We start from the raw sequence: 46,055 nt of genomic DNA on the forward strand, positions 1-46,055 counted from the left end.
AAAGCAAAACTTTTTGCCGGAGGCACACGCTGATAGTCAGGATCAATATCCTGATCGGTCTTCCTCCAGAGAATTCCCAGGTTGCTGACATAGCTGTAGAGCTCCGCGCTTTGAAAAGGCAGCCAAGGCTGACTCAGCTTGTCCAGACGATAGGATACCCGGATGTCCTGCAGACGGATATGGTCTCCCCTTTCCACGAGGGCTTCGGAGAGATTGTAGACTACCTGCCGGTTTGCGTTGGACCGAAGTCCCGCAGGGATGGAAGGCACGATGGTGCGCAGCTCATCACCCGGTTGCTGCCACCTGAGATCATAGTCTGAATGGGTAATCCTTCCATTCAGCAGATCGGTGTAGTCCGCCGAATTGCGTCTGAAATAGTACCCCAATCTATAGGCTACATTAAAGGATAAGCCCAGGCCCCTGAAAGCAAACGTATTTCGGATAGCCCCAAAAGAAGTAGGTCTCAGGGAACCGTGGTAAACCAGATCTTCCGGGGTTGTCCCTCGTCTGATGCCGAGGTAGTCCGTGCTGGGTTCTCCATCCAGCACTCCCCTGGGATCTCCGGTGTCCGGATCCAATCCCGCCCAGGCATAACTGTACAGCCCAAACAGAGGCCTTCCTGGATAAGGGATAGCAAACAGGTCGGAAACCAGCTGGTCGACATTGGGCTTGATTTTATAGTCCGTGACTTCCTCCCTAATCAGACTGTGAAAATAATCGATATCCCACCTGAGCTTCCCTCTGAGGGGAGCTGCATGGAGTGAGAGATCCAGCCCCTTGGTCCGGGTACTCGCAAAATTCCCACGAAAGATACTGGCCCCCATGGAAGGTGCCACGGGGTAATCGCCAATCAGGTCGATCCCGTCTTTGACATACACTTCCAGTGAACCGTCCAAGATGTCATTTTTCAACCCGAAATCAAGGGACCCGTTCCACATTCTGATCCGTTCCCAACGGAGATCTGGATTGGGAGGATTCTGGATCACAGCCGCCCGCTCCCCTGGGTTTTGGGAGGTCGACCCTGTGATATAGTAGGAGGCGGTGGTGTAAGCCGAAGTCGTCCTGTCCACGTTGCCGTTGTACCCGAAAGTCCCCCTGAATTTGAGGAAAGGCAGGAACTCCGAATGATAAAATCCTTCCTGAGAGACCACCCATCCCAATCCGGCCGACCAGAGGGGCACAGCCCTCATGTTGGTATTCACGCCGAAGATATTGGAGGCATCCCTTCGGACGCTGGCAGTCAGAATGTACTTCCTGCGGTATGTATAGGAAAAGTTTGCAAAAAGGGAAACAAACCGGTCCACGGTACCACTGTGGCTGTCCCCTCTCGGTATGGTGGAAGTGGATGTGGGATTGATCGGAAATCTGGTGATATAGTCAACCGGAAGGCTCAGCCCGTACTCGTCGTCATAGCCGTAAAAGAGCCCTTGGGTAGAGACCATGGAAACATCCTTCATTTCCGCTCCCAGGACCCCAAATACCTCCCCGTGTTCACCCCAGACAGGATTGATATCCAGCTGTCCACGCAGGAAGTTTCCGTCCATTCTACTGGTTTGTTCGGACAGGGTGCCACCGAGCGGAACCGGATAGAACGCATTTCCCGATTCGTCAAACTGGGTAAATCGGTTGACCAGCCAACGCACATCGTAGCTCTCAAGCGGCTTTTTCAGTCTGTTTTCCCCCAAGTTGTTCCAATACTGGTAAAGAACCTTGGCATTCAGCCAAGGCAATATCCGGTAGCCGAGGGAAGTGTTTAGTCTCATGTCCGTCTGATCTGCCCGGTTGGATACCCGGCCTACTTCATCCAGGGGAATAAATCTCCCATCCAGAAAGCCCAACTCGGGAAAAGTGGAAACATAGCGGAGGTTAAAGTCCCGTATCACCGGCAGGGGCATTCCTGTTTCATCCAACAGCCGATCATAAGGCCCCATATCCGGCGACTGTGTGCCGGTCTCCCGCCGGGACTGGACCAGGTAGAGCGAGACCCCGAGTTCCAGGCGCTTGTTGAGCAGGGACCAGTCGTTCTGCATCCCCACCGTGATCCTGCGGTCCGAATTTCCAGGAAGCTCTTGCATGTTGTAATCCCCGCCTAGCGCCAGATTGTACCGGTGGGTCTCCGAACCGCCTCCGATGTTCAGGCTGTATTGCTGGTTTTTTGTGGGCCCGTAATAGTGATTCAGCAATTCCGACCGGCTATCGTAGGTCTTCATCGCCGCCAGCTGTGTGTCCCTTTCTTCCAGACTTATCTGGCCGTTTCGGTAGGCCAGCATGGTCTCCACTCCCAGACTCAGGGGAGGCTTCCCGGCTTGGTTGATTCGGCTGTTATAGTTCCCGTTGTTGAAGAGCAGCTGCTCCATGTCGATGAATTCAGCGATATCCATCTGGGGTTTGGCAAAGAGGTCCGGCTTCCCGGTGATCGTCACGTTGGCATTGAGGCTTATATTCATCCGGCTCCCATAGGCTCCCGACTTGGTTTTGATGACGATTACCCCGTTACCGGAACGAGCTCCCCAGATCGAGGCTGCGGCAGCATCCCTGAGCACCGTGATGGACTCCACGTCATTGGGATTGATGTTTTCAAGCGGCCCGTCGTAGGGGAAATTATCGATGACGATCAGGGGTTTGGTCTCCGCATAGATAGTGCTCCTGCCCCGGATGCTGATGGGATCATCGCCTGAGCCCAGCCCTCTGTTAAAGATCAGGCTGGGGGTCACATCCTCCAGTCTGTCCAGCAGATTGGTGCTAACTTTTCTGTTGATCAGCTCCCGGTCCACCGCCACAAAAGAACCCGTGGACCTCTCCCGGGGGATGTCCTGAAAACCCGTGGACAATACCGTCACCTGCCCCAGCTCGGTGTCGGAGGTCTTGAGGAAGACGATGGCATCTTTTAATCTGCTTATCTCCTGAGCTGTGATTTCCAGGGTCTCAAATCCGATGAAAGAAATCAGAATGGTGGCCTCTGGGCGTATGTCGACAAGCAGAAAACTGCCGTCCTTTTCCGAGATGGCTGTTTTACCGCCTTCCCTCTCCCGGATCACGGCACCGGCCAAGGCTTGCCGGTCTTCTTGGGAATACACGAATCCCCTGAGCTGCGTTCCTGAGGATTGCCTGGCAATGGCCGGAAAAACCAGCAGGGCGAAAAGAATGAATGTCAGAAGTTGTTTCATAGGTTTGGAGAGGAAAAGGTGGACGAAGAGTCAGCCATCGTGGCTTTCAGGTATTGGATCAGACCATCCGGTGTTTTGGGGATGTTCCCGATATTCTGCACGTTCCCCTGCGCATCCACGACCATGTAAGTGGGGAAGTAGCGGATGTTGTAGTAATCCAGAAAAGGATGGTCTTGGTAAGAAGCGTTCAGGTTGAGGCTTTGGGAAGTGGCATAATCCCCGGAGGCGATATTCTGGCTCCAGCGCCCGAGGTTACTGTCGTGGGAGACGTAGACAAAACTGATCTCGTCGTCCCCGCTGAAATACTCTTCAACCGGATGGATCAGGGATTTGTAGCCTTCGGAAGAGGCTTGGCAACCCGGCAGCCAAAAGCTTACTAACAGGACCTTTCCCTCCAGCTCAGTCAGGGACAGTTCATTCCCTTCCCGATCCGTCAGAGGTATGGAAGCAATCCGTTCCCCGATCCGCTGGGCGGAATAGAGCCTTCCAAGTTCTTCCAGCAGCAAAGGGTTCCTGACCTGCCCCATGGCCAGCTCAAACTGCCGGTTGCTGTCCTTAAACCTGCGGTAGTTTTTGAAGATATATTTGGCATAGACCTGATCATGAATGTCCTCCGGCAACCCACCCAGCAGATTGCGGAAAGGCTCTTTGGTAAGCGCCGAAACCACGGCTAATTTCTGATAGAGGTACTCGGGATAATAGGCAGAATGCCCGGCACCCCGGGGGATTTCATGCGCTGTGTCGGCAATATTCGCTTCAAAAAACTTCAGATGCGCCTCGTCTTCCTGATAGTAAGTGCTGAACTTGACGATCTGGTCGTGGTAGATTCTCCCGACCAGGTCAGCCCTGAGCACCGCAAGAAAATCGGGATCAAGCTTATTCTCATAGTGTTCAAGTACCTCGAAACCCGGGTGGGAAAACACATCCATGGAAAAGATGTTTTCCAGGTGATGCAGTCCTTTTTCCCCCGGACTGATAAATTCCATTCTTCTTCGGATGGAAGACTCCCTACCGCGGATCTCCAGGATGCTGAGGGAATCCGTGTCGCTATACCCCCAATAGTCAGACTGCTGGGTAAACATGGTTGGGTTCTGGTCGTAGCGGTAGTTTTCATAAGCATTGGCCAGCTCATACTGGCAGCGGAATTTATCCGCCGCCGGCCCGGAAAAAAGCGCCCGGGCATTTTCGAAGTCCAAGCGCACACGTACGCTATCCCCCGGTTCTACCAAGAACCTGTCTAAATATTCAAATCTGTCGAAACGCAGCGTGAGCCTACCATAGCCGGAGAGGGTACCCGACTCCCATTGTCCACGGGCTGTTTCCCGGGACCCATCGAACATGCTGCCGGGCTGCAGGAGCAACTGGTCCACCTCGGGCAGGGGCAGATCCCGTTCATTGAGATAGGGATTCCACAGCCGAAATTCCAAGGAATCCAAGGCAGGTACACGCCTGGTCTCGACATAGACCACGACCTTACCGTAAGTAGCGGTATCTTCAAGAAGTTGATGAGCCAAGACCGTGACCGGGGCGGGATGGAGACGGAGTGTCCCCTCCCCTGCGCCCGGATCAAGGTGCTGATCAACAAAACTAAATGAAGATGGAAGTGTGGAGAGGTCACTGCGAGGAGCCTTTTGGGGCGACGCGGCAGTCTCGTCCTTGAGTCCATTGTCGACGGTCCACAGTCCACTGCTGTGTAGTGGAAGCTTGGAGATTTCTTGTCCATTATACTCGAGGAAAGTATCGGAGAGGGTTTCCCCTCCCCGATTGGGATCGCTGACCTTATGAAGCAGGTCGACCCCGGGTGACTCAGCAACTTTGCTCTGGGCTGAGATTTGGCTTCCAATGAGACATAGGTATCCCAGGAAGCATGTTTGTAAGATTTTTTGCATGCTTGCTAATGGTTGGAAGCTGGGGGTGATTTGGTCAACGGTCCACGGATTCGACAAGCTCACCGACCGCGGACGACGTCCACAGCCGAGTACGTGCACGTCAGTGCGAGGAGCCTTTTTGGGGCGACGCGGCAGTCTCATCGTTGGGAGTATTGCTCCTATTTATGAGATTGCTTCGGCGGTGTAATGGGCAGTTTATCCGTTGATTTGCGGTTTACCTTCTCGCAATGACGTAGTCCTCCCACCCGACCTCCCGATCGATATCGGGACAGCCAGCTTCAGGTTAAGAAATAGAATGAACTGTCAGCGCTACCAGCTACTGTGAGCTTGCTGACGTGAGTGTGTGGTAACCGATCTGCTCAGGGCTGTGCACCTCCCCTTTCACGGTCCAAAAAAACTTGCCCTTAAATCGGGTTCTTGGGCTTCAGGGGAAAGAGGCGGTCGGCGGAGCCGGGGCCAATCTGAAAACAGACCCTTAGATTGTTTTCCATACCATTTTTGACGAGGACATCAAGCCAGGTGCCGAACTTTCCGGAGAGAGAAGCGATAGGAAAGCCGGCACAAACTGTCTGAAAATTCTTCATTCAAAAATGATTCTTAGACAATTTTAAATGGATGTTTTCGGAAAAAAGAATAAATTCGGTAGTATAAACTCTATGTAAAGTAGTGTTACACTACTATTAACAGAAAACCAGATTAAATCGGCCCAAAAGCCATATTTTTGAACAAATCGCATTACAATGAGAGAAGCAGAAGATTCAGAATTCACCGTTTTGGAGAACAAAACCATTGGAAGACATTTCTATAAATTCAGAAAACTCAGGGAAAGGAAAGCATTTGAAGTTGCTGATTTCCTGGGAATCAAGGAAGCCACATATACTAAATATGAGCGTGGCGAAAGCAAAATCACCATTGATATTATTCAAAAGGTTTCTGAGTTCTTGAAGGTTGATCCGATTCAAATGATCTCTACCAACCCAGAGAATATTATTGAAAATGTTAATAATTCGCCATTCACCTTTTCGGGAAATGTAAAGACCAGCTATGTTGATGTTAAGCAGACTGAAATCATGATGAAGATGATGGAGACGATGATGCAGATGAACGAGGCGATCAAGAAGATTTTGGAGGGGAAGTGAAATTTAGATCCCGATGGAGAATCACCTAATCAGTCTTGTAATCGGTGTCATATCGGGGGTGTTAGCCTCCTATTTGTTTCTGATGTACTATTTGGGAAGGAAAAAACCGAAAATTGAAATTTCCGAACACATAAGCAAAGTCAACTTCAAAGGTGAAGAGAACTATTTTTTTAAATTCGTAAACAAGACAGACTCTGAAATATTTGATGTGCGAGTCGAAGCTACCTTTTTTAAGCCGATCGGAGATTTAAACGGAACTAATTTGCATGGAACAGACATCCCGTTGAAGGATTCTTTTTTTATGTATATTCCAAAATCCACCCCAGCAGATCAGCACAATCTACATTGTATGAGATTGAGAACTACTGAAAATCTGGACGAGAAATGGACTGATGACTCCTCAAAAATCAGATTGACTGTAATTGGTAGACACGCACTCTCAGGCTTCAATCAAGTATTTTTCAAAGAATTCAATTCTAAAAGGTGCATTACCACCAAGCAATTCATTTCTGGTGACAGTCTTGAAGTAAGATGAAAGAATCCTTGCAAATCAAACTTTAACCCATATTTTAGCGTTTACAAATCAAGACTACAAAGCAGAGAAGTTATGAAAAATGATCACATTGCCGGGTAATCCCCAGCAAGAAAACACCATTCATTCAAGACGTATAAAGGTAAAAGGCATCCGGTGGGATGCTTTTTTTTGTTTGTGGACAGGGATACATTCTGGGTGAAAGTCAGCCCCGATAAAGACCTAAAAGTCAGATTGATTGGAATCGACACGCCGGAAGTGAAATGGGAAGGGCTGACTGAAGAGCAACCTGGAGGAAAAGAGGCATCCGAATATGTAAAGAATCTACTGAAGGGGAAAAAAGTACTACTGGAATACGATGTCCAGAAATACGATCCCTATGGAAGAACTCTTGCATATGTCTACCTCGAGGATAGTACTTTCTTGAATGCCCATCTATTGGAGATCGGTTTGGCGAGACTGGCGACGTATCCCCGAATGTGAGGTATGTGGAGGATTATTATACTGAGAAGGGGAAGAAGACGATCTAAAAAATCCTGTGGCAAAAATAAAAAATGAACCCATTTTTGTTAGATTCGATTAATTGAGAAAAGATAAGCCATGAGCGACAAGGATTTTGCGAAATTGATGGAGATAGCCAAAGAGAGTATCGAGGCTTCAAAGAAGATGTCCAAAAAAGAGGCAATTGCTTCTTTGAATCGAGCGGGTATCTTAACTAAGAAAGGGGAATTCACTAAAAATTATCCTGCTTTAAAGGCTCATTCCAAGAGGAAATAAGCAAACTAATAACCTAAAATTATTTTTTAATGTATGATGTAAGACCCAATTTTATTATTGGATTTCATGGGTGCGAAGAAACTACAAGAGATGAACTTATATCAAAACCCAACGAATTGGTTTTTTCTACGAAGCCTTATGACTGGCTTGGTCACGGTATGTATTTTTGGGAAAATAATTATACCAGAGCAATACTTTGGGCTGAGGATAAAAAGCAAAAAGGAACTATAAAAAAACCAGCTGTCCTTGGAGCCGTAATCCACTTGGGTTATTCCTGTGATTTCCTTGATTCCAAATACATTCGACTTGTTCAACATTACTACACGTCATTTAAGAACCGCTCTGAAATTTCCGGAGATGAACTTCCCAAAAATAAGGATGTTCCTAGTGACCCCAACGGAGATTTGTTACTCAGAAACTTAGATTGTGCCGTAATCGAGCATATGCATCAACAAATCTTCGAAAATTGGAAAAAGGAAATTGAAGAAAATGGGAATAGCAGCATTCGAAACTTCGACACAACCCGAGGTGTATTTACTGAAGGCGGACCTGCATTTGAAGGAGCTGGACTTTTCGAAAAAAGCCATATTCAGGTCTGTGTCGGAAACCCAAATTGTATTAAAGGATTTTTTATTCCCAGAGAGGAAGTGGCGTTTCCTCAGGAGGACGCGATCTTTTAAAAACACTTGAGCCTTCCAGAGTAGTAAGCTTCTCTTAATAAGATTCAAAAATTTGTGGACAGGAATACCTTTTGGGCGAAAGTCAGCCCTGAGAAGGAAGTAAGATTAGACTGATCGGATAAAAAGACGAAATTGCCAACATCAGCGATTTGGCAATCGGACGGAATATAAGAACATCTTTACACCTACTAAAAACCGGCTTAGGCTGTCTTCCGTGAAACTTCTAAAGCTCTCCTCCCCTTAGCCACCGCCGTTTTTGACTCTATTTGATTATGTTAACTGAAAATGAATTTTATGAGCGTTATTCATCTTTCGAAAAAGAAAAACTGTTCGAGATCATTTTAAACAAAGACGGTTACCAAGAAAATGCAGTTTTTGCTGCAAAGCGAGTCGTTTTCAACAAAAATTTTTCAAATGAACTAGCTGAATTGATTGCATCCCATCAGGCCAGTACGATCGATAGACAATCAATGGAATTGGAAATATTCACTCAGAAGGCTGAATACTATGCTAAAGCAGTAAAGTTTAAGAAAGAGAATAACGTTATAAATATTAGGACCTCAGAGATAATCCGTTTTGAAGCGGCGCTCCAAAATGAATCAATAGATTATTTTAGTGAAGACAAGAATGTTGATGCTTTTATGGCACACTTCCCCACCCACTCATATTTTTTTTCTTAAAGAAGACTTGGAGGCAGTGAATGTGATAGTGAAACAACTCCAGATGACCGACCCGCATCTTGATCAAAGGCCTTTTTTGAAATTTGAACTGAAGGTAGTTGCAATTGCTTTGGCGGTTCTTGTTTGCTTAGCTCTAATAATTGGAATAGTAAGTCAATGAGATCCTCTCCTTTTGCCAAGGTTATGAGGTGAATTTGCATTTTTTATTTTTTTAGACTGAGTGTGGCGGTGACACTCGCTGAGGCGAAGAGTTCAAAATTCCCGGGTAGTGGATCGGGTTGTTGCACACCTCCCTGCAGTCTGGCCCCTTCGCTAGATTAACCCTTCATTGGTCAATCCTTTACGCTCAGTCTTACCGGAAAGATTTTTAACGCTCGGTTGCTTCGCACCAGCCCTGCAGCCTGGCCCCTTCGCTAAATCTTTCCACCGGAAAGATTTTTAACGCTCGGTCCTCCCCAGCCCCCTTTGTAAACAAACTTTTCCAAAACGAAGAACCCGGTTCAAGGGGGAGTTGCGGCGTGGTGACTGGGAAATTTGTAACTCATGTCTAACCAGAAAGCCGCTAGCGGTAACACTGACGGCGGCGGCGGATTCCAGTCCAGCTTCTGGAGAAGCAGGACAACGGGAACCATCGAAAATTGAATTAACTTTACAGACATGAAAGCGAAGAAAAAACTAGAAGGAGCCGGTAAGCTGGGGGTAAAAGTCGTAAAGAGCTATTCTTTGGCGACATCCCCGAAAAAGGTTCTCTTTCCTGAAAAGCTTGAGTTTGCAAACAAGGTGGTTTCCAATCTTAAGTGGAAAGCGAGTTGAAATAGATAGATTTTTTTGATTCTCCGCAATTTTACCAATAGGGCAAAATAGACGGATCAATTAGGGGATAATCGTCCACATGCCACCGTCGAGGGTCCACAGCAAAGCACCTTCAAAACATAAAGCCATCCGATATTTGGCTACTTGTAACAAATCGAATAATCAGAATAGATTAAAAAAAAAAAAATGGAACCACGATTGGTTCCATTTTCTGTTTTACGCTGGGGGAAACAGCACCCGATTGATCTTTGGGTGCGGGTTCGCCGAAGAACCTCATGGCCTTTATAAGGTCAGTAAGTTCGTGGACGGGGATACTTTCTGGGTGAGAGTCAGCCCTGAAAAGGATCTAAAGGTTAGATTGATCGGAGTAGACACCCCGGAGGTTAAATGGGAAGGGCTGACCGAAGAGCAACCCTGCGGAAAAGAGGCCTCTGAATAACATTCCAATAGCGACGAAAACCCCTTAAATAAGGAATGCCAATTCCGGTTTACCCGAAAAAATCGGGGCAGGCACTGCAACTGGAGTTTACCTGATCGAGATTTGATTGCTATGCCATTCGGTGACACTAGGATAGGTGGTATGAGACCTGTGCACCGAGGCGTAGGCACACCTCGTCAACTTAACGGTTGACGAGGCCGTCTACTCACCTGAGCGTTCGTGCTATGTAATCTATTTTCTGTATAAATATAAGTATCCGCCAGTCGCACTAACAAACTGTCCAGGATTGGCTCCTTTAAATTTTAGACCGAGTGTAATTTCCTTATGCGGAAATCCATCAATTATATTGGATGATTGATAGAGTGTACGGGTTGAATTGCTGGTAGCCGTTATTTTGCTACCAGCAATTTCAATATTGTCAGTGATATTAAATAATTCGATAGAATTGGTGTTGTCAGCGTGCGGCACATCCGTCCAAATAGTATAAATCACCGAATCAATTCCTGCAAAATCATCGATATTAAATTTTTGAATATTATTCACCCCCTCAGAGATTACTTGTGATCCATCAATGCTGACGTTACCTGGCAACGTGAACCTTATTTGTTTGTCAAACATTCCGTCTACGCCATTGCAAATATACTTTGAAATTTCAATTTCTGAATCGTCCAGAATTCCATTTCTATTTATATCACTACCGGAATTAACCTCTATACCACCATTAGAACATATATTTCCGGCAGAAATTTCTTCGGTTAAGATTAGACTGTTTACGCCATCATTTCCTGCTGTGCCGTTTTCCCCACTACAAACGTACTTAGCTGAAGTAAATTCATTATTATCCAATATTCCATTTTTATTTGAGTCTATTCCAGATATAATCTTAATTCCACCGTTGGGGCAATTCTGTCCGGCTAGTTCGTCACTAATATCTAGTAGGCTTGTTTGCCCCTCTGGTCCTTCGAAGAGTGAACATCCAGTTAAAACAATTGATAATGTGTAAATACTGACTTTTCTCATATTTTATTATTTATTTGTTAGTTTAAATATTTTATTTGGCACAACTGGATTCAGCTTGGAGAAGACCGGCATTCGAACACGTTCACTTCCTGCCTACTCTTAAATTCTTATAGATACTGATTTTCCATTATTAGTATTACTGCCTGCTGTATCCAAGGTGTTGTGCAGTTTTTCCAAAACTCCATTACACCGTCAAGTCCCTTTTTAATCCTTTGAACGCCCCTACTTTCTCAATTGCAAGTAGTCCACATTTACATATGGCTCTGCACTTGAACCGGCGTCGTGCCTTAAGGTCAGTTTTTCGTCTTTAAGTCCGAAAATTGATTCTATTGAGATTATGTGTCCAGTTTGCAGTTGACTACTGCCCAGGCTTCGCCCTTTCAGTCCCAGTGACCAGTGATTGACGGGAACTTGCGGGATAAATGGGTGACCCTGGCGATTTGCTTCTCAGCCGAGGCAGATCGCGATTACGACTGAGTAATAAAATTACTCGGTCATCTTGGATTTGCAAGATGCCGGGGCATAGTTTTAAAAGGGAAGCACCTCAAGTACTGGTTTACAGGCCAAAAGGCAAAGGGAAAAGGGTAAAAACGGGTCAAGGTCACTGCTCCTTTTTGAATTAGATAGGTTTGACTGCGTGCTTGCTTTCAAACTTCGGGAGTCTCGTCTCTGTGTCCTTTGGCTTGAGGAACAAGAATAAAAGTTCAACAGGAGGCAAAAATGGGAGTTTTTGAGCCTTTCTGAAGAGCCTCAAACCGCGCTTTACAAAGCCATAACCTGTTTTTATCGAAGGAACGACGGTGAAGGCAGGGTCTACCGATCCTGTAATTTTCTCTTTTCCCGCCCGTTGCCCGGAGGCAGCTATTAAAAAATGAGTATTTTTTGGACTAAAATCTTTAGATGGAACCTGAACAAGCCCAGTCCCCCGAGGTGAGTTCCAAGCCCGGCCCGCTACGAAAGTGGAGCGCTGACCGGCTGTTGGGAATCTCAGCAATATCCGTATCCTTCATGACCTTCTTGGTCCTGATCTATCAGACACAGATCATCCGGGAGCAGCAATTGCTTTCTGCCTTGCCCTATCTCCAAACAGGCAACATCGGGTTTTCCGCTCCCGACTACACCTTCTATCTAAAGAATGAGGGAGTAGGACCCGCTTTTATCGAAGATATTGTCATCAAATACAAGGGTGAGGTCTGGGAAGGAAAAGACCTGGCAGAGTTTTTAATGGAGGCGGATTCTGTAGTCGGTCGATTGCCCAATATCTACTACTCCAATGTAAAACCGGGCATGCTGATTCCGGCGGGAGGAAGTTTGTCGGTGATTGACGTGCGACAAGATCATCAAACCTCTCTCAAGTTCGCTGATATCCTTTCCAATTATGAAAAACAGGGCTATGGATTTGAGTTGATCTATTCCTCGGTCTATGGCGAAAGGTGGAAGATTACCGACCAGTCCATTGCGCCTGAGAAATTGTAGCGTTGTCAGGTTGTCTGCGGAGCTGTTGCGGGATGCTGGATGACCGATGCCTGATGGGGGATGTCGGAGAGTTGCGGCGGAATGAATTGAGTAACGGAACGCGTGCCGTAGGTTCGACAGATGGGTAGCCGTGATTCGCCTTGGCACAGGGATACTGTAAGAATCAGGAAGCTGGTGTCGAGGGACGGAGCGGAAAGCTGGAAGAGTTTTCTAGTCTCCCTGTCAGCGAGTTGAAAAAATACAGAATAAGTCTGTAGTTTGATTCATCAACTTGATTGAAACCCGCAATAGACCCTCTCCTACCCATGAAAATACTTTTTCTCAGGCTGTTTTTGGTGTATTAGTTATGAACACCTTCCTTTTCTGTTTTGGTAAGACCAGGACTGACCGGGAGATTGACAATTCGCTTGCGTTTTCAAAAGCATACGGCTATGTAAAATACTTTCATCCCAGTTCTGAAAGCGAACAGGTGGACTGGCTGGGATTCTTGGAAAATGGAACGCCACGGTCTTTTATATCAACCGGAGAAAAAACTGGCTGCTGTTTAATCCCCAGACCCACTATTCGGTGATCCTGGAAAACATCACCGCCAAAGAACTGCCTAATATCCAGGAAAAATTTCGGGAGGAATTCCTTCTACAGTTGGTCGTAGACGGGATCGATATCACCCAAAACAAGTCGACTGGCTCGTGGAAGACGTCAGGCTCCACTCTACCGATGCCGACCGGAGCGCTTTGGGGTATATCAATGAGATATTGTATACGATAGATTGTTATCAAGATCCGGAGTACTACAAGAGCCTCGCCGAAATAAACGTCTATCTCAACGACAGTATCTTCAGTCTCGACGGCTCATCCAGATACACCCGGCTTACCAAACCCAAAGAGGAAATGGAAAAAATACTAAAGGCATATATGGGTACAGAACAAGACATGGACGTTGGTTCGAAATCCTTGAATTAAGGATCGAATTACCTAGCTACTGTCGCGCTTGCTTTTTTTCCAGAAAACCCTATTTTTCAGTAGTCATTCGGATGAAAACCACCTGGTTAAGAGATAATCACTGTGATCGGATTCTGGACTCCGCATAAACAAACCTGCCCATGTGCTACTAATTTTTCCGACCGCCAATGGCTTCAAGAGCTGTCTTCTGACGAACTGTATGCGCCTTGGGTCCAGCAGTTGGATGCTTTCGAGGGGCAGCATTATGTCAACGGTTTTGCCCATCCCCAAGTGTATATCCTGACTAATGACCCGGATAAACCCATTGCAAAGATGGGATGGGGACTCCTGCCACACTGGGCCAATAAGAACTTCATCCAAAAGAGTACCTTGAACGCCATGGTGGAAACCCCGGAAAAAACGGAACATCTCAAAAGAGAAAAGAAAATTGGGGAAGATTACTCCATGTAACACGGATCAAATTGACCTAAGACAGGTATTTCTTTTTGTAAACCAACGGTGTCATCCCGGTAATTTTATTGAAATGCCGATAGAAATTTGACACATTGTTAAAGCCGCATTCATAACAAATTACCTCAATCGGCAACTTGTCTTCGATCAAGGCCCGACAGACATTGGATATCCGAATCTCGATCAAAAATTCGAAAAAGGTTTTATTGGTCATGGTTTTGAAATACCTGCAAAAACTGGACACACTTAGGCTGGCAATTGCGGCAATGTTCTCCAAGCTGATCTCATTCGGGTAATTTGTGAGCACGTAGCTATAGATCTTATCCAATCGCTGCATCTCTGAAACGTTGCCGAGATGACTGTTGGCGTAACCGGGAGAGATGGTTTCGTATTCAGAACTGGATTCGAGGATCTGGAGTATCTTTAAGAGATGAATTACCCGCTCCAATTGACCTGCTTTTTCTGTTTTATATAAGATCTTCGCGAGTTTTCTTTTTGTATCGCCGTGAATAATCATTCCTTTTTTTGCCTTCTCCAGTAAACCCGAAATACACTGGGTTTCGGGCAGAGCCAAAAAATCTCTCCCAAGGCAGGTAGGGAGAAATTGCAGTACAAAAGCTTCTACCTCGACCTCAGGATTTCCCTGGAAATATCCTTCTGCGCAACGCCAGGTATGAGGCAAGTTCTCTCCCAATAGAATCAGATCGCCATCAGAAAATGTGCTCACCGTATCTCCGATGTATTGGGTCCCGTGTCCCTTGATAATGTAGTGTAGCTCCAGCTCAGGATGGAAATGCCAGATTGTCCCAAAATTGGGTCGCCTATCATGTCGGAGGCTGAACGAATTCGCAGAGGTGATAGGGACTTTATGAAAATGAGGTTTCATTGTCTATTCGGTTGTTCGGATTAAGGTGGTTTACAGTCGAGACAACGATGAGTACGCCGCCGTTGTAGGATCTGAATTTTTATTTCGTTTGCAATCGATTACATACGGGATATGTAGGGGTAATGACGGTAAGATAGTATAGTTATTTGGCAAAATATGACAATGCCCCATTTTGGTTTTAGGTCATATTTGTTTTGATCATTTAACTCACTCAAGAATTAATAGGAGTATAGATGGATGAAGTGCCGGAAAGTGAGAGTGGATATTGCCGGTTACATGCCCCGTTTGGACAGCAAAAAACAAACGAGTCGCATAAGAATTTTAAGATTAGTTTTTAGTAGAGTCAGTCGATACCTAAACCCAAAACCGAAAAACATGAACGTAAGACTACCTTATTTTAAGAGGTATTCCTTGTTGACGTGGCTGCTGCTCTTGGGAGCAGTGGCCATGTCAACTGCCTCGCTCGCTCAGCAGCGAAAAATCACAGGAACGGTGACCACCGGAGACAACCCCTTGGGATTACCCGGAGTAAATGTTTTGCTAAAAGGAACCACCACAGGTTCCGTCACCGATATCGATGGCAAATATTCCCTTGATGCGCCCGAAGCCGGAGGTGTCTTGGTGTTTTCCATGATAGGATTCCAATCCATAGAAGAGGAGATCGGCAATAGGTCAGAGATCAATCTGGTCATGGTCGAAGATATTGCCGTTTTGGACGAAGTTGTCGTGGTGGGATATGGCACGCAGGTAAAGCGGAATATTACAGGCTCCATTACCTCGGCAGATTTATCCAGGAGTAGCGACGATGTCACAGTCACGGAGGCTATGGTCGGAGTACCGGGAGTCCAGTTTACTGAAACCGGACGGCCCGGGCAGGTCGGTAATATCCTGATCAGGGGACAAAATTCGCTTAGTGGCTCCAATAGCCCGTTGATTGTGTTAGATGGGATAATATTCAGCGGCAATCTCAATGACATCAGCCCGCGTGATATTCAGTCGATGGAGATCTTGAAGGACGCAAGTTCGACGGCTATCTATGGGTCCCGGGCGGCAAACGGCGTTATTTTGATTACTTCCAAAGCGGGAATGTCCGAGACTCCGACGATCAGCATCAATACCTATACCGGAATCTCTGAATGGGGTTCGGAACTCAAACTGCTCAGCCCGGAGCGATATATCCAGAGACGGCTGGATTGGAGAACGCAATCCGGATTAGAGTCTGATCCCGGTTCTATCGCAAGTTACATTTCTGCCACGGAGGCAGAGAACCTGGCAAATGGAAAATCGCTGGATTCATGGGATGAAATATCCCAACAGGGCAGGACAAGTTCATTAGACCTCAACATTTCCGGTAAGTCGAATTCGACCAATTATTTTCTAAGCGCATCCCTAGGTGATGACCAGGGGTTGATCTATGACGACAACCAAAAGAGAAACACTTTCCGGGCGAATATTTCGACCACCATCAAGCCCTGGCTGCAGATCGGGACGAATACAATGTTTTCTCATAGAGATCTATCTGGCGTAAGCGCCAGTCTGAATGATGCCTATCGAATGAGCCCTCTCGGAACCATGTACTACGAAGATGGTTCTCCCACTCAATTCCCCGTTCCCGATGAACAGGCGGCTGGGAATCCGATGAGAACGTCGTTGCTCTCCGACAATGAGGAAATACGAGAGAACCTGTTTAGTAATTTCTTTGCCAAGGTGGATGCGCCATTTTTGAAAGGGCTTTCCTATCGGGTGAATTTCTCCCCCAGTTTCCAGTGGAATCACGACTATAATTTTGTTCGCCAGGATAAAAATGTATCGTTCAACAGTACTTCGGCGAGAAAAGCCAACGAAAGACAATACAACTGGGTCCTGGAAAATATCCTCACCTATGCCAAAAGTATTGGGGAGGATCACAACTTTGATGTCACCCTGCTGTTTGGAAGAAATCATGTAGAAGCTGAGTCTACCCTGGCTTCTGGTGAGCAATTCAATGTAGATGTGTTAGGGTATGACAATCTGGGACTTGGTGAGATTCAAAGGATAAGTTCATCCGCATATTCGGTAGACATGATTTCCTATATGGCAAGGGTGAATTACCAATTCAAGAATAGGTATTTGTTTACGCTTACAGCAAGAAAGGACGGGAGTTCCGTGTTTTCTGTAAACAACAAATACGCTACGTTCCCTTCCGGTTCTGTCGCTTGGATCCTGACCGACGAAGGCTTTATGAAGAATTTGGAGTTTTTGGATATGTTGAAGTTACGGGTCTCGTATGGTTTGGTAGGGAATCAAGCTATCGAACCGTACCAGTCTTTGACTTTGTCTTCCACCGCCAGATATGTCTACGGTGATGGAGGTGCCAGCAGTTTGGGGGTTATCACGTCTACCTTGGGGAATGACGACCTGACTTGGGAAACCACTAAAACTGCAAACATCGCGATGGATTTTGAATTTTTCCAGAGGAGAATTTCGGGCACTTTGGAATATTATAACAGCAACACGGAGGATCTATTGGTGAGGAGAAGTATCCCTGTAATGAACGGATACACAAGTATCTTAACCAACATCGGAAATGTAAATAACCGCGGTGTTGAGCTTTCCCTGTCAACTGACAATATCAGGAAGGCTAAATTTAACTGGAGCACGGACTTCACCTTTTCCTATAACAAAAATGAAATAACCCATTTATTCAACACCGATTTGGATGAAGACGGAATGGAAGATGATAATATAGCCAACAGTTGGTTTATCGGTAAGCCGATTAATTCTTACTATGATTATGTCTTTGATGGCATCTATCAGGTTGGTGACGATGACATCCCTGCCGGATCTCAAGCAGGCTTTGTAAGAGTAAAGGACCTCAACGGTGACGGCGTACTTAACCCGGACGATCGGACAGTGGTTGGGTCAGGAAATATTCCCAAATATCAGTTTGGTCTTAGAAATAACTTTAGCTACAACAATTTCTCTCTTTCCATCTTCATCAATGCGATGCAGGGCTGGATCGCCCCATTTAATTTGATCAATCCGCTGGTACCCGGACGAAGCCTTAACCAAATAGATGCCGGCTGGTGGACTGCCGAAAACCAGTCAAACACCAGGCCTTCTCTATTGTACAATAACCCGCTAAATACAAGCTGGTATCAAAGCAGAGATTTCATAAGACTTAGGGATGTGACGTTTTCTTACGACTTCGAGCAATCGATGCTGGATAAGCTGAAGCTGAATGGGGTAAAAGTGTATGTGACCGGAAAGAACTTGGCCACAATGACCGATTGGTTAGGCACAGACCCTGAAAATGGAGGTGCCTACACCAGCTCACAGGGAAATAACAACCTCTATCCTATGCCAAAGACATTTTTAGTGGGGTTGAATGTATCATTCTAATTCTTAATCCTTAAAGACCAGAAAAATGAAAAATCTAAGTATATACAGTAGTTGGAAAAAGGCTTTTGGAATGTGTTTCCTTGTCCTTGTATTTTCCTGCAATGACGATTTCTTATATGAGCAGCCGTTGTCATCCTTAAGTGCTGATAACACCCTGGTTTCAGTTGCCGGATTTGAAACTTATATGACCGGACTGTCATGGGCTGCCAGGGAGGAATATTCCCAGGATGACAATACCTTTTTCATCACCAATTTTCCAGGGACTGATGTAGGAGAGGACGCTGGGGCAGAATATTTCACGTATCGAAACTGGATTTCTTACCTGACTCCGGTCACTCCTGAAGTAAATGCAAACTGGAATTGGGCCTATGGAAAGATGCTTCCTCAGGCAAATACGGTAATTGTTTATGCCAATAAAGAGTCGAACAGTAAAATTTGGCAAAATGAAGCACAGAAGAATGCAGTGATTGCCGAGGGCAGGTTTTATAGAGCTTATACGCACAATTTCTTGGCAAATCTCTATGGTGGTGTGCCTTTGGTAGATACCATCCGTAACGTCCCACAATTTGATTTTGAGCGGAAGGACCGGAGTGAAGTGTATGAATTTGCCAAACGCGATTTGGAATTTGCTTCACAATGGTTGAAGCCGGCGGGACAGACTTTGCCGGGAAGAATTTCCAAAGGCGCAGCGGATCATTTGCTAACTGAGGTTTATATCAGCTTGGGGCAATATGCGGAAGCTATTGAAAGCGCTTCTCGAGTAATCAACTCCGGTGATTATCAACTGATGAACTCGCGATTTGGCAGCAGCAAAGACAAGCCCGGAGATGTATTTTCGGACCTGTTCAAGGATGGGAATTACAACCGGAATTCCGGGAACATGGAATCAATTTATGTCTGGCAGTTCGAGAGTTTCACTGCCGGAGGCGGCGGGACACGGGATGGGAACCAGGGTGTCAGAAATTTTGGGCCGTTCTTTGTCCGGATACTGGATCCTGATGGCGTTCCCAATATACCGACCGATGAGATGGGCAGGGGTGTCGGGAGGGTGAGAGGTACAGAGTTTTCGCTTTATGAAATTTGGGATGACGCCAATGATCTTCGAAACTCAGAGTACAACATGCGTCGGAATTTTTACTTCAACAATCCAAAATCCAAATATTTCGGGCAGCTGGTGCCCGCACGAACTACGGGTGAAGATACCCTTCGAAGCATGTATTCGTATCCCCGGAAGATAGAAGGACTGCCTTGGAACCTGAACAATACTTCTGGAAGGACCTCAAAAGATGTCTACGTTTACCGACTGGCGGAGACGTACCTGCTTCGGGCCGAAGCGTATTATAGAAGCGGAGATTTGGCGAAAGCTGCGGAGGATTTAAATGCGCTAAGGGAACGCGCTAACGCAAGTCCTATAACAGCCGGGGAGGTTTCCCTTGATTTTATTCTGGAGGAGAGAGCTAGAGAACTGCTTTTTGAAGAACCACGAAGACGTACCCTGATCCGCATGGGAAAACTGGTAGAACGTGTGAGGAAATACGGCCTCTTGGAGAGTTCACGCAGTACCGTCCAAAATCACAATGACCTGTGGCCAATCCCCCAGGTGGCGATCGATGCAAACTTTGGCAAAGACTTGGTACAAAATCCCGGCTATTAAAAACTAAAAAATGATTCTGAAAATGCGTTTTACGTTAACCGGGCTGTTAATTGCACTGATCCCACTCTTTGGATCAGCACAGCAAGCGCCCAATGATATTACAGGGAGATTTTATCTACCACCAATGGCCAAGCCCGGAGAAGGCGCTTTGCTCAAAGCAGAATTGATTTATTCGCTTGAAAACCCGCCGACTCCTGAAGTGCACGCATCGACCTTGATCGAAACACCGAAAGGGATCGTTGCGGCATTTTTCTCAGGAACCCATGAAAACAATCCCGATGTAGGGATCCGGGTGACTCGCTTGGAAAATGGCAAATGGACTTGGCCTGAAGAAGTAGCCAATGGAGTTCAAAATGATACACTTCGATTTCCCTGCTGGAATCCCGTCTTGTTTCAACCTGAAGGCAAGCCACTTATGCTGTTTTACAAAGTTGGTCCCAGTCCGACGACTTGGTGGGGAATGCTGATGACGTCAACCGACAACGGAAGAACCTGGTCAGAGCCTGAAAAACTTGGCGAGGATCCGAAGATCGGGCATATCATCGGCCCGGTCAAAAACAAACCAGTCCAGTTAAAGTCAGGAAGAATCATCAATCCAACCAGTTTGGAATACATTATCAATAAGCGGGAGCAAGACTGGATGGTCTATTTTGAAATCAGCGATGACGGAGGCGAAAATTGGAAAATGGTTGGGCCAGTACATGACGGAGTGAAATTCGATGCAATCCAACCCAGTATCTTGACCTACCCTGACGGGAAGATCCAGGCGATTTCACGGACCAAGCAAAACGTACTGACGCAGATCTGGTCTGCAGATGAAGGCGAGACTTGGGGCGAAATGACCGCTCTGGATCTGCCAAATCCCAATTCTGGCACCGACGCGGTAACCCTTGCGGATGGCAGACAATTGCTGATCTACAATCATTCAACAAAAGAGGGCGAGCAGCCAAAGGGAAGAAACATCCTGAATCTTGCCATTTCAACCAATGGAAAAGACTGGACACCGGTGATGACGCTGGAGAATGTTCCGATTGAAGACGGGTATGCCTATCCTGCAATTATCCAAAGCAAGGATGGATTGGTTCATCTCACTTACACCTACAACAGAAGGTCTGTAAAATATGCCGTCGTTGATCCTGCTAAAATCAAATTATAGGTCTTTTTAAAAAAACTGAAAATGAATTATTTAAAAGCATTTTTTCTGGGTTTCGTTATCTCTGTCGGATCGGAGATGCCACAGGCAGTAGGCCAGGAGATGTATATCAAGCACCACGTGGTCTTCCAGGAAGACGGGAAATATGCGGGATGGCCTGCGAATCATGGCATTTGGGGTTGGGGTGATGAGCTCTTGGTTGGGTTTGTCGAAGCGTCATTCAAGCAGACGCAGCCGGGGCTTCATACCTATGATCCCAAGACAGCCGAAAATCAATATGCGAGAAGCATGGATGGTGGCGAAACTTGGACCATTAAGGACGCCTATTCCCAGGGTCAAACTGCTTGGGGCCATGACAACAACATCACGCCCGATCGCGCAACTGTACCCGCTGTGCTGAAAGAACCCATGCCCGATTTTACGTCCAAGGACTTTCTTCTGACCTTCTTGAGACATAATAACCACGATGGCCCAAGTCACTTTTACTATTCAAAGGATAAAGGAGCACATTGGGAAGGTCCCTACGTGTTTCCAAATATGGGTACGGCGGGCATCGCAAACAGAACTGACTACCATGTGGAGGGCAAGCAGACGCTCAGCGCTTTTGTGACTACTGCAAAATCCAATTCCAAGGAAGGGAGGGTTGGATTTGTGAGGACGACCGATGGAGGGCTCACCTGGAATCTGATCTCCTGGATTACCGCCGAGCACGGGGGCTTTGATATCATGCCGTCTTCTGTCAAACTGGATGAAAATACATGGTTGACCACCATCAGAACGCGCTTAGAAAACGGTCAAAATCTGATTTCAAGCTACCTCTCAAAAGACAACGGAAATACCTGGAACCGGCTGAAAGACCCTGCTCCGGATACCGGAAGAGGCGGGTCCCCGCCAGCTCTGGTCAAACTCAAAGATGGTAGATTGGCGCTGGGATATATTCACCGGAGTGACTTTGGGTCAAGAGTCCATGTCCGATTCAGTTCGGATAAGGGTGTCTCCTGGAGTGATGAAATCACGTTGCGCAACGGCGACGGTGCCAACAGAGATGTGGGCTATCCCCGAATGATCCAGCGGGCAGACGGAAAACTGGTGATGGTTTACTATTGGAACAATGCCAAGGGAGAAAACACAAAGCCCTATCGATATATCGTGGCAACCATCTTCGATCCTGAGCAATGGAAATAAGTAGTACCAATTCAACCAATTGAGCTAACATCTTCAGCAAATCTCATATCTATGCCCACATTTTCAGGAGACAACCCACCGTTGCGTGGAATCATCCCACCAATGATCACCCCACTTCATGCCGACGGATCGCTGGATTTGGACAGTGTGAAGAAACTCATCGAACACCTGATTTCGGGAGGCGTTCATGGGATCTTTATCCTTGGAACTACCGGAGAGTTTTCAGGCCTTAGCTATTCCATTCGCAAAGAACTCATTTCCAACACCTGTAGGCTGGTGGCTGGCAGGGTGCCGGTTTTGGTTGGAATTACTGATGTTTCTTTGCACGAAAGTATCGAACTGGCCAATTATTCGGCTGAGGCCGGTGCGTATGCAGTGGTTGCTGCTCCGCCGTTCTACATGAACATTGATCAGCAGGAAATGTACACCTATTTCAGGCAGTTGGCTGATGGGATTGCTATTCCGATGTTCCTGTACAACATGCCCTCTCATACCAAGCTTAGCATTGAGGTGAATACTGCGATCAAACTGTCCTCGCACGAGCGGATAATTGGCTTGAAGGACAGTTCTGCGCATGCGGTGTATTTTCAGCTACTCATCCATGCATTTAGAGAGCAGAAGGACTTTGTGCTGATGGTAGGGCCGGAGGAGATGATGCCCGAAACCGTCTTGACGGGTGGTTTTGGGGGAGTTTGCGGAGGTGCAAATCTTTATCCCAAACTGTATGTGGCGCTGTATGATGCAGCCGTAAATAAAGATTTTGAAAAAATCAGTGCTTATCAGAGATGCGTGATGGAGGTCAGCAAGAACATCTACAATGTAGGCGGATACAAATCGAGCTACATGAAAGGGCTAAAGACGGCACTATCCTTTAAGGGACTTTGTCAGGCAAATTTTGCCCCGCCGTTATATCCGTTCTCAGCGACAGAAGTGCAGGAACTGAAAGTTAGATTTGATAAAATTTCCGACATGTTGGCCTCATTGGAGGAGGAAGTTTTAGCCCTGAACGGGAAGAAATGATCAAAGAATATCTTTCGGGGGATTACTCGAAAGTGGAGATTTGGAACAAGTGTACTGGTCAGTCTACAGAACATGGAAAAATACTTCAATCGATCGATCCGTCATTCAGAACAAGGAATTCAATATTGCAGTAATGAGTATGTCAGGTTATTGGAGGACCATAATACCGCGATCAGCATGACCGAAAACGGAGATCCGTTGGAAAATGCATTGGCGGTTCCGGTTTACTAATAATTGGTACAATAAGTCAATGAGATTCCCTTATTTCCTCAAGGTAGAGGGGTGAAGTTGCATTTTTTATAGTTATAGAATGAGATTAGCGATGAACTTATGGAGGCGAATTCAAAATTCTTGGAAAGCAGATTGGGATTGCAAATCCCGACCAGCTGGGCGCACCGATTGGGATATCTCGTCAAATCCCCCGACCCCCCTTTCAAAAACAACCCTTTCCTTTCGAGTATTACAATTTAAGGGGGAGTCAACGCGGAAGGAAGCCGGACTCCCGATACACTACACTTCCCGATTCTATAACTATCGGGATTAAAACCTTGGGACAGGCTCTCCCCTACCTCATCCCTCACAGCCCACCCTACAGGCTTACCCAAGCCTTCCCGCCCTGCATGCTGGGTCCTCGCTAAAATGATCCGAAGGGGTCATTTTTTGACGCTCTGCCCTCCTCAGAAAGATTTTGTAACGGCTTGTGCCCTGCCTCCGTAAGGAGAAGGCGATTCAATCAAGCCTTTCGCCTTCTTGCCAGCGTCTGATTTTCATTCGAATTGTCTTCGCATAGAAAACCCCGCTATGGCTTTTTTCATTCCAGCGGTTGGGATTGCCCGACTGTATCAAACCGATCCGAGCCGTGTCCTAAATTCGGACAGGCTTAAGTAAGTAGCTCCATAGTATATTGATGATTAACAGGTTGTATTTTGGCGTCAACTTTGACAACAGGATTGGATGCGATCCCGCTTCAGTATTTGGCCAATTTTCAGTTATGAACCAACATGTTAAAAAACAACATTAAGATCGCTTTACGGACGCTGTGGAAAAACAAACTGTTTTCGTTGGTCAATATCCTAAGCTTGTCACTGAGTATGGCGGTTGGGGTTATTCTTTTTACAGGCATAAAGGCCGATATCGACACAGACCATTTTCACCCGGACCTAAATCAACTGGTGCGGATAATTACGCAGGAATCAAAAGAGGGAGAAAAAACCAAATGGGCAACAGCTCCACTGCCATTGGCACCGCTAATGGAAAACATCACCTTTGTTGAAAATACGGTGAGAGTTCGCCTGGCAGGAAAACACAACCTGCAAACCGACAGAGGAGATGTTCCTGTTGATGTAAAATTTTCTGAGCCTTCTTTTTTTGATGTTTTTGGTTTCAAACTGCTGTCAGGCAATCCACAAAGCCTTAGCAGCAATCCTACCACGCTTTTTTTAACTGAAAGTACAGCCGAAAAGATATTTGGAAATGCCAACGCCTTAGGCCAAACTGTCCGGTTTGAGAACCTGGGTTCTTATACTGTGGGGGGAATTATCCAGGACCCGCCTTTACGAACGCATCTGCCCATCGAGGCAATGATTTCTATCAGTTCTGCTGAAACGCTTGAAAAGGAAGGGGCGATCAATGATATATCGCAGCATTGGGATCAATTCAAAAGTTCTGCAATCTATTCCAGATTAAAATCAGAAGATGATTTAGAGCAGCTCAATACAAAGCTTCAAGGCTACAATCGGAAGTTGGATAAGAGCAGTCTCCAGTTTGTGGCACAACCCATCGAAGATATCACCCCTGGAGACCAGGACATTAAAAATGATCCCAATGTGGGCGCCAATTGGGAGAGCATAAAAATCCAGCTGTTTTTAATTCTGGCCCTGACCCTTTTATCTGCTTTCAACTACATCAGTTTGGCATTGGCGCGTGCTGTCTCCCGGGCGCCGGAGGTGGGTATCCGCAAGACGTTGGGTGCGACAAGAGCTCAGGTTATTGGTCAGTTTTTAATGGAAGCGACTCTTGTTTCCCTATTTGCTTTGGTGCTTACAGTACCCTGTGTCAGCTTTCTAATGGATCAGATGCCCGAGATGGAGGTGACGTTTTCTTGGGATCTAATTTTATTCTTAGGCCTGCTAGCCTACGCAGTTATCACCGGCCTAGTCGCGGGGGCATTTCCCTCCTGGCTATTGTCAGCGTTCCAGCCTGTACAGATCTTACGTAAGATGAAGAATGTCAAGCTGTTTCGGACTGTTTCTTTTTATAAGATCTTGGTAGTTGTACAATTTTCAGTTGCGATCATGTTTATGATACTGGTGGTGATAGTGGCCGATTATGAAATAAAAAGCCGTGCAATCATCGGCTCAACCGTCCCATCCAATGTGCTTACGCTCGATTTAAAAGGTGAAAAATACGAAGCCCTGCAAAACGAAATAAACCAGTTAAGTCAGGTAGAAACAACTTTGGCGACTAACTGGTATCATGAACCAATGCAAACTGGGAAGTCTTCCGTCACATTTGGCGGTAAAACTCTGGAAATAAATTACGTAAGTATTGACCCACGTACTCTGGAAACAGAAGGTGTCAGCTTGATCTCCGGGCAAAATTTTCCTAAAGATATGCCTGAAAGTACAGAGCAGTATGTGTTGGTAAATGAAGCTGCGGCAAACTTATTGGAGGCTAAATCAGAGACCATAGTGGGGCAAAATCTGTTGCTGGACTCTACCTATGTACAAGTCATTGCCATCATGCCCAATGAGACCATTGGCGAACTACGGCCTATGATTTATCGGTATCTGCCAAATGAAATAGCCACCTTGACCATTAAGATAAACCCGCATGCAGAATTGGAAGTGTCCAAGGCCATTCAATCCTTATGGAAAGACAATTTTCCTGAAAAAACAGCAAATCTTTATAATCTAAAAGATTACCGATATTCAGGACCAAGCAGTGGAGATAGATTAGGGTTGTTTGGAGGTGCTGCCCTGATTGTCCTGATCATCGCTGCTTTGGGCATCTTGGGCATAGCCAGCTACTCTGTAGAAACACGCACTAAAGAACTGGGTATAAGAAGAGTGCTAGGAGCCAACAACTTAAAATTGGTGTGGGCGGTTACCAGAAAATTTGGCATTCTTATGCTGATTGCCGGGCTTGTTGGCACTCCACTGGGCCTGTTTTGCGGTGATTTAATTAAACGGGATTTAGGAAGCAGTCTGGTTAATCTGAGCTTTATAAATGTAAGTATCGGCTTCAGTTTGGTTGTCCTACTTGGGCTACTGGTTGTCCTATCCCAAACCATTCGAGTGGTGCGAATTGAACCCGTCAAAGTCTTGAAAGCGGAGTAAATTTACCCATAGGGGTTTAAAGTGAAGAGTTTAAAGTGGGAGGAATTCCGGCGATGTTCGCGAGTTGATATGTTTTCGGATTTACGGTTTACGAAGTACGATTTACGAGGTCTTTGGGGTAGTTGAGGAATTTGGTCTTGGCTATGTTCTCGATTTTCCAAAGTTGTCGCGTTGTCCGTTGAAGCTGTTGTCACGTTGTCGGATTTACGATTTACGAATTACGATTTACGAGGTCTTTGGGGCAGTTGAGGAAGTTGGTTCTGGCTACGTTCTCGGGTTGTCGAGTTGTGTGCTGCGCGGTGGCGAGTTGTCGGGTTGTCACGTTGTCTGCTGAAGCTGTTATCAGTCTGGAGTTTAAAGAGAAGAGTTTAAAATTGGAGGAATCCAGCGGTGTTTCGGGTTGGTGAATTGTGAGATTGTAAGTGGTAAGGTTGTTTGATGATGTGAATTTCCCGAGGATGTAAATGCCGAAAAGAGGAACTTCACAAGGGTATTTTTTGAAGTTTAATAAATTGCGTACTTTACGTAACGCATTGTGCGCAACGCATTATACGTAAAACAGAACCATCATGAAATTGCCATTTAGTCCATTCTTAACGCTCGGTTCTCCCCCTACCCCCATTGAAAACATTCAGTTCCTTTCGGAATATTAGACTTCAAGGGGGAGTTGCCGCGGAATGAATTGGAAACTGGTGTGCTAAGCCGAGCATCAATGCAGGACAATGGAACGAAAAAATAAAGATTCGTACTGCCCTGCAAGCTAGCCCAAACCTAAAACAGCCCGCCTCGGCGGACTGTTTCTTCACGCTCACCCCTTGAAGAAGTGGGACAACAAGAGACGAGAGAGGCGGTTGCGGGTAAGTGAACCTCGATTCCCTATTTGACCGAGCTCGCAGATTTTTTCCTTCGTCACTTTTTGAAAGCCAAAAAGTAACCCAAAAGCTTCGGGCCCCAGTCTTTACTTCCAATCGGTGGTGTTTTCTGCCAGAAAGGTATTGGTGGACGATTGGATTTTTGGTCCTGCTCCAAACCTAAAAACAGGTGGATCTCTCTCGCTTACTCGAGAGCTAACCTGTTTTTTTTACGGTTTTCCGCATCACCAAAAACCGTAAATTCTGAAGGGCCCTACTCTACCCGAATACGTCGTGTATCTCACTAGACGTCGCTTACGACTGAAAAATCTTACCTATCATTTGGTTTTTACGCTCCTATTATCATCCCTGATTTGCATACATCATGCAGGGTTTTGCATACAGTTCTCACTGCTCTTTCCCTGAAATTTGTGTCTTCAATAGAACATAAATTTATGGATATCAAGAAAATAGCATTGGGAAATCAGGGACTTATTGTTCCAAAGATCGGTTTGGGCTGTATGGGTATGACAGGCTTTGAAGAAGCACATATGTATGGCAAAGCGGACGAGCAGGAAGCGATTGCAACGATCCACCGGTCATTCGAACTGGGTGGAAACTTCCTGGATACCGCGGATCTTTATGGTCCTTTTAAAAATGAACAGCTTATAGCAAAAGCTATCAAAGGCAACAGGGACCACTTCATTATTGCCACCAAATTTGGATGGGAGATAGACGACAACAACAAGGTGACCTGGGCAATCAACGGGAAAAAAGAGTATGTAAAAAAAGCTGTTGAGCGCTCCCTGAAGAATCTGAAAACCGATTACATTGACCTATACTACCTGCATCGTCTGGATAAAAATACGCCCGTCGAAGAAACCGTTGAGGCAATGAGCCTACTGGTGAAAGAAGGAAAGGTGGGGTACTTGGGACTTTCTGAGGTATCCTCCGAAACAGTCAAAAGAGCTCATGCCGTTCATCCGATCACCGCAGTTCAGAGCGAGTATTCTCTGTTTGAGCGTACGGTGGAGGAGCGCGGAGTATTACAGACCTTAAATGAGTTGGGGATAGGGTTTGTCGCTTACTCTCCTTTGGGCAGGGGCTTTTTGTCCGGAAACATCCGCAGTCTGGACGATTTGCCGGAGGATGATTTCCGCCGGGCAATCCCCCGTTTTCAGGAAGCGCATTTCCATAAAAATATCGAGTTGGTGAAATTAATTGAAACCATGGCGGCGGATAAAGGAATTACCTCCTCCCAACTGGCGTTAGCATGGATCATGAGCAAAGATATTTTGCCGATTCCAGGAACAAAACGAAGGAAATACCTTGAGCAAAATATTGCTTCTGTCGAAGTCGAATTGAGCGAAGCAGAACTGCAAAAGCTTGAAGGTATCGTGCCTTTGGGCACTGATACAGGCTTGCCTTACGATGATTTCAGCATGGGGCTTATAGACTAAGCTTTCCTGGCGACTGCAATTCAAGATGCAGTCGCTGTTTTCTTTACTCCTATTCCCTTTTAATTGACCGCCATGAATACCATCAAATCCATCTCAGAATTTCACCGCTTGTTGTCTTTGCCTGAACCCAAGCATCCGATGGTGAGCATGATCAACCTTTCCGAAAGCATATTTTTAGATGAGGATGTGTGGAAAGGTTTTGTCAACAGCTTTTACTGTGTGGCACTAAAACGGGAAGCAAAAGGCAAAATAAGATACGGACAGCAACACTATGATTATGACAAAGGGGTATTGAGTTTCACAGCGCCTAATCAGGTACAATATTTAGACGTTCAAACAATGGAATGCGGTTCAGGATATCTGCTGATTTTCCATCCGGACTTTCTGATGAAGCATCCCCTGGCCCAGAGCATCAGCAGATACGGATTTTTCTCATACGCTACCAATGAGGCACTTCATCTATCTGCTGAAGAGGAAGATGATCTCATTATGATACTCAAGAAGATTGATAAAGAATGTGCACCTATTGACAGGCATACCCAGGAAATCATTCTTTCTCAGATTGAATTGTTGCTGAATTATTCAAAACGCTTTTACGAACGCCAGTTCATCACCCGTAAAAACAACAATCATCAGCTACTAATAACCTTTGAACAGGAAGTAAACCGCTATTTTGAAAATGAGCAAACCGGGTTATTGACGGTTCAGTATATCGCACAGCGAATGAATCTTTCGCCTAATTACCTGAGCGACCTGTTGCGCGTGCATACTGGCCAAAATACCCAACAACACATCCATGAGAAATTAATTGAAAAGGCGAAGGAGAAACTTTCCACAACCAGTCTTTCAGTCAGCGAGATCGCTTATACCTTGGGGTTCGAGCATTCCCAGTCATTTAGCACGCTCTTTAAAAAGAAAACTACGATGTCACCCCTTGAATTCCGTCAGTCATTCAATTGATTTTTTTGGGAGAGTGGAGGTTCGCTGCTGCGCGTTGGGAGATTAACGTTTCGACTCCGCTCAACACAAGAGTTTGAAATGTGGGATGACGCATGAGGGATGACTGATGTGTTTGTTGTCGGGTTGTCGGCTTCGCGTTGTCCGCTGAAGCTGTTGCGGCGCGGACTCTGAAGCGATAGTCCCGATGAACGGAGTGATTTCGGGAGAGTCCAACTGTGAATAGCCGTGGGTGAAGCCTGAGGTACGAGGGCTGTAACCCACGGTAAAAAAGAAAAAAGGCCTTTGACCTCGGCGCAGGGATATTGTGGGTAAGAGGATCTCGCTGCCGAGGGACGGAGCCGGAAGTTGTAAGAGATTTTTTGGTTGTCGGATTGCAAGTACTATGATAGGACCTCTACATTGCAAATGGCGAGGAGCTAGGCAATGTAAAGTACGACAAGGGCTTGGGTGAGGCCTCAGGAACTGCTATCGTTGATTTCTTTATGTTCTTTTTTCTTGATAAAAAAGAACGAAAAAATCAAGACGCAACCTGCCCTGCAAGCTGGCCCCTCTCTAGATTAATTCACTGGATTAATCTTTAACGCTCGGTCCTCACCGCACTGGGCCGGACGCCGGAGTCACTTTGCCCACCCTGCATGCTGGCCCGAACCTAAAACAGCCCACTGGGCTGTTTCCTAACGGTTTGTCCCCGGACCGCGCCCTCCATTCGGGTATTGGGCAAGGTGTTGGTCTTTTAAAGAGTTGCCGATCTACCAGTTCAAATGGCATGAAGTGGGTAGCGATGTAGGATTCGGAAAAAGCTCCGTAGGAGCGGAATTTTTGTAGCCTGAGGTTTCATGTGATGTTTGATTATCTAATGGTCACATAGCCTGTCCCGATTTTTCTTCGGGAGAATCTCGCATGGAGGAAATCTGTGCATGGATATCGGCCAGTAGGTCATGCTTGATTTTAACCCCAGGTAATTATGAATCAGAATTTCAACCTCGGCGCAGGGATACAATGAGTAAATCGGTGTCGATGCCGAGGTACGAAGACGATGGTTGATTGATAATAAATTTAAGTGAAGAAGTGGTCTGTGCGGACACACATCACGGCGAGGCGGGCATAGACCATGGTGACAGAACTCCTGGTCAAATCCCCCTACCCCCTTTGATAAACATTCAGTTCCTTTCCGAATATTAGACTTCAAGGGGGAGTTGCCGCGGAATGAATTGGGAATTGGTGTGCTAAGCCGAGCATCAATGCAAGATAACGGAACGAAAAAATAAAGATTTGTCCTGCCCTGCATGCTGGCCCAGTCTTTACTTCCAATCGGTGGTGTTTTCTGCCAGACAGGTATTGGTGGACGATTGGAAGAGTTTTCTAGTCTCCCGGTCAGGAATTAATAATAATACAGAATAAATCTGTAGTTTGATTCGCCAACTTGATTGAAACCCGCAATAGACCCTCTTCTACGCATGAAAATACTTTTTCTCAGGCTGTTTTTTGGTGTATTAGTGATGAACACCTTTCTTTTCTGTTCCGGCCAGACCAAGACTGACCGGGAGATTGATAATCTGGTTGCGTTTGCAAAAGCTTACGGCTATGTAAAATACTTTCATCCCAGTTCTGAAAGCGAACAGGTGGACTGGGGATGGTTTTCGGTGTATGGTGCCCAAAAAGTTCTGCAATGCCAGGATCAGGGAGAACTGATCCAGACCCTGCAAAGGCTGTTTAACCCTATAGCTCCCACGGTTACCTTTTCCTCCACGGCTCCCGATCCCATGGATTTTCAGGAACTAATCCAGCCGAAGGACACGACCAGATACCTTCCCGTGTACTGGCAACACCGTGGAGTGACCAAAGACATGGCTCCACTTGGTCCGGTTTATCGAAGTGTCCGGGTTAACTCCCTCCAGATTAATACCACTGAATCTACCGGCGAACAGTCCGGTAAGGCTGCAGCCGAAGGTCTTACTGAGGCAATATTTGAGGGTTCCCCCGACCCCAACGAAATCTGGATCAGGCAGATCGGAGACAATCTGTGGATGGGAATGCCGCTCGTCCTGCAGCTTAAAGCGGGGCAGACCTATCCCGAAAGCACGGTTGCTATAGAAAAGTTTATGACTGAAGGTGAGCCGGACACCCCGGAGGATGCTTCCTCTTTGGCTTTTCGCTGCGGAAATCTGATCAATGCCTGGAATGTATTTCAGCACTTTTATCCCTATTTCACCGAGATGGGTATCAACTGGCAGCAGGAACTCAAAAACAGCCTGTCTTCCACCTATTCCAGTGACAAAGCCACGCACATCAAGGACCTGAAGCGGCTTACTGCAGCGCTCAAGGACAATCATGTCACTGTATCAAGTCCGGAAACGGAATACGCTGCCCCGCCTTTTGATGCGGAATGGATTGAAGGGAAACTGGTGGTAACCGCGGTATATGCCGGATCTCCGGATTTAAAAGTCGGTGATGTGATCAAGCAGATCGATGGGAAATCTTGCGAAGAACTGTTTGGGGAGCTTCGTCCGTTGGTATCCGCTGCTACGGAAGGGTGGTATAGCTATCTGGCGCCTATCCTGATGCTCACCGGAAAAGAAAATTCGACATTCAGTTTTACGGTAGGCGTCAATACTTATGAAACCACTCGTCTTTCGAACTATTATCGGCAGAAAGGCGACTCAAAACCCAGCGACCCCGGCTACCGATTCCTGGATGACGATGTCGCATATCTCAATCTGGATGTGGTTTCGATGGACACGATCACTAAGCTGATGCCCAGGCTGAAAGCCAGCCGGGCGATCATCGCTGATGTGAGAGGGTACCCCAACTCCAACCATGGACTGATCAATCATCTACTGTCCAAGAAGGATGAAAGGAAGTGGATGCACGTGGACCACTACCTCTACCCTGATCAGGAAAACAAAGCCGGAACGAGTGACTACGGTTGGGAGATGGAACCTAAAAAACCTTACCTGGGCGATAAAAAAATTGTTTTCATCACGGATGGCCGCGCCGTAAGTTATGCAGAAAGCTATCTGGGCTTTATCGATGGTTATGGTCTGGGGACCCTCATCGGTCAGCCGAGTTCGGGTACCAACGGAAATGTCAACAGATTTGATCTTCCCGGCGAGTATCGGATTTCCTTTACAGGGATGCGGGTGCTAAAGCAGGACGGAAGCCAGCTTCATGGGATCGGTTTTTTGCCGCAGGTATATGTGGACCGCACCATTGCCGGAGTGAAGGCAGGGAGAGATGAGTACCTGGAGAAAGCTATTGAGTTGGTCAGGTGACGCTGTTGTCGGGTTGTCCGCTGAAGCGGTTGTCAAGTTGTCGGATTTACGATTTACGAGGCCTTTGAGATAGTTGAGGAATTTGGTCCTGGCTACGTTGTCGGGTTGTTTTTGGATTTACGATTTACGAAGTACGATTTACGAGGTCTTTGGGGTAGTTGAGGGATTTGGTTCTGGCTATGTTCTCGGGTTGTCGGGTTGTCCGCTGCGCGTTATCCTGTTGTCGGGTGGGGAGTTTAAAGTTTAAAATGTGGGATGACGGATGCTGGATGACGGATGTGTTTGTTGTCACGTTGTCAGCTGAAGCCGCTGTCCCGTTTTCGGATTTACGAATTACGATTTACGAGGTCTTTGGGGTAGTTGAGGAATTTGTACCTGGCTATGTCCTCGGTTTGTCGAGTTGTCCGGTGCGCGTTATCCTGTTGTCGGGTTGTCCGCGGAGCTGTCGTCAGGTTGACGCATTGTCCGTGGAGCTGCCAGGAAGGTTAAGGGTTAATTGTTTAAGAGTTAAGCGTGGGGATGAAAACCTTCGAGGTCCTATCCAATCAGGCTTTGCCAATCAGCAGAAATCAAAAAGCCGTGAGTGGAGAAACTCACGGCGGCGAAGTGCCGGATGACCGATGTCTTGGACAGCGTTATTGCCAGGCTGTTGAGGCGAATTAGTGCGCCCAAAAAACTTTACTTAACAAATATGAAACATATTATTTTCTATTACTTTTACGTTTGTTAAGTAAATCATTGCATCCATGACACCCCACACGCTTGGTGAATTCGAAGAACTGGTACTATTGATGGTTGCTTCCCAGCACAACACCGCCTATGGAGTTTCCATCCTGGAAGGCTTAGAGGAGGAACTCCAGCGAAACGTCAACATCAGTGCGGTACATGTAGTCCTAAAGCGCATGGAAGAAAAAGGGTTTGTCAGTTCCCACTATGGGGGCATAACCGAAAACCGGGGCGGCAGACGAAAGAAATACTATGTGATTAGCGCTTTCGGAAAGCGTGTACTCGATGAACAGCACGAATTGCGGAACAGCATCTACAAGCGTATTCCTAAAATTTCCTTCAGTTAATGCATCCCCCAAAGAAAGCACTTTCATTCCTGCGCTGGTTTTGCAGGCAGGAATATGTAGAAGAGATCGAAGGGGATCTGACGGAGATATTCTATAAAGAGCATTCGCAATCATCGGCCAAGGCCAGGTATAAATTTACTTGGCGCGTATTGAAATATTTGAGACCGGAATATATCAAGTCCTTCAACTTTTCCCCCCAATCAAGCGGCATGTACAGAAATTACCTCACCCTCGCATGGCGGAATATCCGTCAAAACAAAAGTTTCTCATCGCTAAATATCATAGGGTTATCCATCGGCATGACCTGCTGCCTGATCATCTTCCAGTATGTGACGCTCGAGTCCAGCTTTGACCGTTTCCATGATAAGAAGCAAGACCTGTTTCGTGTGCTACAGGCTTTTGCAAGCGGGGGGGAACAGATGGAGACAGGGCACGCTTACACGGCCCAAGCGCTGGCGCCTACCCTGGAGAATGAAGTTCCTGAGATCGTAAACATCGCCCGCGTCCATCAGGAAAACGCACTGGTCTCAGCGATCCAATCTCCGGAGCAGGTCTTTGAAGAAGACCGTGCCCTCTACGTGGATGCTGCGTTTATGGAGATGTTTTCATTTCCGCTTATCAGTGGAGATGCAAAACTTTCTCCGGGGACAGTACTGCTCTCAGAAGCTACCGCTAACAAATATTTTGGGAATCAGCAGGCGGAAGGCCAAACGCTTCAGGTAACAGGTGAAACGGATAAAACCTATACCGTCGCGGGAATTTTCAAGGAAGTCCCAACCAATTCACATCTTCAATTTGACATGTTGTTGCCAATGGAAGATCTATTGCGCGGAACGGGTTATGAAACAGAGCCTGAAGGTGGCTGGAGCTGGAATAATTTTACCACCTACCTGGAATTGCACCCTACTGCCGACCGGGAGGAAGTAAAGCGCAAGATGACGGAAGTGTTTGCGAAACACCGGGCAGATATGCTGAAGCAGCAGGGAAGAACAGTCGCTGTAACGCTCCAGCCTCTGGACGACATTCACCTCAACTCTGACATCACCGGAGCAGGAAGCATTGTGGCGGGCAGCTACAAGACACTCTACTTTTTCCTGGTGATCGGGATAATCACCCTGGTGATTGCGCTGGTCAATTACATCAACCTGGCTACTGCACGTGCCTTGAACCGTTCGCAGGAAGTGGGTGTGCGCAAGGCAATCGGTGCGCGGCGTAATCAGTTGATCACGCAGTTTCTGTATGAGTCTGCACTCACTAATGTCACCGCCATGGCCATTGCGCTGCTACTCACATTGATCCTGCTGCCGTTTGTAAATGATATAGCAGAAACGCAATTATCCGTTGCCCAATGGCTTGACCCTATGTTTCTGCTTGCGCTGGCCGTCACCCTGATCGCGGGCACATTGTTGGCTGGCCTCTATCCTGCTTTCGTACTCTCCTCGTTCAGGCCCGCTGTTGTATTAAAAGGAAAGGCCCTGTCAGCCTCAGGACATTTCTGGTTACGCAAAGGCCTTGTGGTTTTCCAGTTTGCAGGCTCAGTGGTGTTGATCGCAGGAACCCTCGTGGTTTTCAGCCAGCTTTCCTACATGCGCACCCTGAACCTTGGGCTCGACCTCGAACAGGTTGTTGCCATCCGGGCACCGCGGGTCTTACCCGATGATGCTGACCGGGCTACGATGATGGCTACGTTTAAGCAGGAAGTAAGTCAGCTTGCCGGAGTAGAGCGGACTGCCCTTTCCTCCACACTTCCCGGGCAGGGCTTCAACTGGAACGGAGCGGCTCTTCGCAAGCTAACGGATGATCCATCCGCTGCTATTAGCGGGGTCGCCACCTATATCGATTCGACATTTGCATCCTTATACGGACTTGAGTTGGTAGCAGGCCGGTCATTCCATCAGGTGGCCGCCACGGAAGATACGGTCGGGGCCAACTGGAAGATTATACTTAATGAAACCGCTGCGAAAAGTCTGGGATACAAGACATCATCAGAATCCGTGGATCAACTTGTGATGGTAGGCGATTTCCAGGCAGTGGTCATTGGCGTGTATAAAGACTTCAAATGGTCGTCTGCACATGAGGCCCAGCAGAGCATCATCTTTGGAAGGACCACTTCGGGCAACCAGGTGTCGGTGCGGCTAGCCACCACTGACTTTGGCGACGTTATCGGCAGGTTGGAGGAAAAATATCACACGTTATTTCCCGGCAATCTATTTCAATACAGTTTCGTGGATGAAGCGTATGACCTGCAATACAAAAACGATCAGCGTTTCGCGCGGCTGTTCAGCCTATTCGCCGGCATGAGCATTTTCATCGCGTGTCTTGGTTTGTTTGGGCTTGTTGCCTTTACTGCACAGCAAAGGACCAAAGAGATTGGTATGCGTAAAGTACTGGGGGCCAGTGTTGCGGGTATCGTTGCCTTGTTGGGGAAAGATTTTCTGATCCTCGTGCTGATCGGTTTCGCACTCGCTATACCGGTTACCGTCTATGTGATGGATCAATGGCTGGAAAACTTTGCATACCGTACGGATATCAGCTTTGGCACCTTCGCGCTTGCAGGATCCATGGCAATCCTCATTGCATTGGCAACGGTGAGTTGGCAATCCATACGAGCCGCTATTGCCAACCCGGTGAATAGTCTGCGCAGTGAGTGACGCCATGCACTGTATACCTTCGGGTTTGAAATTAGACCGTGCGGAACCGATATGTTGGTTGTAGAAATGACCGATGTGTTTGTTGTCACGTTGTCCGCTGAAGCTGTTTTCGGGTTGTCAGATTTACGATTTACGAATTACGATTTACGAGGTCCTTGGGGTAGTTGAGGAATTTGGTCCTGGATATGTTCTCGGGTTGTCGAGTTGTCCGCTGCGCGTTGTCGGGTTGGTGTGAATTGAAAGATTGAAACACTTCGACGGAGCCTTCGATTGGTCATTCGAAGATCCTTATTTTCTGAAGACGATCTCCCCGTCTTTGATCACCATCTTCACCTGGTAAAGTGATGTTTTGATGTCTGTTTTCAGGTCTCCCCCAAATACCACAATGTCGGCAAACGCACCGGGTTTGATGACACCGATTTGGTCCTTCATGCCCAAGGCTGCGGCGGCATTGATGGTAGCAGTCTGTAGTACATCCTCCGGTGACAGCCCGGCATCAGCATATCCCCAGATGGTTTGCTTGGCAAGCTCGCCCCTAGGACGCTTTAGGTCGATATAGGCATCGGAACCTGCCACGATGGTGACGTCTGCCGCCTTGAGTTCCCTCGTCCATTTGTTCCAACCGGCGGCATTGTCTTTCAGATCCTGTTCGGTATAGGGCTGGTTTTGAACCTCATAATAAGCTCTGATAGTTTCCGTCGACCCATAGGTCGGCACGACATAAATTCCCTTGGCGGCCATTTTTTCAAGTGTACTTGGCTTAAATCCATAGGCATGTTCGATCCCGTCGACACCGGCCTCGATGGCATTTTGGGCGGCCCAGTCCCGGTCACAATGCGCCGTGACCGTGAGGCGTTCGGCATGGGCGGTTTCGACAATCGCTTTCATCTCATCCAGGCTCAGCACCAGTCTGTTGCCGATGGCCAAGATCTTGATCACATCCACTCCCCTTGCGATATGCTCCCGAACTGCCTTTTTGGCTTCTTCGACCCCGCTGACCATGCTGTACTCTTGGCGCGAGATTCGATCAAAATCAGCCAGGGGAATCCCATCTACCTGCCCGTCCATCGAACCGATGATCGGCCCGGATACCAGCATCCGGGGTCCTGGAAAGTATCCCCTATTGATGGCTCTCCTTACCTCCAGATCCAGGTATTGGCCTGAGTTGCCCAAATCCCTGATCGTGGTAAAACCGGCGTCCAGATAACTTCGGGAAAACTTGGCCGCTCGCAGAACTCTTGCCTCCGAGGACATCAACATCGCATCCACTGCCAGAGGCTCGTCGCTCTGCTGCTCGAGCAGTACATGGGAGTGTGCATCAATCAGCCCCGGAGCAATGGTGGCATCCCCAAGATCAAGGACCTCTGTATCCGGGGGGACAGTGAGTTGGGTACCTACTTCGAGCACCAGGTTATTCTTGATCAAAACCTGCTGGTCTTGTACAAAGACATTTTTTTCCGAATCGTAGAACTGTCCTGCTTTTAGCAGATAGTACTTGTCGGGAGTCTGCGAATAGACGAAGCCGGGGCCTATGGTAAAAAGAATGAGTAGTGCAGCAGAGAGAGCCTTAGCCATAGAAAAGTGAGTTTAAGTAGCGGGTTTTGTTAATCAGGGCAGGATGCAAGACGGGTGGTGACGCCATTGTCCAGCTGCCAGCAGTTGCCATACACATCCGCATAAGTGACTTTAAGATTGACAGAATCACTTTCCCAACGGTAAATTATTGAATTAATCACCGAATCCGGCAGATTCACGGAGAGGAGTGAAAGATCTTCGTCGGATTTGAAGACGTAATCTTTGCTTATACCGCTAAACCCAACCCCTCTTTGGTTTTCTCCAAACATAGCTGAAAAAGCGGACCGGGTATCGCCATAGCTCGATCCTTTATAGGTGTACTCAAAGCTCTTGACAATCGCAGGGCCGACGCCTTTGTTTTCGATACCATATTCGTAGTTCCCACTTCTAAAGCTGGCAGTGGTCTGCAGATAAGGCCAGACCGAAGCGTATTGTTGTTCTTTGAAGATGGTGGTCTGGATGATGGATACAATCAATGCTGAAGCGCTTAAAAAGACTGCAGACAGACCCAAAAGTAGTTCGACGTTGATCTTTCGTTTGGGGACAGGGGCGTTTTCATCCATGTGTTGAAACTTATTTTTTCAAATATATAACTGAAAAGATATTGCGCAAGCCCAGTTGTCGGGTTGTCAGTTGTTACGTTGTCCGCCGAAGGTGTTGTCACGTTGCCGGATTTACGATTTACGAATTACGATTTACGAGGTCTTTGGGGCAGTTGAGGAATTTGGTCCTGGCTATGTTCTCGGGTTGTTTTTGGATTTACGATTTACGAATTACGGTTTACGAGGTCTTTGGGGAGTGTTAAGTAGGCAGTGTTCAGTCGCAGTTTTCAGTAGGCAGTCGGCTGAAGCTGTTGTCACGTTGTTGGATTTACGAATTACGATTTACGAGGTCTTTGGGGTAGTTGAGGAATTTGGTCCTGGCAATGTTCTCGGGTTGTCGAGTTGTCTGCTGCTCGGTGGCGAGTTGTCGGGTTGGGAGTTTAACGTCTCGACTCCGCTCAACACAAGAGTTTGAAATGTGGGATGACGGATGCTGGATGAGGGATGTTGGATGACCGATGCTGGATGACGGATGTGTTTGTTGTCGGGTTGTCAGATTGTCTGCTTCGCGTTGTCACGATGTCAGCTGAAGCTCTTGTCACGTTTTCGGATTTACGATTTACGAGGTACGATTTACGAGGTCTTTGGGGTAGTTGAGGAATTTGGTCTTGGCTACGTCTTCGGGTTGTCGGGTTGTCGAGGTGTCTGCTGAAGGTGTTGTCACGTTTTCGGATTTACCATTTACGAGGTCTTTGGGGCAGTTGAGGAATTTGGTCCTGGTGCTACTTCGATTTGGAGCTAACTACTGAGGATCGGACTCTGAAGCGATAGTCCCGATGAACGAAGTGATTCAGAATTCTGGAAGAGGTTCGGGAAAAACATTGCCCGAATCTCTCTCTTCCCCACGTCGGTTGAAATCCTCTCTCGACAGAGAAAAGACTTTTTTGTCGTAATAACTCCCATTCCAATACATCCGAGTCGGTACAGCTCCATCGAATTTAAACCCCAATTTCACAAGAACTCTGTCAGACGCTGTATTTCCAATAACGACATCAGCCTCAACCCGTCTGATTTGAAGATGATCAAAGCCGTATTCTAAGACTGCCCTGGCCGCCTCTGTTGCATATCCCCGGTTCCAAAAGTTGAATTGCAAGTCATACGCCAAGTTCCCTGTATGGTTCCTTTGAAAGCTGTTGAAACCAATAGTTCCGATGATTTCGGTAAATCCTTTCAGCGCAATCCCCCAGCGAATCCCAGTTTCTCTTTTCAGGCGGAATTCAAACAGGTCAAGGTAAACTTGCGCATCCTTTGCTTCTTTAAATGGGATAATCTGGTAATACAAGGCAACCCTTTCATCCCTGAAGAGGTTAAAAAAATCGATCAGGTGTGTTTTTTTGATTTCAATCAGTTCCAATCTCTCGGTTGTCAACTGGGGGAAAGTTTCAAACATTGTTTCGAGGGTGAAATAATGAGTTACTGAAAACGAACGCATTTGATACTTGGATTCAAGATTTTGAATCTCTCCTTAACTCTCTATTTAGCTAACGAACCTTCAACCTACCAATTTCGAAGATGGGTGATCCTCTATGACTTACCGACTGATGGCTAATTCCCGTGATACCAACACCGGAAAGAGAAAACACAAACCGGTCAAATTTGTTTTCCTCCCATCTCTAAAAAACTCTCAGAGTCACAGGAAAATCTGTATTAATTTAAGAAATATTGGACAAAATCAATACGATTTGACTCAGCTTTAAGCGTGATTGGACTTATTTCCGGAAACTCAATTCAGTTGAGAAGTGTCCGTGACATGTGGTAGCGCTGATCCCCACCTACGTACATTTGCACATTTTCCACCTTTAGTTGAGCCCTTTATAAAGGATCAAATTCCAATGATCTGGGCTTAGAACTTTTGAAAGGAAAAGATTGTCGGTGTCGAGGAACGGAGATGGTGGGAGGCTATAGCTTAGGGGTGGTATGTTTTGACTAGCTCACCAACCGATCCCCGGAAAAAATGAATCGGATATTTCAACCTCAGTGTAGGATTATCCGAAGCAACGGGTAGTGAATACCGAGTTACGGAGATAGAGAAGTGCCATAGGCACGGCCGACATCATATTAAATGTGGACATCCGTAATCCGCCTCCGCGCACGAATCTCCTCGGTAAAAGGATGTTGATGCCGGGGAGCATACAGATCGATTGGTAAATAGTCTGGCACCGATACGAATCGGTGGAGAGGCCGTGCAACCGGAATTCTGCTTCATTAATTAGGATGGTTGGGGCCGTTGATTTAGACAATAATTGGATAATACGTTTGATTCCTCGCAAAGACGATCCTATTGAGAATCCTAAAACAGGCAGTTGGGCAATTCAAAAGTCAAACCAGTTGAACGGCGGAACGCGTGCCGAGGGTACGCATCACGGGTTTAACATCTGGAGTAGCCGGATAACTGAAGGCAAAAAAAAAGCCGGGCAAGATCCGGCCCGGCTTTGAAATTGAATTGATTTGGTTGTCACTTCACTGCCTGCGGCAGCCTTTACTACAAGATGGGGATATTAGATCTAACGAGCTCGCTTTCGAGTTCCCGGTTAGAAAAAAAAAAAAAACGACGATTCTACCCTGGCGAAACAACGCTTTATCCTGTTCCGGAGCGCCGCTAAAGTTCCATACATTGGACGGCTGGCTCGACTCTCAGCTTTTCAGCACCTTGATCACTCTACCCGGCACTCCGACTACTGTGACACTATCGGGAACATCCCTGGTCACGACCGTTCCTGCCCCGACGGTGACATTATTTCCAATCTTGACCCCTGGCAGGATGGTGGAATTGGCGCCTATGAAGCAAAAAGATCCTATCTCAACCCGTCCAAGTATAACGGATGCGGGACTGATTTCTGTGAATTCTCCAAGTACCACCTCGTGGTGGATCTGAGCGCCACTGTTGATTAGACAGCCTGTCCCGATACGGGTGTTTGGGCCTATGAAACAGAGATTAAAGATATCCGCCTCTGAACAATCAGAACTCGGGCTAATCACACACCCCTGTCCCCTGAGGTAAAAAGGCTTCCCTCCGAGGCAGATTAAGTTACCATGCAGTTTTTTTCTGGTCGCAGGTTTGCCGGTTCCCAAGACAAAACAAGGGTCTTTCTCAAAGGCTCTTAGGATCTCGGTTTCAGTTTGGATGACAGGATACTTATCCTGAAACAGACCTCCTCCCCCGCTTTCATCCAAAAAAAACAGTCTTGCTTCGGGCTTTGTTGTGATTAGGATGTCGAGGACTTCCAGGGCATGTCCTCCGGCGCCGGCGATTAGCATGTATTCATTGTTAGGTTTGCAATTGGCAGTGATCTGTGGGCAGTAAGCGCCATTGCTCGGTGTCGAGTCCCGTGCTTCTTACTTCTTGATACTGGCTCCTTGATACAAGAAACTCTCCCTTCAATGAAATCGAGAATCAAGGGGTGTTGCTGTCGCATCGGTCTTGCGTCCTAATCTCTCTACTCGACTTTACTTTTTGACATGTGATACTTGCTAAGCTACTGAGGTCGACAGTGTTTAGTAGGCAGACGACAGATGACAGTGGGCGGTATCCAGTTTGTAAAGGTCTAAAATAGATTGACCGTTTTTGGGAGTCATAAAACTTTCAAAGCATGGAAAATCAGAAACAAGTACAAGTGATCCGCCACTTCAGTGAATCTTTCAAGCGGGAAAAGGTTCGGGAAATTGAGCGTAACTTAGTTACAGTCTGGTACAGAGCAAGCGGCTTTATGCTTGCTCCCAAGAGGAATTTCCGCAGGACTACCGATAGCAGTGGAGTGATCCGCTTTCCCAACCTGACGGAGAGTTTGGAGTTGACACATGTCAACCAGGCTTGGGTAAGTGACATCACCTATTATGAACTTAACGGGAAGTTTGCTTACCTGACCCTGATTATGGATGCCTACAGCAGAAAGATAAAAGGCTATCAGGTAAGCAAGACGCTCAGGGCCGACGACACGACTATTCCTGCTCTCAGAATGGCCATGAAATGTTTGCCCCAAGGGTTGAGCCAATTTTCCATTCAGATGGAGGAGGCCAGTATTACTGCAGGCAATTTGTGGCCATGACCCAAAAGAAATTCCAAAATAGTATGGGGAAAACAGCTTACCAGAATCCTAAAGCAGAGCGACTAAACGAGACCATCAAGAATGATTACCTCTATGGATATCATCCCACTACATTCAAAGAGCTGGAAATCAAAACAGCCAAGGCAGTAAAGATGTACAACCAACAGAAACCTCACCAAAGTCCGGGAGGCTTAACACCGGATCAGTTTGAACGCAATAAAAATCTAACCAAAACCAACTTCAAACGGTCATCTCTATTTAGGACGGTACAGTTTTCGTGTATCGAGTTATCACATTGTCAGGTTGTTGTCGTTCGACGGGCTCACCAAGCGTTGTTCGATAGCTCATGAGTCGACGGGGCTCACCGGCGTTGGTTCGATAGGGCTGGCGAAAAGTCCCGCCACCAGTGGTATAGGTGTGTTTGTTCCTGCAGTTGATATCCCAGGCTTTGGTACAGGTTGCAGGCAGGGAAGTTGGTTTGCTGGGTCGGGATTTGTATTTGATTAACGCCCAACAGGAGGGCATAATGCTCTGCGGCATGGACAAGCTTTCTCCCCCATCCCTGGTTCCGGTGGGCAAAGTTCACAGCGAGAAGTCCGATCTTAGCAAGTTTGTCTTCGGAAGAAACCGTAACCATTGCTTCGAGGTTAGGAGAGCAGAAGATCTGGCGCTTTTCCCAGGCTTTCTCAATCCATAGACGATAGAGCTTTTCGAATTCGCCCTGAACGAGGCGAGGGTCTGTTTTAAACCTGGAGAAAGCACCGCTTTCCAATGCCAGTTGGACCAGGTTTCCGATCAGTTCGCCCTCCCATCTGTAGATTTCATGGTTTCTGGGTTGAGTTTTGACCAAATCTTTGGCAAAGGTCACCTTGACGTCGACTAGACGAAACGAATTGCAATTGACCGGAAGCGCGCTTTCAGAAGAGACGTATACAAGCTGAAAGGCTTTGGCTTCTTCCAAAAAGCTGATTTCATCCCAGTTTCCTGATATGGTGGCCTTTCCGACCGGATAGCCAAAAAGGTCGGAATCGAAAGGAAGAAGTGTGATCATTTCAATAGATGGTAGGCTGTATTCAGTTGGAAGTTGAGAGAGTTCAGTTGGCAGACGTCAGAAGCGAGTTTTGGCGAGTCGTCCGCGGCGCTGTTGTGGCCTTGTCGGAAGATGGATGACGAGGTTGGATACATAGGCTCTATTCAGTAGGCGGCGTTTCCCAATACTTGGTACCGCTACGTTAAAGTTTATACCTCGACTGGATTCGACAAGCTCACCAACAGTGAAGAGTTAGGCGTCGTCTGCTGAGGGTGCTGCTATTTTCCGTACACCAAAATCCCGGCGGTGTCTGAGGGGAGGATTTCAAGCACCTGAACCCGCACTTTTCGGTTGATCTTTTCAAAGGTTTTGTTCACGATAAAATCCAGGTATTCCAGATCCAAATCCTGTCCGACAAGAATCAGATCGATCGTGCCGGAGTCCACTCCTTGGGCGTAGTCACCGACGATAATGGCTTTTTCGACGTTCCCCATCCGCTTTACGATCTTCTCCATGAGTTCGTCCAAGCCGAGAAATTTCGAAACCATCCCTTTGATTTCTGAGAAAAAGGGGTGGGAATGGTTGGCCCTATACACCTTGGTCTTCCCCTCATCTTCTGCGAGAAGCAAGCCGGCATCGGTCAGACGATTAAGCTCCACTCGAACTGAATTGGTAGATTCATCAAATTCCTTGGCAAGAGAGCGCAGGTAGCCTGAATTGGAATGGGCGAAAAACTTCAGAAGAAGTTTGACGCGGGTTTTGGATGTAACGAGGGAGTCGAGCAGACTTTTTTAATTAAGAATGGAGAATGAGGAATTAGAAATGTTGAATCAGGAATTGGGAATGAGGAGTTAAGTGTTTGAGCCGGGAGGTTTTCCACCTTTTAGATTTTCTCTACTGGACTTAATGATGGAATTGAGGATTTTGAGAATTTCTTCGATTTCAGTTTTTAAAAAAGGAAAATCGGGAAGATTCTGAGCCAATTCCTTTCTGTCCAATAGCCGAATCCAATATCTTGATTCTCTGGCTTCCTTGGCTGAAATAACCATTTTGGAAATAAAATCAAGCTTTGAATGTGCGGCTTGAGCTTCTTCCACATTTGCTCCTATGGAGGTTGCTGCACCTACAAACTGGTCTGCAAGTCGGAAATGTCCATTTTTCCTCAATTCGAAATACACATTCAAGGATTTTTCAGCAAAGACAAAAGTTTTTTCAACAATTGCATTTCCCATTTTTTTAAAATTCAGAATTCTTCATTCCACATTCATAATTAAAAAGCTTCGCCCGGTCAGTCCCGGAAGTGGGCCTGTTGATTGAGTAAAAAAATTACTCGGCAAGCAAATTTAATTGGTTTGGGGAATTTTGCAAGGGAAGGATTCCATGGCAATTTTCAGTAGGCAGTTTTCAGTGCGCAGTGGGCAGGGGTCGTTGCGTTGTCCCCGGAAGCTGTTGTCGGGTTCTCGAATTTACGATTTACGAGGCCGTGGGCTGTGTTTAGTTGGCAGTGTTCAGTTTGCAGTATCCGGTCCCAGTTGGCAGTGGGCAGTTTACAGTGTGTAAAGGACTAAAATAGCTTGACCGTTTTTGGGAGTTACAAAACTTTCAAAAAATGGAAAATCAGAAACAAGTGCAAGTGGTGCGTCACTTCAGTGAATCTTTCAAGCAGGAAAAGGTTCGGGAAATTGAGCGTAACTTAACTACAGTGATGCAGGTGAGTAAAGTGTATGGGGTGACCCGAGCAGCGGTCTACAAATGGCTTTATAAATATTCTGCTCACCGTAAAAAGCAAATTCGCCAAATCATCGAACCCATGAGTGATACCCATAAAATTCAGGAAATGGAGCAAAAAATCAAGGAATTGGAGCGTCTGGTTGGCCAGAAGCAGATCTTGCTT

The 46,055-nt window shown here is 46.7% G+C and carries 39 protein-coding genes (1 of these 39 cut by a window edge); 27 read left to right on the top strand and 12 right to left on the bottom strand.

Annotated elements, in window-relative coordinates:
- The 3 genes from G459_RS0126250 to G459_RS0126260 all read right to left on the bottom strand — a co-directional run.
- On the bottom strand, positions 1-3,167 hold the 5' portion of the coding sequence (locus G459_RS0126250) for a SusC/RagA family TonB-linked outer membrane protein (RefSeq protein ID WP_026970230.1). 22 nt of this gene lie to the left of the window's left edge; only the first 3,167 of its 3,189 coding nucleotides appear in the window; its start codon is at positions 3,165-3,167; its stop codon lies beyond the left edge, outside the window.
- The gene (locus G459_RS0126255) at positions 3,164-5,056 is read right to left on the bottom strand and encodes a TlpA family protein disulfide reductase (RefSeq protein WP_026970231.1); all 1,893 of its coding nucleotides are present in this window, start codon (positions 5,054-5,056) and stop codon (positions 3,164-3,166) included. The genes G459_RS0126250 and G459_RS0126255 overlap by 4 nt, the downstream gene beginning before the upstream one ends.
- Positions 5,057-5,460: 404 nt before the next feature.
- A complete protein-coding gene (locus G459_RS0126260; RefSeq protein WP_026970232.1) occupies positions 5,461-5,640 on the bottom strand; it encodes a hypothetical protein in 180 nt (59 codons plus the stop codon).
- A gap of 156 nt (positions 5,641-5,796) precedes the next feature.
- On the opposite strand from G459_RS0126260, the gene G459_RS0126265 reads away from it, so the two are divergent.
- The 7 genes from G459_RS0126265 (at position 5,797) to G459_RS30100 (ending at position 9,677) form a co-directional block, all read left to right on the top strand.
- Positions 5,797-6,195 carry a helix-turn-helix domain-containing protein gene (locus G459_RS0126265; protein ID WP_026970233.1) on the top strand — a complete coding sequence of 133 codons (399 nt, stop codon included), beginning with the start codon at positions 5,797-5,799 and terminating at the stop codon, positions 6,193-6,195.
- Between the two features lie 13 nt (positions 6,196-6,208).
- Positions 6,209-6,730, top strand: a complete 522-nt coding sequence (locus G459_RS0126270; RefSeq protein WP_026970234.1) for a hypothetical protein — start codon at positions 6,209-6,211, stop codon at positions 6,728-6,730.
- 195 nt (positions 6,731-6,925) lie between these two features.
- Positions 6,926-7,210, top strand: coding sequence for a thermonuclease family protein (locus G459_RS28690; protein WP_245588248.1), 285 nt, complete (start codon positions 6,926-6,928; stop codon positions 7,208-7,210).
- A 117-nt stretch (positions 7,211-7,327) separates the two neighbouring features.
- On the top strand, positions 7,328-7,504 hold the full coding sequence (locus G459_RS30250) for a hypothetical protein (RefSeq protein ID WP_169725077.1): 177 nt from the start codon (positions 7,328-7,330) through the stop codon (positions 7,502-7,504).
- Positions 7,505-7,533: 29 nt separating this feature from the next.
- Positions 7,534-8,184 carry a hypothetical protein gene (locus G459_RS0126285; RefSeq protein WP_026970235.1) on the top strand — a complete coding sequence of 217 codons (651 nt, stop codon included), beginning with the start codon at positions 7,534-7,536 and terminating at the stop codon, positions 8,182-8,184.
- 272 nt (positions 8,185-8,456) lie between these two features.
- Entirely contained in the window at positions 8,457-8,864 is a 408-nt protein-coding gene (locus tag G459_RS0126290) for a hypothetical protein (RefSeq protein ID WP_026970236.1), read from the top strand.
- 657 nt (positions 8,865-9,521) lie between these two features.
- The gene (locus G459_RS30100) at positions 9,522-9,677 is read left to right on the top strand and encodes a hypothetical protein (protein ID WP_157373472.1); all 156 of its coding nucleotides are present in this window, start codon (positions 9,522-9,524) and stop codon (positions 9,675-9,677) included.
- A gap of 670 nt (positions 9,678-10,347) precedes the next feature.
- Here G459_RS30100 and G459_RS0126315 read toward each other — a convergent pair.
- Positions 10,348-11,136, bottom strand: coding sequence for a DUF7151 family protein (locus G459_RS0126315; RefSeq protein WP_026970238.1), 789 nt, complete (start codon positions 11,134-11,136; stop codon positions 10,348-10,350).
- 900 nt (positions 11,137-12,036) lie between these two features.
- Between G459_RS0126315 and G459_RS0126320 the strand changes: the two genes are divergently transcribed.
- The 4 genes from G459_RS0126320 (at position 12,037) to G459_RS0126335 (ending at position 14,024) form a co-directional block, all read left to right on the top strand.
- Positions 12,037-12,612, top strand: coding sequence for a hypothetical protein (locus tag G459_RS0126320; protein WP_026970239.1), 576 nt, complete (start codon positions 12,037-12,039; stop codon positions 12,610-12,612).
- Between the two features lie 483 nt (positions 12,613-13,095).
- On the top strand, positions 13,096-13,380 hold the full coding sequence (locus tag G459_RS30730) for a DUF6933 domain-containing protein (RefSeq protein ID WP_425393755.1): 285 nt from the start codon (positions 13,096-13,098) through the stop codon (positions 13,378-13,380).
- On the top strand, positions 13,302-13,574 hold the full coding sequence (locus G459_RS0126330) for a hypothetical protein (RefSeq protein ID WP_157373473.1): 273 nt from the start codon (positions 13,302-13,304) through the stop codon (positions 13,572-13,574). The genes G459_RS30730 and G459_RS0126330 overlap by 79 nt, the downstream gene beginning before the upstream one ends.
- A gap of 102 nt (positions 13,575-13,676) precedes the next feature.
- Positions 13,677-14,024 carry a hypothetical protein gene (locus G459_RS0126335; RefSeq protein WP_026970242.1) on the top strand — a complete coding sequence of 116 codons (348 nt, stop codon included), beginning with the start codon at positions 13,677-13,679 and terminating at the stop codon, positions 14,022-14,024.
- Positions 14,025-14,040: 16 nt separating this feature from the next.
- Here the strand turns inward: G459_RS0126335 and G459_RS0126340 are convergent, their stop codons facing one another.
- The gene (locus G459_RS0126340) at positions 14,041-14,910 is read right to left on the bottom strand and encodes an AraC family transcriptional regulator (protein WP_026970243.1); all 870 of its coding nucleotides are present in this window, start codon (positions 14,908-14,910) and stop codon (positions 14,041-14,043) included.
- 375 nt (positions 14,911-15,285) lie between these two features.
- Here G459_RS0126340 and G459_RS28700 point away from each other — a divergent pair, with 375 nt between their 5' ends.
- The 13 genes from G459_RS28700 to G459_RS0126410 all read left to right on the top strand — a co-directional run bounded on the left by G459_RS28700 (position 15,286) and on the right by G459_RS0126410 (position 36,908).
- Entirely contained in the window at positions 15,286-18,291 is a 3,006-nt protein-coding gene (locus G459_RS28700) for a SusC/RagA family TonB-linked outer membrane protein (RefSeq protein ID WP_169725078.1), read from the top strand.
- 184 nt (positions 18,292-18,475) lie between these two features.
- Positions 18,476-19,945: a RagB/SusD family nutrient uptake outer membrane protein gene (locus tag G459_RS0126350; RefSeq protein ID WP_245588249.1), complete on the top strand. Its 1,470-nt coding sequence runs from the start codon at positions 18,476-18,478 to the stop codon at positions 19,943-19,945.
- A 22-nt stretch (positions 19,946-19,967) separates the two neighbouring features.
- Positions 19,968-21,101: a sialidase family protein gene (locus G459_RS0126355; protein WP_245588250.1), complete on the top strand. Its 1,134-nt coding sequence runs from the start codon at positions 19,968-19,970 to the stop codon at positions 21,099-21,101.
- A gap of 21 nt (positions 21,102-21,122) precedes the next feature.
- The gene (locus G459_RS0126360) at positions 21,123-22,283 is read left to right on the top strand and encodes a sialidase family protein (protein WP_026970246.1); all 1,161 of its coding nucleotides are present in this window, start codon (positions 21,123-21,125) and stop codon (positions 22,281-22,283) included.
- 51 nt (positions 22,284-22,334) lie between these two features.
- The gene (locus G459_RS28705; protein WP_035457038.1) at positions 22,335-23,303 is read left to right on the top strand and encodes a dihydrodipicolinate synthase family protein; all 969 of its coding nucleotides are present in this window, start codon (positions 22,335-22,337) and stop codon (positions 23,301-23,303) included.
- Between the two features lie 72 nt (positions 23,304-23,375).
- Positions 23,376-23,534, top strand: coding sequence for a hypothetical protein (locus G459_RS30105; RefSeq protein WP_157373474.1), 159 nt, complete (start codon positions 23,376-23,378; stop codon positions 23,532-23,534).
- A 770-nt stretch (positions 23,535-24,304) separates the two neighbouring features.
- A complete protein-coding gene (locus G459_RS0126380; protein WP_026970247.1) occupies positions 24,305-26,641 on the top strand; it encodes an ABC transporter permease in 2,337 nt (778 codons plus the stop codon).
- A gap of 1,306 nt (positions 26,642-27,947) precedes the next feature.
- Positions 27,948-28,952 carry an aldo/keto reductase gene (locus G459_RS0126385; protein ID WP_026970248.1) on the top strand — a complete coding sequence of 335 codons (1,005 nt, stop codon included), beginning with the start codon at positions 27,948-27,950 and terminating at the stop codon, positions 28,950-28,952.
- A 72-nt stretch (positions 28,953-29,024) separates the two neighbouring features.
- A complete protein-coding gene (locus tag G459_RS0126390) occupies positions 29,025-29,912 on the top strand; it encodes a helix-turn-helix domain-containing protein (RefSeq protein ID WP_026970249.1) in 888 nt (295 codons plus the stop codon).
- 1,457 nt (positions 29,913-31,369) lie between these two features.
- Positions 31,370-33,184, top strand: a complete 1,815-nt coding sequence (locus tag G459_RS0126400) for a S41 family peptidase (RefSeq protein WP_084454733.1) — start codon at positions 31,370-31,372, stop codon at positions 33,182-33,184.
- A gap of 519 nt (positions 33,185-33,703) precedes the next feature.
- On the top strand, positions 33,704-33,847 hold the full coding sequence (locus G459_RS30110; protein WP_157373475.1) for a hypothetical protein: 144 nt from the start codon (positions 33,704-33,706) through the stop codon (positions 33,845-33,847).
- 83 nt (positions 33,848-33,930) lie between these two features.
- Entirely contained in the window at positions 33,931-34,257 is a 327-nt protein-coding gene (locus tag G459_RS0126405) for a PadR family transcriptional regulator (protein WP_026970251.1), read from the top strand.
- Positions 34,257-36,908, top strand: coding sequence for an ABC transporter permease (locus G459_RS0126410; RefSeq protein ID WP_026970252.1), 2,652 nt, complete (start codon positions 34,257-34,259; stop codon positions 36,906-36,908). The genes G459_RS0126405 and G459_RS0126410 overlap by 1 nt, the downstream gene beginning before the upstream one ends.
- A gap of 288 nt (positions 36,909-37,196) precedes the next feature.
- Here the strand turns inward: G459_RS0126410 and G459_RS0126415 are convergent, their stop codons facing one another.
- The 4 genes from G459_RS0126415 to G459_RS0126435 all read right to left on the bottom strand — a co-directional run bounded on the left by G459_RS0126415 (position 37,197) and on the right by G459_RS0126435 (position 42,343).
- The gene (locus tag G459_RS0126415) at positions 37,197-38,483 is read right to left on the bottom strand and encodes an amidohydrolase family protein (RefSeq protein WP_026970253.1); all 1,287 of its coding nucleotides are present in this window, start codon (positions 38,481-38,483) and stop codon (positions 37,197-37,199) included.
- 29 nt (positions 38,484-38,512) lie between these two features.
- Complete coding sequence (locus tag G459_RS0126420) at positions 38,513-39,046, bottom strand: hypothetical protein (protein ID WP_026970254.1); 534 nt, start codon at positions 39,044-39,046, stop codon at positions 38,513-38,515.
- An 829-nt stretch (positions 39,047-39,875) separates the two neighbouring features.
- Entirely contained in the window at positions 39,876-40,475 is a 600-nt protein-coding gene (locus G459_RS28710; protein WP_084454735.1) for a GNAT family N-acetyltransferase, read from the bottom strand.
- A 1,244-nt stretch (positions 40,476-41,719) separates the two neighbouring features.
- Positions 41,720-42,343 carry an acetyltransferase gene (locus G459_RS0126435; RefSeq protein WP_026970256.1) on the bottom strand — a complete coding sequence of 208 codons (624 nt, stop codon included), beginning with the start codon at positions 42,341-42,343 and terminating at the stop codon, positions 41,720-41,722.
- Between the two features lie 332 nt (positions 42,344-42,675).
- Here G459_RS0126435 and G459_RS28715 point away from each other — a divergent pair, with 332 nt between their 5' ends.
- Positions 42,676-43,131 (top strand): DDE-type integrase/transposase/recombinase, encoded by a 456-nt coding sequence (locus G459_RS28715; RefSeq protein ID WP_051315454.1) that lies wholly within the window; start codon positions 42,676-42,678, stop codon positions 43,129-43,131.
- Between the two features lie 23 nt (positions 43,132-43,154).
- Entirely contained in the window at positions 43,155-43,481 is a 327-nt protein-coding gene (locus tag G459_RS30735) for an integrase core domain-containing protein (RefSeq protein WP_425393756.1), read from the top strand.
- A gap of 11 nt (positions 43,482-43,492) precedes the next feature.
- Here the strand turns inward: G459_RS30735 and G459_RS0126445 are convergent, their stop codons facing one another.
- The 3 genes from G459_RS0126445 to G459_RS0126460 form a co-directional block, all read right to left on the bottom strand.
- Positions 43,493-44,182, bottom strand: a complete 690-nt coding sequence (locus G459_RS0126445) for a GNAT family N-acetyltransferase (protein WP_026970257.1) — start codon at positions 44,180-44,182, stop codon at positions 43,493-43,495.
- 257 nt (positions 44,183-44,439) lie between these two features.
- A complete protein-coding gene (locus G459_RS0126450) occupies positions 44,440-44,946 on the bottom strand; it encodes a winged helix-turn-helix domain-containing protein (RefSeq protein WP_026970258.1) in 507 nt (168 codons plus the stop codon).
- A 66-nt stretch (positions 44,947-45,012) separates the two neighbouring features.
- A complete protein-coding gene (locus tag G459_RS0126460; RefSeq protein ID WP_026970259.1) occupies positions 45,013-45,393 on the bottom strand; it encodes a four helix bundle protein in 381 nt (126 codons plus the stop codon).
- Positions 45,394-45,770: 377 nt separating this feature from the next.
- On the opposite strand from G459_RS0126460, the gene G459_RS0126465 reads away from it, so the two are divergent.
- Positions 45,771-46,055, top strand: a 285-nt coding sequence (locus G459_RS0126465) for a transposase (protein WP_026970260.1), incomplete at its 3' end; no start/stop codon positions are given.

The organism is Algoriphagus terrigena DSM 22685 (assembly GCF_000429445.1).
Lineage (GTDB): Bacteria > Bacteroidota > Bacteroidia > Cytophagales > Cyclobacteriaceae > Algoriphagus > Algoriphagus terrigena.

Coding starts and splice junctions, on each gene's coding strand:
- G459_RS0126255 (WP_026970231.1), bottom strand. CDS start 5,056: ATGCAAAAAATCTTACAAACATGCTTCCTGGGATACCTATGTCTCATT.
- G459_RS0126260 (WP_026970232.1), bottom strand. CDS start 5,640: ATGAAGAATTTTCAGACAGTTTGTGCCGGCTTTCCTATCGCTTCTCTC.
- G459_RS0126265 (WP_026970233.1), top strand. CDS start 5,797: ATGAGAGAAGCAGAAGATTCAGAATTCACCGTTTTGGAGAACAAAACC.
- G459_RS0126270 (WP_026970234.1), top strand. CDS start 6,209: ATGGAGAATCACCTAATCAGTCTTGTAATCGGTGTCATATCGGGGGTG.
- G459_RS30250 (WP_169725077.1), top strand. CDS start 7,328: ATGAGCGACAAGGATTTTGCGAAATTGATGGAGATAGCCAAAGAGAGT.
- G459_RS0126285 (WP_026970235.1), top strand. CDS start 7,534: ATGTATGATGTAAGACCCAATTTTATTATTGGATTTCATGGGTGCGAA.
- G459_RS0126290 (WP_026970236.1), top strand. CDS start 8,457: ATGTTAACTGAAAATGAATTTTATGAGCGTTATTCATCTTTCGAAAAA.
- G459_RS30100 (WP_157373472.1), top strand. CDS start 9,522: ATGAAAGCGAAGAAAAAACTAGAAGGAGCCGGTAAGCTGGGGGTAAAA.
- G459_RS0126315 (WP_026970238.1), bottom strand. CDS start 11,136: ATGAGAAAAGTCAGTATTTACACATTATCAATTGTTTTAACTGGATGT.
- G459_RS0126320 (WP_026970239.1), top strand. CDS start 12,037: ATGGAACCTGAACAAGCCCAGTCCCCCGAGGTGAGTTCCAAGCCCGGC.
- G459_RS0126340 (WP_026970243.1), bottom strand. CDS start 14,910: ATGAAACCTCATTTTCATAAAGTCCCTATCACCTCTGCGAATTCGTTC.
- G459_RS28700 (WP_169725078.1), top strand. CDS start 15,286: ATGAACGTAAGACTACCTTATTTTAAGAGGTATTCCTTGTTGACGTGG.
- G459_RS0126350 (WP_245588249.1), top strand. CDS start 18,476: ATGACCGGACTGTCATGGGCTGCCAGGGAGGAATATTCCCAGGATGAC.
- G459_RS0126355 (WP_245588250.1), top strand. CDS start 19,968: ATGCGTTTTACGTTAACCGGGCTGTTAATTGCACTGATCCCACTCTTT.
- G459_RS0126360 (WP_026970246.1), top strand. CDS start 21,123: ATGAATTATTTAAAAGCATTTTTTCTGGGTTTCGTTATCTCTGTCGGA.
- G459_RS28705 (WP_035457038.1), top strand. CDS start 22,335: ATGCCCACATTTTCAGGAGACAACCCACCGTTGCGTGGAATCATCCCA.
- G459_RS30105 (WP_157373474.1), top strand. CDS start 23,376: ATGGAAAAATACTTCAATCGATCGATCCGTCATTCAGAACAAGGAATT.
- G459_RS0126380 (WP_026970247.1), top strand. CDS start 24,305: ATGTTAAAAAACAACATTAAGATCGCTTTACGGACGCTGTGGAAAAAC.
- G459_RS0126385 (WP_026970248.1), top strand. CDS start 27,948: ATGGATATCAAGAAAATAGCATTGGGAAATCAGGGACTTATTGTTCCA.
- G459_RS0126390 (WP_026970249.1), top strand. CDS start 29,025: ATGAATACCATCAAATCCATCTCAGAATTTCACCGCTTGTTGTCTTTG.
- G459_RS0126400 (WP_084454733.1), top strand. CDS start 31,370: ATGAAAATACTTTTTCTCAGGCTGTTTTTTGGTGTATTAGTGATGAAC.
- G459_RS30110 (WP_157373475.1), top strand. CDS start 33,704: ATGAAAACCTTCGAGGTCCTATCCAATCAGGCTTTGCCAATCAGCAGA.
- G459_RS0126405 (WP_026970251.1), top strand. CDS start 33,931: ATGACACCCCACACGCTTGGTGAATTCGAAGAACTGGTACTATTGATG.
- G459_RS0126410 (WP_026970252.1), top strand. CDS start 34,257: ATGCATCCCCCAAAGAAAGCACTTTCATTCCTGCGCTGGTTTTGCAGG.
- G459_RS0126415 (WP_026970253.1), bottom strand. CDS start 38,483: ATGGCTAAGGCTCTCTCTGCTGCACTACTCATTCTTTTTACCATAGGC.
- G459_RS0126420 (WP_026970254.1), bottom strand. CDS start 39,046: ATGGATGAAAACGCCCCTGTCCCCAAACGAAAGATCAACGTCGAACTA.
- G459_RS28710 (WP_084454735.1), bottom strand. CDS start 40,475: ATGTTTGAAACTTTCCCCCAGTTGACAACCGAGAGATTGGAACTGATT.
- G459_RS0126435 (WP_026970256.1), bottom strand. CDS start 42,343: ATGCTAATCGCCGGCGCCGGAGGACATGCCCTGGAAGTCCTCGACATC.
- G459_RS28715 (WP_051315454.1), top strand. CDS start 42,676: ATGGAAAATCAGAAACAAGTACAAGTGATCCGCCACTTCAGTGAATCT.
- G459_RS30735 (WP_425393756.1), top strand. CDS start 43,155: ATGGGGAAAACAGCTTACCAGAATCCTAAAGCAGAGCGACTAAACGAG.
- G459_RS0126445 (WP_026970257.1), bottom strand. CDS start 44,182: ATGATCACACTTCTTCCTTTCGATTCCGACCTTTTTGGCTATCCGGTC.
- G459_RS0126460 (WP_026970259.1), bottom strand. CDS start 45,393: ATGGGAAATGCAATTGTTGAAAAAACTTTTGTCTTTGCTGAAAAATCC.